Below are 56112 nucleotides of genomic sequence, written 5' to 3'. Positions count from 1 at the left end.
CGTCTTGTGACCGAAGGCGACGACCTCGATCGGCAGGGGGAAGGTTCCCAGCACTGGCACCACCTTTGCCGCGTCGGCGATGACGATGCAGCGTGCCGAGGCCTCCCACACCAGCTTCTCGCGCAACAGGGCCGCTCCGCCCCCCTTGATCAGCGCCAGGCCCGGCCCGATCTCGTCGGCGCCGTCCACGGTCAGATCGATACGGGGCGTGTCCTCCAGCGTCGAGAGCGTCAGCCCGAGTTCGCGCGCGAGATCTGCGGTCTTCTCCGATGTCGGCACGCAGCGCAGGTCGGGCAGGTTGCGCGCCGCCAGCGCCTTGACGAACCAGGCGGCCGTCGAGCCGGTGCCCAACCCGACGATCATGCCCGCCTCGACGTGGGCGGCGGCGGCCTCGCCGGCGTTCTTCTTCTGGAGGTCGCTCATTTGGATTTCGCAGCCTTCCTGACCTTGGCTTCGGCACGGAAGGCCGCAGCCGCTTCGGGTTTGACAGTCTGGCGCGCGCGGCCGAAGGCCATGGCGTCGGCGGGCACGTCCTCGGTGATGACGGAGCCGGAGGCGATCAGGGCGCCGTCGCCGATGACCACCGGGGCCACCAGGCTGGAATTCGATCCGATGAAGGCGCCGGCGCCGACCTGGGTCTGAGCCTTGTTGAAGCCGTCATAGTTGCAGAAGATGGTCCCTGCGCCGACGTTGGCGCCGGCGCCGACCGATCCGTCGCCCAGATAGGCCAGATGATTGGCCTTGGCGCCTTCGGCCATCTTCACGTTCTTGACCTCGACGAAGTTGCCGACCTTGACCCCCTTCGCCAGGTCCGCGCCGGGACGCAGGCGCGCGTAAGGACCGACCTCGGCGCCGGCCGAGACCCGCGCGCCCTCGATATGGCTGAAGCTGCGAATGCGCGCGCCGGCATTGATCACCGCGCCGGGACCGAAGACCACGAAAGGTTCAATGACGGTTCCGGCGCCGATCTGGGTGTCCCAGGCGAAATGGACGGTTTCGGGCGCCGCCATCGTCACGCCGGCCGCCAGGAAGGTGTCGCGTTGCACGGTCTGAAACAGGGCCTCGGCCTGAGCCAGTTCGGCCTGGGAGTTGACGCCCATCACCGCGTCCTCTGCGGCGAAGACGGCGCGGGTCGGGTGGCCGCCCTTCCGCGCCAGAGCGACGACATCCGTCAGATAGTATTCGCCCTTGGCGTTTTCGTTCTTCACCTCGGCCAGCAGCGAGAAGAGCAGGGCCGCAGGCGCGGCCATGACGCCGGAGTTGCAGGCGGTGATGGCGAGAACGTCTGACGACGCCTCCTTGGCCTCGGTGATGGCGGTCAGGGTGTCGCCTTCGACGATCAGACGGCCATAGGCGCCCGGATCGCGAGCCTCGAACCCGATGACGGTCACGCCGTCCGCATTGAACACGGGCTCGATGTCGGCGGCTTTCAGCAAAGGGACGTCGCCATAGGTGACGACCACCTCGCCGTCGAAACCGGCCAGCGCCTGTTCGGCGGCGCGCACCGCGTGGCCGGTGCCGAGCGGCGGGTCCTGGACCGCAATGGCGGCCTCGCCCAGCCGTTTCACCACATGGGCCCGGACCTCGGGCGAGTGATTGCCGACCACGACGACGATGCGTTCGCACCCCAGGCCTTCCGCCGCATCGATGGCGTGGTCCAGCATGGCGCGGTGGGCGACGGGGTGCAGCACCTTGGGCAGCGGCGACTTCATCCGCGTGCCCTGGCCGGCGGCGAGAATGATGGCGGCGCGGGCGCGCGTCTGGCTGGTCATGAATCGTCTCGCAGTCTAGTCGTCCTGCGATCTAGCCCATCATGCGGGCCAGCGGGAGATGTGGATGAGCGATCGCGACCTGGAAGGCTGGACCATCGCCTTCGACCTTGACGGCACGCTGGTCGATTCCGCCCCGGACCTGATCGGCACGCTGAACCGGATGCTGGTCGAGGAGGGGCTGCCGCCCGTGCCGATGGAGTCCGCCTCGAGCCTGATCGGATCGGGCGCGCGGGCGCTGCTGGTGCACGGCTTCGAAGCCGCCGGCGCGCCGGTCGAGCGGGCCAAGTCCGACGAACTGTTCGAGCGGTTCCTGGTCGATTACGCCGCCCATATCGCCGACGGCTCGCAGCCTTTCGAGGGCGTAGTCGAGACGCTGGAGCGGCTCAGCGAGCGGGGCGCTATCCTGGTCGTGGCTACCAACAAGCGTTCGGACCTGTCGGAGTTGTTGTTGGGCAAACTGGACTTGACCCGACATTTCGCCGCCATCGTCGGCCCGGATCGGGTCAGCGCGCGCAAGCCCTCAGGCGCCCATTTGAAGGAGGCCGTCGTGATCGCAGGCGGCGATCCCGAACGAGCCATTATGGTGGGAGACGCTTCGCCGGACGCGGACGCCGCCAAAGACGCCAGCATGCCCTGCATTCTGACGACCTTCGGCTTTACGCCGACGCCTGTTGAAGACCTGGGCGGGGACGTGCTGATCGATGCCTTCGAAGACGTCGAAGAGGCGATCGACGGCATTCTCTCCGACTTCTACGTGCGGCGGGCGCTGAAATTCTGAAGCCAGCCGACAGGAAATCTGTTGGCTGAATGATCGCTGCTGCGGTTGCGGATCGCCATGGCGATGGACAGATTGGCGCACCCCAGTTGAAAGTGCCGTCATGCTCGCTCGCTTTTTCAAGATTCCGCTGTGGCAGCGGACCGCCGCCGGCTTCATCCTCGGCATCATCGCCGGGCTGATCCTGCGCGAGCGGGCCGAGACCTGGCTTCAGCCGATCGGCGACGTCTATCTGAACCTGATCCGCATGGTGGTGGCGCCGCTGGTGCTGTTCACCATCGCCAGTTCCATCGCCAAGCTGGGGGAAGGGGCGGGGGCTGTGCGGCTGGGGGTGCGAACCATCCTCTGGTTCGCCATCACGTCGCTGCTGGCGGTGCTGGTCGGTTTCGCCTTCGGTCACATCATCAATCCGGGCGTCGGCCTGTCCAACCTGCCGCTGGGCGAGGTTAAAGAGCGCGTAATCCCGACCCCGCTGGAAGTCTTGATCGGCGTCGTGCCGACCAATCCGTTCGCCGCCCTGGCCGAAGGCAAGGTGTTGCAGATCATCTTCTTCTCGGCCCTTGTCGGCATGGCCTTGGTGGCGCTGGGCGACCGGGCGCAGGGCGTTCGGCGTCTGGTGGATGAGGGGGCAGCCATCATTTTCCGCATCACCCGCTGGGTGATCCAGCTGACGCCCATCGGCGTGTTCGGCCTGATCGGATCGGTCGTCGGCGGCTACGGCTGGGAGGCGCTGCTGCCCCTGGTGAAGTTCATCCTGGCCATCTACGCCGCCTGCCTGTTCCACATCCTGATCGTCTATTCGGGCCTGCTGAAGGTCCATGGGCTGAAGGTGACCAGCTTCTTCCGCGGCGCCTTCGCGGCCCAACAGACTGCGTTCGCTACCTCTTCCTCGCTGGGGACTTTGCCGATCACCCTTCGCCAGACGGTCGAGCGTTTGGGCGTGCCGCAGGCCTACGCCGCCTTCGCCGTGCCCCTGGGGGCCAATGTGAAGATGGACGGGTGCGGGGCCATCTATCCGGCCATCGCCTCGATCTTCATCGCCCAGTATTTCAAGATCGATCTGACGCTGACCCAATACGTCCTCATCGGCCTGACGGCGGTGCTCGGATCACTGGGGACGGCCGGCGTGCCGGGCACCAGCATCGTCATGCTGACCCTGACCCTGTCGACCGCCGGCCTGCCGCTGGAAGGCATCGGCTATATCGTCGCCATCGACCGGATCATCGACATGATGCGCACCGCGACCAACGTCACCGGACAGATGCTGGTGCCGGTGCTGGTCGCCAAGGAAGAGGGCATCCTCAACCAAGACATCTACAACGGTCACGTCGCCTGGCTGCCGGGCGACCCGGAAGCCGATACGCCCGAAGGCGTTCGCGCCGCCGGAATCTGAAACAGGCGCTTGCGCGGGGCCGGCGACCGGGCTATGTCGCCGCCTCCGCAAGGCAAGGACGCGTAGCTCAGCGGGAGAGCACCTCGTTCACACCGAGGGGGTCACAGGTTCAATCCCTGTCGCGTCCACCATCTCCACTTCGATCTAATCCCGGCCTTGCGTGCGCCAGTCCTTGGGCCACGCGCCCGTGATGGAACGGTAGGCGAGGGCCAATGCGCCGATCAGGCCGGCGGACACGCCCGCGCTCGGCGCCGCGATGTAGGTCTGCATGTCCAGACCTTTCAGGCTGGCGTCATAGCCGCCGAGCTGTCTCACCAACGCCTGTCTGACCAGATCGTACATGTGCGGCTGCATCACGCCGCCGCCGATGATGATTCGCTCGGGCCGCAGCGTGTAGGTCAGGTTGGCGCACAGACCGGCGATATACTCCGCTGCCATCGGCCAGGCCGGATGATCGTGGGAAAACGTTTCGGCGGCCGCGCTCCAGCGCGCCTTCAGCGCCGGCCCGCTCGCCAGGCCTTCCAGGCAGTCGCCGTGGAAGGGACAAACGCCCGAGAACGTCTCGTCGCCCTTGGCGCGGGGCAGCCGGATATGACCGGCTTCGGGATGGTTCGCCCCGCCATGCGGTGCGCCGTCGATCATCACCCCGATACCCACGCCCGTGCCGACCGTGACGTAGCAGAAGCTCTCCAGTCCTTGCCCGCTGCCGAACAGGCGTTCGCCCACGGCCGCGCCGTTCACATCGGTGTCCAGCGTCATGGGAACATCGAGGCGCCGGCGCAGACGGGCCAACAGGTTGATGTCGCTCCAGCCGGGCTTGGGCGTGCTGGTGATGGCGCCGAAATCCGGCGCGTCGGGCTTCAACGACAGAGGGCCGAAACTGACGATCGCCAAAGCCGAAAGCCGGTCGTGTTTCGACTGTGCGTCGACGAAGAAGGCCGCGACCGCATCCAGCGTCTCGTCGGGCGACGTCGTCGGGATGCGGATCTGGTCGATGATCACGCCGTCGGCGGCGGCGACGCCGCAGATGAACTTGGTGCCGCCGGCTTCGACACCGCCGAGGAGGATGGATTGGGTCGACATGGGCGCCTGCCTTTCGGGTGCGACGAAGGTTCGCGGGACTGAACATCGAACAGGGCCAAGCGTTCAGAGCCCATGACCCTTCTAGCCCGTCTGTTCATCGCCTTCGACGCCGCCGCCAAGATTTTGACGCGCAAGGAAAGACTGCTGTGAGCCGATTTTGCAGAGTGCTGGATTTGGCGATTGCGTCCGGCTCCCTGCATCGCCACCTTCACCGCCAGGACACGAGATAAGACGAGGACGCCGATGGCTCGCAAACCCAACTACAGCTTCGAGCGTCAGGAACGCGAGCGCGCCGCGGCGCTGAAGGCGGCCGAGAAGGCGGCGGCCAAGGCTGAACGCAAGGCCGAAGCTGCGGCGGAAAAGTCGCCTTCTTCGGAAGACTGACATTTCGCGGCAAAATCCGCCTGTCTTTTCGTTGTTTGAATAGGCGTGAAGTCCTATTCTTGCGCGATGACACGCTGGACCCCCGAAAGCTGGAGAACAAAGACCGCCCTGCACATGCCGGCGGACTATCCGGATCCTGCCGCCCTCGCGCGGGTGGAAGACGAGTTGCGCGCCTTGCCGCCGCTGGTCTTCGCCGGCGAAGCGCGGCGCCTGACGTCGAAGCTGGCGCAGGTCGAGCGGGGCGACGCCTTCCTGCTCCAGGGCGGCGACTGCGCCGAAAGCTTCAAGGAGTTCTCGACCGACAATATCCGCGACACCTTCCGCCTGATCCTTCAAATGGCGGTCGTCCTGACCTTCGCCGGACGCAAGCCGGTGGTGAAGGTGGGACGGATCGCGGGCCAGTTCGCCAAGCCTCGCTCGTCGCCGCTGGAAGAGATCGACGGCGTCGAACTGCCCAGCTATCGCGGCGACATCATCAACGGCATGGGCTTCACGCCGGAAGATCGCGCGCCTGATCCGCAACGTCTGATCCGCGCCTACAACCAGTCGGCCTCGACGCTGAACCTGCTGCGCGCCTTTGCGGGCGGCGGCTATGCCGATCTGTACAACATCCATCGCTGGACGCTGGGCTTTGCCGGCGACAACGCCGCCGGCGCCCAATACCGCGAACTGGCCGACAAGATCACCGAGGCCCTGGCCTTCATGGAGGCGGTCGGCGTCACGCCCGAGACCCATCCGGACCTCAGCCGGGTCGAGGTTTTCACCAGCCACGAAGCCCTGCTGCTGAACGTCGAAAGCGCCCTGACGCGTCTGGATGGCGGATCGGGCGAATGGTTCGACACCTCGGCCCATATGCTGTGGATCGGCGAGCGCACGCGTCAGCTGGACGGCGCCCACGTCGAGTTCATGAAGGGGATCAAGAACCCCATCGGCGTAAAGTGCGGGCCGACGATGACGGCCGACGATCTGCTGCCCCTGATCGACGCCTTGAACCCGGACAATGTCTCGGGTCGTCTGACGCTGATCGGACGCTTCGGTCACGATAAGGTGGGCGAGCGCCTGCCCAAGCTGATGCGCGAAGTGAAGGCCTCGGGCCGCAAGGTCATCTGGTCCATCGACCCGATGCACGGCAATACGCTCAAGGCCGGCAACGGCTACAAGACCCGGCCGTTCGACCGCATCCTGGGCGAAGTCCGGACCTTCATCGATGTGGCCGAGGCGGAAGGCGTCCACCCCGGCGGCGTCCACCTGGAAATGACCGGCCAGAATGTCACCGAATGCATCGGCGGCGCCCAGGCGGTGACCGAGGACGATCTGTCCAACCGCTATCACACCCACTGCGACCCGCGCCTGAACGCCGATCAGGCGCTGGAGCTGGCCTTCCTGGTCGCGGAGCGGCTGAAGGCCGGACGTGTGGCGCAGTCGGCGGCGGCCTAGCGGGCGTCAGCGCCCCAAATGCGGGCCGATCCGGTCATGGTGACGCCACCGAGGCAGCGCCAGATCGATCTGAGACCGAGGGAGTGATCGATGCAATCAGCGGCTCCAACTGAGGAGAGGCCCGGCCGGGTCGCCTATCAGGGCGCGCCCGGATCGTTCAGCCATGAGGCGTGTCTGGCCCTGCGTCCGTGGGACGAGGCTGTGGCGTTCGAAACCTTCGACCAGGCCCTGGATGCGCTGCGCGCCGGCGACTGCGGTTGCGCCCTGATCCCTGTCGAGAACTCGACCATCGGCGTGGTCGAGCCGGCGGCGACGCTGGTCGGTGCGCTTGGCGTGGAGCCGGTCGCTCAGGTCTGGCGGCCGATCCGTCATGCGCTGATGGCGATCGACGGCGCGCGTCTGTCCGATATTCGAACGGTGGAAAGCCATCCCATCGCCTTGGCCCAGTGCAAGGACACGCTGGCCGGTTTGAATGTCGAGGTGGTCGAGCATTTCGATACCGCAGGCGCGGCGCGCGATGTCGCCGAAGCGGGCGATCCCACACGGGCGGCCATCGCCCCGGTCGGCGCCGCCGAGGTGTACGGCCTGTCGATCCTGCGCAACGACTTGCAGGATTCCGGCGATAATCAGACGCGTTTTGTCCTGTTGAGCTTCCCTGAGGGTTGACGGCGCACGGTCTTTGCGTCCTTAAGACACCTACGGGTCGCAACACGATCCGCATAAACCGGAACCGGACCATGTCCCGCCTGCGCGCTCTTTCTGTTTCTTTCGACCGTTCGCGCGCGGTTTCCGGCCTCTATTTCGGCTACGGCTTTTACGGCTTTCGATACGCCGGCTGAGGCGTCGGGCGCACTCCGTCCCTGACTGCTTCACCGGCGACCGCTCTGGACCAGAGCGGCTGTTCGCTCCTGCACATATCGAATCCCAGAATGCCGAAAGCCCTTTTCCATGCCCCATTCCAACCTTCAGCAAGTCTGGCCTAATATGGCCGACCTGACCCCCGAACAGCAGGCGCTGGCCGCCCTGCGCGCCGAGATCGACGGCATCGACGACCAGATCCTGGCGCTGTTCGAGCAACGCCTGGCCATCGCCGCCACCGTCGGCCGGGCAAAGGACGCGCCCACCGGCCCGCACACCAAGCTGCGTCCCGATCGCGAGCAGACCGTCCTCTCGCGCATGCTCAAGCAGGCCAAGCCCGAGAACGCCGAGGCGGTCGAACATCTGTGGCGCGAGATCGTTGGCTGGGGCCTGGCGCGCCAGGGCCGGCTTCAGGTTCAGGTCTGGGCGCCCATCGAACCGACCCGCGCCTATGACGGCGCGCGCCTGCGTTTCGGGGCCGCCGCCGACATCAAGATGGTGCGCGATCCGCAGAAGGCCCTGGCTTTCGCCGCCGAGAGCCACGGGATCGCCGTGCTGGCGATCAATACCGAGGACGCCTGGTGGATGGGCCTGCGGCGCGAGTGGTCGATGCTGAGCGTCTTCGACGGCTACGGCGGCGAGACCCCGACGTCGCTGGCGGTCGGCAAGATCGATCCGCCGGCTCTGCCCAAGGGCCGACGCGTAGTGGTCACCGCGGGCGGCGATGCGGGCGATGGCGGCGGCGCGCGGCGCTGGGGCCTGAACACCCATCACGGCTGGACCATCGCCCTGACCGACGCCGATCTGGCGCCGGGTGACGCGGAGGGCTGCGTCGGCGCGATCGGCTGATCTGACAGGGCCGCGTCCGGCGAACGGATGCGGCCCATCTTTTCAGACCGCCATATTGTCGATTAGTCGCGTCTTGCCCAGCCAGGCGGCGGCCAGGATGCGGGCGGGGGCGTCGACGATGTCGTTGCGGAACGGCGTCAGGTCCTCGGCGTGGCGAATGGCGACGTAATCGACCCGATCAAACCCGGCTTTCAAAAGGGCGGCATAGGCTTCACGCTCGACGCCGGGCAGGGGGCGACCGCTGGACGCATAGACGCCGGCCTCCGCCAGAATGCCGTTCAGCCGGCGGGCGGTCTCAAGCTCAGCCTCCGACAGATAGGCGTTGCGTGACGACAGGGCCAGGCCCCAGCCGTCCCGCTCCGTCGGCGCGCCGACGATCTCGACCGGCAGGTCCAGATCGCGCACGAACCGACGTACGACCATAAGCTGTTGGTAGTCCTTCTCGCCAAAGACCGCGACATCAGGCTGCACCTGGTTGAACAGCTTGGTGACGACCAGGGCGACCCCGCCGAACATGTGAGGCCGGAAATCACCCTCGAGACCCAGCGCCGGCCCGGCGACGGCGACACTGGTCGCAAAGCCTTCCGGATACATCGCGTCGGCTGAGGGCGCGAACATCAGGTGGCAGCCGGCGCCGGCCAGCAGACGGGCGTCTTCTTCCTGCTGGCGAGGGTATTTGCCCAGATCCTCATGCGCCGCGAACTGGGTCGGATTGACGAAGTTGGAGGCGACGACGCGGTCGGCGCGGCGCGTGGCCTCGCGCACCAGGGTCAGGTGGCCTTCATGCAGGGCGCCCATGGTCGGAACCATGCCGACGCTCAGGCCTTGACGTTTCCAGTCCCGGACGACCGCGCGCAGGTCGGCGACGGTGCGGACGACGGCCAAAGAAGGGAACGGGGGGGCGGCGTCTATCATGATGAAGCGATTAACCTTTCCGCTTAAGCCTGTTGATGCACCAGACCGCAAAGTCTGGGCTCTAGGGTCGTGCTTATGACGCCCGCAGAAGCGACCCGTCCAGTTCTGATCGCCCTGGCCATCGCCAGCAGCCTTGCCGTCGCCGGCTGCGGCGCGGTGGACAGCGATCCCCATCGATTCAGCGCGATGGCCGAGACCGTCGCGGCGATCGACATTCCGCTCTCGGCGCGCGATCGCGAAACCCGGCATGCCGTTGCTGAAAAGGCCGGACTGCGGCCCGTGCGCTTCACGCCGGTCAAGGTGGCGGTCATGGATCCGCACGCCATGTGGGACGCCCGAGACGTCCAGGCAGGCCTTCGCCCCGTCGGTGAAGATGCAGGCCTGCGGGACGCAATTGTCCGGGCTGCCTCGCCCGCGGTTGTCAAAGCCGTGGCGGATGAGGCGATCTCGCGGGTGCAGGCCCCCGTCTTGCGTCCCGCCAGTCTCACGGCTGCGCCGGAAACCGGGCGAACGATCCAACTGGGCGCCTATTCCAGTGCGGCCGGCGCGCGTCAGGCCTGGGATCGGATGAAGGCCACGTCAGACCTGTCGGGATTGTCGCCGATCTATCAGGAGGTCGAGGTGGGCGGCCGTCGGCTGACGCGGCTGAAGGTCGGGCCGGTATCCACCGAAACCGCCGCTGCGGTCTGCCGCTCCGCCGCTGTCGGCGACGCCTGGTGCGCGCGTAACAGCTGACCGACCCCGGTTCGCCGTCCACAGGTCTGCGTTAAGGTTCCGTTGACGTTTGGCGCTTTGAGGCCGAGTCTCTGTGGACCTAGGACCGCGCAGTCTGAGTCGCGCGGTCGGCACAGAGGATTCCCTCGAATGACGCAGCCGCATGTGATCGTCCTCGGCAACGAAAAGGGCGGGGCGGGCAAGTCCACCCTGGCCATCCACATCGTGACCGGCCTGCTGCACGCCGGGCGCTCGGTGGCGATCATCGATCTGGACCTGCGCCAGCGTTCGATGCAGCGCTTCTTCCAGAACCGCGCCGCCTGGCTGGCCGCGAACGGTCACGAGCTTCCCCAACCCTTCGTGCCCGACATGGGCGACGGCAAGGCCCTGGCCAAGGCGGATGTCGCCGATCAGATCGCGACCTTCGAGCGCGCCTTCGACGAGGCGGTGGCGCGGGGCGTCGATTGCATCCTGATCGACACGCCCGGCGGCGACACGGCCGTGTCGAACGCCGCCCACGCCCGCGCCGATCAGATCGTGACGCCGATGAACGACAGCTTCGTCGATTTCGACCTGCTGGGCGACGTCGATCCGGTCACTCTGGAACTGCTGAAACCCTCGATCTATTCCGAGAGCGTCTGGGAGGCGCGCAAGCAGCGCGCCATCGCCCAGGGCCGTCACGCGACGATCGACTGGCTGGTGGTCACCAATCGCCTCGCCGTCGCGGAGGCCCGCAACCGCAAGCGTCTGGAAGAACGGATGACCAAGCTGGCCAAACGCGTCGGCTTCCGCGTCGGTCCGGGCCTGCGCGACCGGGTCATCTATCGCGAGCTGTTCCCCTTCGGCCTGACGGTGGCGGACCTGTCGAACGACATCCGGCCGGTTGCGGTGTCCCTGGCCCACGTCGCTGCGCGCCAGGAGATGCGCAATCTGATGATGGCCATGGGTCTGGAGCAGGTTCTCAGCCCTTTGGACGTGGCGGCCTGATCGCCTGATGGGTTTGATCTGGCTGGCCCTGGCGGCGATCGCCGTCTGGGCGCTGGTGCTGCTGGGCCGACAGACCGAGCGACGCGGACGCGCTCACTGGCGCGTGACGGCGACCCTGCTGGGTGCGGTTCTGTTGGCCGGCGGCGCGCTTGCGGCGTTTCGTGGGTCGTGGCTGACGGCGGCGGCGCTGGCCGGGGCAGGGCTCTATCTGGCCTGGTCGTCCCGGCAGCGACCGATCATCCGATCCGAACCCATCAGCGAAGCGGACGCCCGCGCCGTGCTGGGTGTCGGGCCAGCCGCGACCGAGGCCGAAATCCGCGCAGCCTGGAAACGCGCCATGGCCCGCGCCCATCCCGATCAGGGCGGCACGGAGGGGCTGGCGACGCGCGTCAACGCCGCGCGCGATCGACTTCTCGCAAAATACCGGCGCCGCTAGGCGCTCTCAGGGCAGCATCCCTGCGGTCATGGGAACGGTCCGAGACACAAGCACCCACCACCTCCGCTTGCCCTCGGGTAAGTCTGGGCTTACGGGTCCGCGCTCTTGATCAATGATTCAGGGAGCGGTCGATGACCCTCGCACTTCTGTTTCCGGGACAGGGCAGCCAGGCCGTCGGCATGGGCGCGCAACTGGCGGACGCCTTCCAATCCGCCCGCGACGTCTTCGCCGAGGTGGACGAGGCGCTGGGCCAGAAGCTGTCGGTGCTGATGCGCGACGGCCCCGAAGATCAACTGACCCTGACCGAGAACGCCCAGCCCGCATTGATGGCGGTGTCCGTGGCGGCGATCCGGGCGTTGAAGGCCGAGTTCGGCTTTGATGTGGCGAGCGCGGCCTATGTGGCCGGTCACTCGCTGGGCGAATATTCGGCGCTGGCGGCGGCGGGCGCGATCTCGCTGTCGGATACGGCGCGGCTGCTGAAGCTGCGCGGCCAAGCCATGCAGCGCGCCGTGCCGGTGGGGCAGGGGGCGATGGCCTCGCTGATCGGACCCAAGACGGATCTCGCGCTGGCGGAAGCGGCTGCGGCGGCCGGTTCGGAAGTCGGCGTCTGCGTGGTCGCCAATGACAACAACAACGGCAATATCGTCATCTCCGGCGATAAGGCCGCTGTGGACCGGGCCATCGAAAAGGCCAAGGAACTGGGCGCGCGGGCGATCCCGCTGAACGTCTCGGCGCCCTTCCACTGTCCGCTGATGCAGCCTGCCGCCGACGAGATGGCCGCCGCCCTGGCCGAGGCGAAGATCGTCGCGCCGGTCGTGCCGGTGGTGGCGAACGTCCTGGCGCGGCCCGAGAGCGACCCGGAAGTCATCCGCCGCCTGCTGGTCGAGCAGGTCACCGGCCGGGTGCGCTGGCGTGAGAGCATGGAGTGGATGGCGACCGAAGGCGGCGTGACCCGCTTCGTCGAGATCGGCTCGGGCAAGGTGCTGACCGGCATGGCCAAGCGAATCGCGCCAGACGCGGAGGCCCTGCCTCTGAACACGCCGGAAGAGCTGGAAGCCTTCGCCAAGGGGTGACGCGGGGCGCGTGGCGACGGCTTCGTCACGCGACTTTGCTTTTCCTCGTCACTCGACACTAATCACTCGCCACTTCGGAGAGACATAAATGTTCAATCTTGCAGGCAAGACCGCGCTGGTCACCGGCGCAACGGGCGGAATCGGCGGGGCGGTGGCGCGCGCGCTGCACGCCCAGGGCGCGACCGTGGTGCTGTCGGGCACGCGCGAGGCCGTGCTGGCCGATCTGACCAAGGAGCTGGGCGAGCGGGCGCATTTCGCGACCGCGAACCTGTCGGATCCCGAGTCGGTCGACAATCTGGTCGCTGCGGCCGAGACGGCGGCGGGCGCGCCGTTAGACATCTTGGTCGCCAATGCCGGCATCACCAAGGACGGCCTGTTGATGCGGATGAAGGACGAGGACTTTCAGTCCGTCCTGACCGTCAATCTGGAAAGCTATTTCCGCCTGACCCGCGCGGCGGTGAAGGGCATGATGAAGCGCCGTTCCGGGCGAATCATCGGCGTGACCTCGGTCGTCGGCGTGACCGGCAATCCGGGTCAGACCAACTATTCGGCGTCCAAGGCCGGGATGATCGGCTTTTCCAAGTCGCTGGCCCAGGAGGTTGGGTCGCGCGGCATCACCGTCAACTGCATCGCGCCGGGCTTCATCGCCTCGCCCATGACCGACGTGCTGAACGATCAGCAGCGGGAAACCATTCTGACCAAGATTCCGGCGGGCCGGCTGGGCACGGGCGACGAGATCGCCGCCGCCGCCGTCTATCTGTCGTCCGACGAAGCCGCCTATGTGACGGGCCAGACCCTGCACGTGAACGGCGGCATGGCGATGATCTGATCGTCATCACGTCACGCAACAGACTATTTCCTGCCCGAAAGGCTGTGCTAAAGGGCAGGGATGCATTGTCGATCACAGCCTTCGGGCTTGCGTCGCCAACGCTGCCGTGAGACGGCGATTTCTGAGCTACCCCCGCCTCTACGGCGATTTCAAACAGGCAGAGAGACACTCATGTCCGACACCCTCGAGCGCGTTCGCAAGATCGTCATCGACCATCTGGACGCCGATCCGGACAAGGTCACCGAAAAGGCCAGCTTCATCGACGACCTGGGCGCTGACTCGCTCGACAACGTCGAGCTGGTGATGGCCTTCGAAGAAGAATTCGACATCGAGATCCCGGATGACGCCGCCGAGCACATCCAGACGGTCGGCGATGCGGTCAAGTTCATCGACGAAAAGTCGGCCGGCTGATCTCAATCGCCGATATCGGCCGAACAGGCTGACGGTTCACAGGGCCGCCCGGCGCTCCTAGCGGAGACGCCCGGCGGCCTTTACTGTTTCTGACCCGCGCGAATCCGCGATGATTCCGAAGGGTCGGGTTGGAGATAAGGGAGCACGCACCATGCGCCGCGTCGTCGTTACGGGCATCGGTCTGCTGACCCCCCTGGGTTGGGGCGTCGAGAAGAGCTGGAAGGGTATTGTCGAGGGACGATCGGGCATCGGTCCGATCACGGCCTTCGACACCGAGGGCTATGGCTGCACCATCGCCGGCGAAGTGCCGAGCGTGGATGGACGCGGCGGCGGCGGCGAGGGCGACTTCGACCCCGACAAGATCATGTCCGCCAAGGACCGCAAGCGTGTCGACGACTTCATCCTGTACGCCATTGCGGCGGCGGACGAGGCCTTGGCCGATGCGAACTGGAAGCCCGAAACGGACGAGGACAAGGAGCGCACCGGCGTGATGGTCGGCTCCGGCATCGGCGGCCTGGGCCCCATCGCCGACACGGCGATCGTGCTGAAGGAACAGGGCGTGCGTCGCGTCAGCCCCTTTTTCATCCCCAGCGCCCTGATCAATCTGGCTGGTGGCCAGATTTCGATCCGCCACGGCCTGAAGGGGCCGAACCATGCGGCGGTGACCGCCTGCGCCACCGGCGCCCACGCCATCGGCGATGCGGCGCGGATGATCGCGCTGGATGACGCTGACGTGATGGTGGCGGGCGGAGCCGAAAGCTCGATCGTGCCGATCGGCATCGCGGGCTTCCTGGCCTGCAAGGCGCTGTGCACCGCCTATAACGACACGCCCGAGAAGGCGTCGCGCCCCTATGACCGTGGCCATGCGGGCTTCGTCATGGGCGATGGCGCCGGCATTCTGGTGCTGGAAGAATACGAACACGCCAAGGCGCGCGGGGCCAAGATCTATGCCGAGGTCGTGGGCTACGGCATGAGCGGCGACGCCTATCACATCACCGCCCCGTCAGAGGACGGCGAGGGCGGGGTGCGGGCCATGAAGGCGGCGCTGAAGCGGGCCGGTCTGCAGCCGTCGGACCTGGACTATGTCAACGCCCACGGCACCTCGACCATGGCTGACTGGATCGAGTTGAAGGGGATCGAGGGGCTGGTCGGCGATCACGCGCAGAACCTGACCGTTTCCTCGACCAAGTCGATGACCGGCCACCTGCTGGGCGCGGCGGGCGCCATCGAGGCGGCCTTCTGCGTGCTGGCGATCCGCGATCAGATCGCGCCGCCGACGATCAATCTGGACGACCCCGAGATGGAAACGCCCATCGACCTGGTCCCCAACAAAGCCAAGCCGATGAAGATCGATGTGGCCATGTCCAACAGCTTCGGCTTCGGGGGCACCAACGCCTCGGTGATCTTCAAGAAGGTCGACTGAGATGTTCGGGCGCGGGCGGGTCGAGAAATCCAGCGGGCGGTCGGGCTTTACGGTCTCGCTGCTGACCGCGTCTGCGACCTTCGGCCTGTTCCTGCTGGTGGCGCTGATCGCCGTCTGGGCGGTCTATTATGCGCCGGGGCCGTCCGCGCGGCAGGGCCAAACGACGGTCGTCACCCTGCCCAGCGGGTCCGGTGTCTCGGCCATCGCGGCGCGGATGAAGGCGGCGGGGGTGATCCGTTCGACGGACCTGTTCCGTGCGGCGGCCACCTTGACGGGCGCGGATCGGCGGCTGAGAGCCGGCGAGTACGAGGTGCCGTCCGGCACGTCGCTGGCCGGGGTGCTGAACCTGCTGGTCGAGGGGCGGGTGGTGCGCCATTTCGTGACCCTGCCGGAGGGTTGGTCGTCGTTGCAGGCGGTGGACATCCTGAACAAGGAGGCCGTGCTGACCGGGACGGTCGTCGAAACGCCCGAGGAAGGCAGCCTGTGGCCCGACACCTATGAGGTTTCGCGCGGCGACACCCGCCAGTCGGTGATCGATCGGATGCAGCGTGCGGCGACCGAGAACCTGCGTCTGCTGTGGAGCCAGAGGTCGCCCGCGACCGTGGCGCGCACGCCTGAGGAGGCTGTGATCCTGGCCTCCATCGTGGAGAAGGAAACGGCGCTGGCTGCGGAGCGGCCCCGCGTGGCGGCGGTGTTCTCCAATCGTCTGCGGGCGGGGATGCGGCTGGAGAGCGATCCGACCATCGTCTACGGCGTGACCAAGGGTCGGCCGCTGGGCCGGGGCATCCGGCGCTCGGAGTTGCTGGCCCCGACGCCGTGGAACACCTACCAGATCAATGGGCTGCCGCCGACGCCGATCGCCAATCCGGGCAAGGAGGCGGTCAAGGCGGTGTTGAATCCGCCGGGCGATCCGGCCCTGTTCTTCGTGGCCGATGGGTCCGGCGGACACGCCTTCGCCCTGACCTATGACGAGCATCTGCAGAACGTCGCGCGGTGGCGTCAGATCGAGCGCCAGAAGGCGGGCTTGCCGCCGGAAGCGACGCCGCCCGCCACGCCGGGAACCAGTGCGGCGCCGATGACGAGCGAGCCGGCCGCCGCATCGGTCGAGAACGGTCAGGCGATGATCACCCTTCCGGCCGGCGCGACGCAGGGGCCCCGATGAGCACCCTCTCTGGCATGACCGGCTTCGGCCGGGCCGACGGGGCCGGCGAAGGCTGGACTTGGTCGGTCGAGGCGCGCTCGGTCAACGGGCGCAATCTGGAGGTCCGGTTTAGGGGGCCGAACGGTTTCGACGGGCTGGAGCGCGCGGCCAAGGCGGCCGGCCAGGCGCGGTTCGCGCGGGGCCAAGTCACCATCGGCGTTCAGGCCAAGCGAGCCGAAGCCGGCGAGGCGGCGGTCACGATCAACGCCGCCGTGCTGGCGCGCTATCTGACGCTGGCGAACGAACTGGCCGAAGACGGCGCAACGCCGCCGTCCGCCGACGGCCTTCTGGCCCTGCGCGGCGTGATCGAGGCGCCCGAAGAGGCGGACGATCCCGAGGCGCGGGCGGCGGTGGAGGCGGCGATGACCCGCACGGTCGAAGAGGCGCTGGATGCGCTGAAGGCGTCACGCCAGAACGAGGGCGCGCAACTGACGCCGGTGCTGGACGAATTCATCGCTCGGATCGAGGCGCTGGTCGCCCAGGCGGAAGGCGAGGCGACCGCGCAGGTCGAGGCCATTCGTGATCGCTTCACCCGCCGAATCTCCGAACTGGCGCCCGATGCGCCGGGGCTTGAGGACAGGATTTTCCTGGAAGCCGCCTCTCTGGCGACCAAGGCCGATGTGCGCGAGGAGCTGGATCGGCTGACCGCCCATGTCGCCTCGGCGCGTCAGCTTGTGGCCTCGGCGCCCGCCGGGCGGAAACTCGACTTTCTGATGCAAGAATTCATGCGTGAGGCCAACACGCTGTGCTCGAAATCCGCTACGACCGCGCTCACCGGAATCGGCCTGGAGCTCAAGGCCGTCATCGAACAGTTGCGTGAGCAGGTCCAGAATGTCGAATGAACGCAGTCCCCGCCGGGGCGTCCTCCTGATCGTCGCCAGTCCCTCGGGCGCCGGCAAGACCTCGCTGTGCCGCCGGTTGATGGCCGATCATGGCGGGCTGGAGCTGTCCGTCTCCATGACCACGCGCGGCATCCGGCCGGGTGAGGTGCATGGGCGCGACTACAACTTCGTCGGCCATGACGAGTTTCAGCGCCTGATCGACGAGGACGCCTTCCTGGAATGGGCGGACGTCCACGGCAATCGCTACGGCAGCCCGCGCGGGCCGGTGGACAAGGCGCTGGCCGAGGGACGTGACGTGCTGTTCGACATCGACTGGCAGGGCGCGCGTGATGTCGCCGAGAAATGCCCGGAGGACGCCGTACGCGTCTTCATCCTGCCGCCCAGCCTCGAAGAACTGCGGCGTCGTCTCGTCACGCGCTCACAGGACGCCGACGACGTGATCGAGCGCCGCGTGGCCAATGCCAAGGGCGAGATCGAACACTGCGACGCCTTCGACTATGTGCTGGTGAACGAGGACTTCGACCGGTCCTATGCCGAACTGGCCCACATCTATCACGCCGAGCGTTCGCGCCGGTTCAGGAACCTGTGGGTCGGCGACTACAAGGCCGCCCTGCTGAACGAAGCCGTCTGAAAAAACAGCGCCACAGGCCGTGGGGACCTGCGGCGCTGTGGGGTACTCAACGCTACGCTACTGACGCTGTTTTGCCGCCCAGAAGATTTCGGACGGTAAACGCGGCCATAGGGAATGTTCCGTAGCGGCTCGATATCGCAGGTTTACGACCTGTTCGCCCTCTTGACCTAACGTCAGGCGGTGAACGGGGGTATCATGGGTTTTCTTCATTCGATCGCGCCTCTTTTGGCCAGCAGCGCCAGGGAGAGGGTCAAGCAGGTCCCCGTCAGGCTTTTGCTGGCCGCCTTGGTCGGTTGGGCGATGACCGAAGCCGGGATGCTGCGATGGGTCCCGCTGTGGCTGGCGGTCGCGATTGTGGTTCAGGCATTCGAACTGTGGGCCATGGCGCCGTTCAGACGCGCCGAGCCGTCACAAAGCTCGCTGTCCGTGTTCGTCGCCTTGGCGTCCACCACCGCGATGGCGACGACCTATGCCGTCATCGCCTTGGTGATCTGGTCCACCAATCACCCAGCGCTTGTCACGCTCGCCGCCCTGACGATGGCGGGCGGTCTATTGACCAACGTCGCATCCGGCATCGCTTCACGAACGATTTTCTTCATCGGCGGCAGTCCCTATCTGGCGGCGCTGGCCCTTATGCCGGCGATCAAGGTGATCCAGGGCGATACGCGTGGGGTCGTGGTCATGACCCTGTCCGCCGTTCTGTTCGTCGGCATGGTGCTGAACATCTACTGGCGGGTGCACGGATCACGTGAAGCCGAGGTGAAATCTCGGGCGGAGGCGGAAACGCGGCTGGAGCAGGCGCAGGCGGCCATGGCTGATCGCGCGGCGATGGCGGCGATCGTCAGCCACGAACTGCGCACGCCCGTCAGCGCCATCCTGGCCGGCGCCCATGTGATTCGTGACGGCAAGTTGAAGGAACATCGCGTAGAGACGGCCGATCTGATCATCGACGCCGGACGACTGATGACCGGCATGCTCAACGACCTTCTGGACCACTCCAAGATGGAGGCCGGCGCCATGGCGATGGAAAGCCGCGACTTCGAACTGGGTGATTTGATGCGCGATACGGTGCGGTTCTGGGCGGCGCCGGCTGCCGACAAGGGGCTGACGCTGGAGATGTCGGGCGTGGGCAGCGAGGCGGTGTGGCTGCGCGGGGACCCCTATCGTCTGCGCCAGATCATCAACAACCTGGTGTCCAACGCGATCAAGTTCACCCCGTCGGGCGCGATCCGTCTCGAGGCGTCGGCGCCGGGCGGGGACGGCAAGCACTGTCTGACCCTGACCGTGATCGACCAGGGCGCGGGCATTGCGCCCGAGGCGATGAGCCGGCTGTTCACCCCCTTCGCGCAGGGGTCCGCCGAGGTGGCGCGCACCTATGGCGGGACAGGCCTGGGCCTGACCGTCAGCCGGGAGCTGGCGCGGTTGATGGGTGGCGATCTGACGGTCGAGAGCACGCCGGGACAGGGGGCGGCCTTCACCCTGTGTGTCGATCTGCCGGCGGGTCAGCCGACGCAGGCCTTGGACGGACACGAGGCGGCGGCGCCCGTTCTGGCTCGGCGTCTTCGCGTGCTGGCCGTGGACGATCACGAGATCAATCGCCGAACCATCGCGCTCGTGCTTCAACCCTTGAACGTCGATCTGACCACGGCCTCGGACGGCCATCTGGCGCTGGCGCTGCTGTCGGAGAAGGTGTTCGACGTGGTGCTGATGGATGTGAATATGCCCGGCATCGACGGCAACGAGACGACACGGCGCTTGCGCGCGTCGGACGGGCCCAATGCGGACGCCCCTGTGATCGGGTTCAGCGCAGGCACGGAATCCGAACAGGTGCAGGCCTGCTATGCGGCCGGCATGACGGATTGGCTTGCCAAGCCGTTGGAGCCGAAGAAGCTCTATGACGCCTTGCACCGGGCGACATCGGCCGCGGCGCAGGCCAAGGCGGCCTAAGCCAAGGCTGCAAACCAGGGGCGCAGGCGGCTCAAGGCGTCTTCGATCTCCGGCGTCGAGACGGCGAAGCTGAAACGGATGAAGTGGTGGCCTTCGACAGGGTCGAAGTCGACGCCGGGCGCGGTGGCGACGCCGGTGTCGCGCAACAACTGCTCGCAGAAGGCCACGCTGTCGTTCGTCAGATGGCCGATGTCAGCCCAGATGTAGAAGGCGCCGTCAGGGGGCGCGATCTTGCGCAGACCCAGTGCGGGCAAGGCCTCCAGCATAAGCTGGCGGTTGCGGGCGTAGGTCTGGATATGGCCCCCCAGTTCATCGATCGCGTCCATGGCGACCAGACCGGCATGCTGGCTGAGGCTGGGCGGCGTCAGGAACATATTGCCGATATAGGCGCGGGCGGCGTCGATCCGGTCCTCCGGGACCAGCAGCCAGCCCAGGCGCCAGCCCGCCATGCTCCAGTATTTGGAGAAGCTATTGATGACCACGGCGTCGGGCGCAAACTGGAGCATCGAGGGCGTCGGGCCGACGTAGCTGAGGCCGTGGTAGATCTCGTCCGACACGATGGCGATGTTTCGCGCGCGGCAGACCTCGGCGATGGCGGCCAGCTCGGCGTCCGGGATGATGGTGCCGGTTGGATTGGCCGGGCTGGCGATGATGACGCCGGCGGGGGCGGGGTCCAAGGCCTGGAGTTGGGCGGCGGTGAGCTGGAAGCGGGTGTCGGGACCGCAGGCGATTTCGACCGGCTCAAGATGCAGGGCGCGCAGGGTGTTGCGATAGGCGACATAGCCGGGCCGGGCCAGGGCGATCCGGTCGCCGGGCTTGAACAGGGTGCTGAGCGCCAGGACCAGGGCCGGGGAGGCGCCGCAGGTCAGCAAGATGCGGTTGGGATCGACGGCGACGCCGTACCTCTCGTCGTACAGGCGCGCGATGCGGCCGCGCAGATCGGGACTTTCCCAATAGCCCATGGCGTCGGCGTCCAGCACCTGATGGGCGCGGGCGATCGCGGCGGCGGGCGCGCCGGTCGAGGGTTGGCCAGACTCCATATGGATGATCGAGCGGCCTTCGCTCTTGAGCTGATGCGCCAGGCGGCTGACGGAGATGGCGCGAAAGGGTTCGACGGTCATGGAAGGGCGTCCGCCAGTCGCAGGAAGCCCGCGACATCGATGGTTTCGGCGCGGGCGTCGGGTTCGATGCCGGCGGCCTCGCACAGGGCGGCGCCGCCCAGCTGTTTCAGGCTGGACCGCAGCATCTTGCGGCGCTGGCCAAAGGCGGCGGCGGTGACGCGTTCCAGCTTCTTCAGGCGTTCCGGCGACGGCCGCTCATCCAGCGGAACCAGATGGACGACGGCCGAAGCCACCTTGGGCGGCGGTGTGAAGGCGGCGGCGGGCAGATGCATGACGATGCGGGCGGTGCAGACGGCCTGGGCGATAACCGCCAGACGGCCGTAGGCATCCTCGCCCGGCCCTGCGGCGACGCGCTCGGCCACTTCCTTCTGGAACATCAGGGTGAGGCTGTGAGGCAGCCACGGACCAGTCAGCCATTTGATCAGCAGGGCGGTGCCGACGTTATAGGGCAGGTTCGACACCAGATGGGTCGGGCCGGAGACCAGATCGGCCTCCTTCACCTTCAGCGCATCGGCCTCGACGAGGGTCAGGCGGCCGGATCCGTCGTCCAGTTCGGTCAGCAGGGGGATGAAGCGCGGATCCTTTTCCACCAGGACCACGGGGCCGGCGTCGGATTCCAGCAGGGCGCGCGTCAGGCCGCCTGGACCGGGGCCGACCTCGATCACCCCGCGACCGTCGAACGGACCGGCCAGACGCACGATCTTGCGGGTGACGTTCAGGTCCAGCAGGAAATGCTGGCCGAAACTCTTCTTGGCCGAAAGGCCGTGGGCGTCGAGGGTTTCGCGGAGAGAGGGAAGGTCGGTCACACGCCCTGTTAGCGCGCGGCGCGGGCCGCCGCCATCTCCGATGCCAGGCGAATGGCGGCGATCAGGCTGTCTGCGCGCGCGACGCCCTTGCCGGCGATGTCGAAGCCTGTGCCGTGGTCGGGCGAGGTGCGAATGATGGGCAGGCCCAGGGAGACATTGACGCCGCCCCAGAAATCCAGGGTCTTGACCGGGATCAGAGCCTGGTCGTGATACATGCAGATTGCGGCGTCATAGGCCGCGCGGGCTTCGTCGTGGAACAGGGTGTCGGCCGGTCGGGGGTCGGTGATGTCGATGCCCTCGGCGCGGAGCTGTTCGGCGACGGGAATCAGAATGTCGCGTTCCTGCAGACCCAGAGCGCCGCCTTCGCCCGCATGGGGATTGAGGGCCGCCATGGCCAGACGCGGTCGGGCGATGGCGAAGTCGCGTTTCAGGCTTTCGTGGACGACGCGGGCGGTGCGGGCGACGCGCTCGGCTGTGACCAGTTCCGGCACCTGATCCAGGGCGACGTGAATGGTGACGAGGCAGGCGCGCAGGTCTTGGGCCGTCAGCATCATCACCGGCCCTCGCGTGCCGGCATAGGGCGCATCGGCCGTCAGTTCGGCGATGAACTCGGTATGGCCGGGAAAGCGAAAGCCCGAGGCGTACATCGGCGCCTTGGCGATCGGGGCGGTGACGACGCCGGACGCCTCGCCCGACAGGGCGAAGCTGACCGCCTCTTCGATGCCGTCCGCGACGGGTGAGGCATTGGCCGGATCGGGCGACCCGACCAGGACCGGTGCGGGCAGGGGGCGATGAAGGACGGGAAGGGCTGAGCCGAACAGGCCGCCGGCGTCGCCGGGAGTCCCGACTTCGGCCACGGCGACGCCTTGTGCGCGAAGCAGCGCCGCGTCGCCGATGACGGCGAAGGCCGTCTGGTCGGCGCGCAACGCTTTCCAGGCGGCGGCCACGATCTCCGGCCCGACGCCGGCGGGTTCGCCCAGCGTCAGGACCAAAGGCGCGACCGCTGGGGTCATTTGAACTCGATCAGGGCGTCGCTGCGCAGATCGCGCAGATACCGGCGCTCCAGCACGGCCAGGTTCTGGGCGCGCAGACGGTTTTCGACCTGCTGACGGTTCGGCGCTTCCGGCCCGCCGACGCGACGACCGCAGACGGCGACCAAGTGTAGACCCAGCGGGGTGCGGATCGGCGTCGAGACCGAACCGATTTCACCGGTGCGGGCGAACTGCTGGAATTGGGGCGCCAGGTTGGCGACGTCGGATTCGCCGAGATCTGCGCCCAGGACGCCCTGAGTCGCGCGCGCCTGGGAGATAATGTTGTCGCACGTCAGGCCGTTGCGCAGACCCTCCAGCTTGGCGGTCGCAGCGGCCACGTCAGCTTCCGACGCCGTCTCGGGCAGTTCGACCATGACCTGCTTCAGCGAAACCAGGCTGGTGGAGGCGCCGTCACGCTTGTCGCGGAGGTAGAGGATATAGACGCCGCCATCGACGACGATGGGGTTCGACAGTTGTCCCGGCTGGAGCTGTTCCAACACCGATTGCACCGCCGGCTGAAGCGAATCCTTGACCACCCAGCCCGCATCGCCCGGCACGCGGGCGCTGGCCGAAGGGGCGGCTGAGAACTGCTGGGCGACGGCCTGGAACGGCGCGCCCTGAATGATCTGCTGAACCAGCTGGCGGGCGCCGTTCAGGGCCGCCTGCGCGCCGCCGACGCGCGCGGCGTCGATGTAGATTTCGCCGAGCAGGAACTGGGGCTTGGAGGCCGCCTCGTTCAGACGGCGGACTTCCTGATCTACCTGAAGGGTGCTGGCGCGGGCGCGGCTGTTGAAGCGGCCCGGGATCAGCTGGCTCCAGCCGATCTGGGTGCGCAGGTTGTCGCGGAAGGCGGCGGGCTGGATGCCGCCCTGCTGCAGGAACTGCATATAGGCCTGCGGCGTCGTGCCGGCGGCGCGGGCCATTTCGGCGATCTCGCCGTCGACTTCCTCGTCCGTGACCTTCAGGCTCTCGAACTTGGCCATCTCCTGATCCTTGAGGCGATCCTCGATCAGGGCGTTCAGGGCGGCCTGCTGAATGGCGGGCAGGTTCTGCTCGGTCGGCTGAACCTGAGACGAGGCGATCAGCATCAGCATGCGCTGACGCAGATCAAAGCCGGTGATGATCTTGTCATTGACCGTGGCGACGATGCCGTCGGCCATTTCGAACTGAGGCTCGGCGCGCGCCGTCGTCGGCGCCTCTTCAGCCGCAGGATTCGGCGCGCCGGCCGCAGGACCTGGCTGGGGCGTGGGGGTCTGTGCCGGAGCGGGCGCCGTCTGGGCATAGGCCGAACCGGCGAGGAGGACTGCCGCGAGCGCAGCCCCCGTCGAATAACGCATCAAACCCATTGGTCGTCCTGATTCCTCACAGCGGTCCGCCAGCCAGGCCGGCAGGCGGTCGCGCCCCGTAAAGCGTCATGCTCAACGCATATCGCCCTGTCCATAACCTGAACCTCCGAAAGTGGCGAGGTTTAGGCGCACATAGATGCCTTCCGACGGGCCGCCGGGCCGGGCGCGGGTGTTGTCGCGCCGATAACCCAGTTCGAACCGCAGGCAGTCGTCGTCGAACAGCACGCCGACTTCGGATCGCGTGATCTCGTTCTCGTCCGGATCGGCGATGCCGGCGACGGTGAAGCCCCAGTTCTGGAAGACGAACTGCTGACCCGCCAACTGGACGAACTCGTAGTTGCGGTTCAGCGGCCCGTCGACGGGGTTCGACTGATCCAGAATGTAGCTGACGGTCGCCAGGTTGCGGCGACCCCAGCGGCCGTCCAGCGCCGCTTCGGCGCGGCGCACCTCGCCCGAACCGTCGACCGTGGCGTGGAACCAGCTGCGAATGCGATCCGACGGCGAGAAGTCGCCCTGGACCACCCAGTCGGAGGTCTCTGAGGCCAGGCCCGTGGGGTCATAGAGACGCGCAGGATCATCGGGAATCGACGTCTTGAAGTCGTCCTGCTGGTCGAAACGATAGCTGCGTCCCACGAACAGGCTGGCCTTGCGACCTTCAGCCCAGCGGATCGTGGCCCGGCCGCCCGCCGTCACGCGCGCGCCGCCTTCCAGCAGATCGTAGCCGGAGAAGCGATCCATGCGGAACAGCGACGACTCGTCCAGTTCCAGAACCTGGGAGTCCTCGATGGGGATGCGGCGGTCCAGGCTGACCTTGTTGGAGACCGAGACCTGACCCACCGGCTCCAGGATGATGTCGGCGTCTGCGATACGCTTGATCAACGGATAGGCGACATCCACGCCCGCGCTGAATCTGGACCGACTGACCGTCTCGTCGCTATCGACGCCCATCATCGGCGGCAGGTCGGACATGGAATAGAGATCGACGCGCGTATCGACGAACGGCTCCACCCGCATGCCGACCGGCAGGATGATCGCCCGTCGCCATTCCATCTGACCCGTGATGCGGCGGCTGTCGACGCCGGCCAGACCTGTCGTGACGGGGGGAACGATCTCCGGGTTCAGGATCGGCGCGCCGACGAAAGCGTCGCGATAAAGAGAGACGGCCGAGCCCTTCAAGCGCAGCCGGCCGCCGAAGACCAGTTCTCGCGGCTCCCAGCGGGCGTCGATCAGCGGAGCGACCAAAGGCAGGGTGTCGTCGTCCTCGAACACCTTAAAGCCGTTGGCGTCGCGGAAGTCCGTTGCGGCGAAGGCCGGATCTAGGCGCAGGCTCTGGATCGAGAAGGCCGCGACCGAAACATAGGACCGATCGGTCTGATGTTCGGCGTAGATCTGGCTGATCAGACGACGGCGGTCGCCGTAATACAGGCCGTTGTCCTGATACGGAGAGCGCACATCGTAGCGATCGAACAGCGTCTTGTCCGAGGTGCGCTCGGCCGTGAAGCCGAACCGCCAGGGGCCATCCGGATCGAACTCGCCGTGCGACAACAGATAGCTGCGGTGTTCGCGATCGCCGAACTTGACGTTGCTTTCAAAGTCGCCGTCGCCGTCCCGATCGAAGTCGCCGAACTCGCGCTCGTAGGTATAGCCGCCGCGCGCCACGATCATGCCGTTGGCGAACCGTCGACGCCATTGTAGATTCAGCAGCGGCGCGACCCTGGTGTTGATCTGCGGGCTGATCAGCCAGTCCTCGGACGGCGACACGACGTGCAGATAGGGAACCTCGACGGAGACGCCGCGACCCTCGTCATAGTTGACGATGGGCACCAGAAAGCCCGACGCGCGCTCGACCGAGGGATCGGGGTGGGCGAAGAAGGGCGTGTAGAAGACGGGCACCGGCCCGATGTAGAAGACGGCGTTGCGATACAGGATCGCGCGCAACTGCTCGTCCTGCGTCACCTTTTCCGCCTGGATCGAGATGGTCGGCGTCTTGGGACCGCCATCGTCGCATATCGGGCAGGGGGTGAAGCGGGCGTAGTTCAGTTCGCTGACGTTCTCGCTGCGACGCACAGCCGTTGCGGCCATCAGACTGGCGCCGTTGGCCAGACGCGTGGCGAAATCCACGGCGACGCCGGTCTCCAGGTTTTCGTCCAGCTCAAGACGGCTGGCGTAGACCACCGTGCCGTCGGGCGCGATGGCCTCGACGCGGCCTTCGGCCGTCGCCGAGCCGGCGTTCAGATCATACGATAGGTTCTCGCCGCGCAGCACATGGCCGCGCGTGCGGACATAGACGCGGTTCTCGGGCGTGCCGCTGACGATGATGTTGTCGCCTTCGCGACGCGCATTGTCGGCATCGACATAGACCGCTTCGGGCGGCAGGCCGTCGGAAGGCGCGGCTGCGGCTGGAGGGGGTGTTTGCGCCCATGCAGGCGTCGCCAAGGGCGCGCAGGCGACCAGGGCCGCACCGGCGAGAAGCCTTGCTTTGAAAGCGTCGAAGCGCCGATCACCCTGCATAGGCCATCCGTAGTCTGAGAAGCGAGCGCCCGATTAGCCGTCTTCGGTATAGAACAGCAAGGTCAAGGCTGCGAGCGCCGTAAGAACAGGCGGCAGCCAGGCGGCGACGAAGGGCGCCACGACCTCGGCCGATCCCATCGCCGACGAAAACTGGTTCAGGAAGAAGAAGGCGAAGCCCAGCACCACGGCCGCCACGCTCATGCGCGCCAGGTCGCCCAATCGCATTAGCCGCAGCGAGAAGGCGGCGGCTAGGATGGACATGGCGGCGAACACCAGCGGCGTGGCCAGAAGTTGCTGGAAGCGCAGGCGATAGGCGGTCGATGTGAAGCCGGCGTTCTCGATTCGGCTGATCTGGTTGGGCAGCGACCAGAAGGGCGTGGCCTGCGGCCGGGCGAAACGATCGAAGGCCTCGTCGTCGGCCAGGCTGGAGACCAGGGTCAGGCTGGAATAGGTGACGGCGCGCTGGCCGATCTGGGCGCCGACGGCGTCGGTCAGGCGCCAGCTGCCGGCGTTCAAAGAGGCCGACTTGGCGTCGATCCGCTCGGAGAAGGTGCGACCGCCGCCGGGCGCGGTCGTATAGATGAAGAAGCTGACGTTCAGCAGGCGCGCGTTGGCGCGGTCCTGCTGGCCGGCGCGGATGATCATCTGGCGCTGATCGTCGCCCTCGCGCAGCCAGATCGCCTCCTTGGGGTCGCCGCCGGGCGCCGTACCGGAAATCCGTGCGCGCTCGCGTTGCCACAGACCGTCGCCGGCCGAGGCCATCGGACCCAAGACCGTGACGGTGAGCACGCCCAGGACGAAGGCCATGCCGGCCGCCGGCAGGACGAAACGCCAGGCGGAGACGCCGGCAGCGCGCATGGCGATCAGTTCGCTGCGTCGGTTCAGGCTGATGAAGGCCGACAGGGTGCCGAACAGGAAAACGAACGGCATCAACTGCACGATGACCGACGGCGACTTCAGCAGCACCAGGCCGAAAATGCGCACGGCCGACAAATCCTGGGCCGAGCCAACGCCGCGCGAGACCTCGACGAAGTCGATCAGCATGACGAGGGCCGAAATCACGGCCAGGGCTACACCCAGCGACTTCAACTGCTGGACCAGCACATAGCGTTCGATGCCGCCGAGACGGGGGATATGCGGCGAGCGACGGGCGGAGGCGGCGAGGGCGGTCATGCGAACTTGGCCTTCAGATCGCGCAGGGCGGCGGTGGTCCGGCTGCGACGCGGCTTCAGCGCGCGGAACAGAACCCGCAGGGCGACGACGATGGCCACGATCGGCACGACGTATTGGAGCACGTTCATCCAGCCGTTCCAGGCGCTGGCGGCTACGAGGCCGTAGCCGATGACGCGCAGGACCAGGAACAGGCCCGCCGCCTTGGCGATGCGCAAGGTATAGCCGGTGCGGCTGAAGGCGCCGCCCAGGATGGCCGAAAGCGCCAGCGCCATGGCGACCATGGCGTAGAGGGGCGAGGCCAGCCGCGAATGCGCCTCGGCCAGCAGTTCGCCGCGCGAGCCTGCGACCTCAAGCACCTTGGCCGTCGGGTTCAGCAGTTGCCGCAGATAGAGGTCGGTCGGCTTGTAGCGAATGGTGTCGGTCACCCCGACGAAGGGTGCGAGAGAAAAATCGTATCGCCCGAACGACAGCGTCTCCAGCACGCCGCCCGACGAATAGCGCTGGGCCGAGCCGTCGATCATGGTCAGGATCGGAATGCCGCCGGCGTCGCGGCTGAAGCGCGCCTCGGACGCGTTCCAGGTCGTGACCTTGTCCTTGTCGTCCAGATAGACGAACAGGTTCTTCAACAGACCGTTCTGCTCGATCTGCTGCACATAGACGGTCAGGCCGTCAGGCCCCTGAACGAACTGGCCTTCCTCGACCAGCAGGGCGGCGAGGTCGGTGCGGATGTCGAACGCCTGACGCCGCGCCTCCTGCTGCGCCCAAGGCAGAATGAAGACATTGACCAGCAGAGTGACCAGGGCGACCAGCACGGCGATGCGGGCGGCCGGCGATATGACCTGCCACCGGGTCATGCCCCCCGCAAAGGCCGCCGTCAGCTCCTGCTCGCGTTGCAGACGGGTCAGGGCGATCAGGGCGCCGACGAAAAGGCCAATCGGCAGAATCACCGACAGCAGTTGCGGCAAGGCGAGCAGGGTCAGCTTGACCATGATCCACACGCTCTGGCCCCGCTCCACGATGACCTGGAGTTGGTCGAGGCTCTGGCTCAGAATCCCGATTCCCGCCAGCGCTGCGCACGCGGCGATCACAGGGAACAGGATCTGGCGAAAAAGGTATCTTTGAATCAGGGTCATGGGCGGATGGACTTCGCCCGGTTGCAGGCGGCGACATTGAGGCGCATCTAGTAGCACATCAGGGCGCGTCCGCGACAAGCAGACGCGCCGTTGTCATTTTGCTGTTTGCAGACGCCGGGTGGGGCCTGGCTGGAGTTGATTGAATGAAGATCGAATTCGTCGCCGCCGTGGACGCCGCCGAAATCCTGGCCGTACCGGTTTTTGAAGATCGCACCTTCACCGCCGCCGGGACCGCGCTGGACGGCAAGGCCAACGGCGCCCTGACCAAGGCGGCGGGCAAGGGTCGTTTCACGGGCAAGGCAGGACAGAGCCTGAGCATCGCCGCGCCAGCGGGCGTCGAGGCGGACGCCGTGCTGCTCGTCGGCGCGGGCGCAAAGGACAAGCTGGATGACCTGGCGGTCGAGGCCTTCGGCGGCAACGCCTATGCGGCGGTCAAGCTGTCGGGCGCCGAGGTGCTGACGATCGACGCTTCGGACCTGTCGCCTGAGCAGGCCGCCCGCGTCGGTTTCGCCGCGCGTCTGGCCGCCTATCGCTTCGACAAGTATCGCACGACGCAAAAGGCCGACAAGATTCCGTCGATCACCACCATCCGCGTGGTCACGACCGACCTGCGGGGCGCTGAAGCCGCGCTGGAGCCGCTGTCGGCCGTCGCCGACGGCGTGATCTTCGCGCGCGATCTGGTGTCCGAACCCGCCAACGTCCTGTATCCGGCCGAGTTCGCCAAGCGGGTGAAGGCGCTGGAGAGCCTGGGCCTTGAAGTCGAAATCCTCGGCGAGGCCGAGATGGAGAAGCTGGGCATGCGCACCCTGTTGGGCGTGGGCCAGGGCAGCCGTCGCGAGAGCCAGCTGGCGATCATGAAGTGGAACGGCGGCGAAGCCGGCGCTCAGCCCCTGGCCTTCGTCGGCAAAGGCGTCTGCTTCGACACCGGCGGCATCTCGATCAAGCCGGCCGAAGGCATGGAAGACATGAAGTGGGACATGGGCGGCGCGGCCGCCGTGACCGGCACCATGATCGCCTTGGCCAGCCGCAAGGCCAAGGTCAACGTCGTCGGGGTGCTGGGCCTGGTCGAAAACATGCCGGACGGCAACGCCCAGCGTCCGGGCGATGTGGTCGTGTCCATGTCGGGTCAGACGGTGGAGGTCATCAACACCGACGCCGAAGGTCGCCTCGTTCTGGCCGACGCCCTCTGGTACACCCAAGAGCGTTTCAAGCCGAAGTTCATGATCGACCTGGCCACCCTGACGGGCGCCATGATCGTGGCCCTTGGCCTGGATTACGCCGGCGTCTTCTCGAACTCTGACGATGTCGCCGATCCGATCCTGGCGGCGGCCAAGAAGGTCGGCGAGAACTTCTGGCGCATGCCGATCCCGGCCATCTACGAGCAGCACATCGATTCCAAGATCGCCGATGTGAAGAACACCGGCAACGGCCGCGCCGGTGGCTCGATCACCGCCGCCCTGTTCCTGCAACGCTTCACCAACGGCGTGCCGTGGGCGCACCTGGACATCGCGCCGACGGCCTGGGCCAACAAGAGCCCCAGCCCCACCGTGCCGGAAGGCGGCGTCGGCTTCGCCGTGCGGACGCTGGACCGGATGGTCGCGGATTCCTACGAAGGCTGATCGGTTGGGAGGTAGAGCCGGGTGAGCGACAAGCCCGAAATCTGGTTCTATCACTTGGAGCGTTCATCGCTGGATCAGGTGCTGCCAACCCTGCTCGAAAAGACGATCGAGCGGGGTTGGCGGGCCATGATCAAATCGTCGCATTCGCATCGGCTGGACGAGGTCGACGAGACGCTGTGGACGTTTCGCGATGACAGCTTTTTGCCGCACGGCCGGGCCGACCAGCCCCATGCCGAGCGCCAGCCTGTGCTGTTGAGCGAGACAGGGGAGAACCTGAACGGCGCTCAGGCGCTGTTCATAGTCGACGACGCAGAACTGGGCGGGACGGAAGGGTTCGAACGATGCTTCATTATTTTCGACGGTCGCGACGAGCCGGCTTTGCAACACGCGCGGGGACGTTGGAAGGCGCTGAAGGGGCAGGGCGCGAACCTGGCCTATTGGCGTCAAACGGACGAAGGGCGCTGGGAAAAGGCGGCCTGATCGGACTGGTTCTGCTGGCCGGTTGTTCGACGCCGGTTTCCGAGGCGCCCGCGCCGCGTGCGGTCGAGCAGGCTCAGCTCAACCCGCCCGTCGGCAGCCGAATGCCGACCGCCCAGACCGAGGACGTCTGCAAGGCCGGCGAGATGCAATATCTGGTCGGCAAGTCCCGGACCGAAATCCCGGTGCCGGTGGACGTCGTCAATCGGCGCGTGACCTGCACCACCTGCCCGGTGACGCAGGACTTCTCCGCCTATCGTCTGAACATCTTCTACAACGAACAGACCGGCATCATCGAACAGGTCCGCTGCGGCTGAGCCCGATGCAAGGAGACGACCATGAAGATCATCGTGAGCACCCTGTTGGCCGCCGGCGCATTGGCCGTGTCGGCCTGCGCGCCAGTCCAGACCGCCGAGCCTGCGTCGGCATCGGACACCGCCTTCAAGGCGTGCAAGGTTTCGGACTATCAGAGCTATGTCGGCCGCAACCGTTCGGCCATCCCGACCGCGCCCGCCGGCCAGACCTTCCGTGTGCTTTGCACCACCTGCGCCGCGACCATGGACTATCGCGAGAACCGGGTGAACTTCGTCTATGACGAGGCGACCGACATCGTGCGCGAAGTGAAGTGCGGCTGAAGGTTAGCGCCCCACCGTATCGCCCGGCCACAGCGGTCCGCTGAACTTCTCCGCCAGATAGTCCATGAAGGCCGTGACCCTGGCCGGGCGCGGTCCGCCGCTGGGCGCCACCAGATGCAGGGCGATGGGCGGCAGGCGCCAGTCGGTCATCACCGTCTCGAGATGGCCGTCGGCGACGTCCTTCCAGTAGATGAAGTCCGGCTGGGGAAAGAGCCCCAGACCCGCGCACAACGACGCCGTCAGGGCGTCGGAGTTGTTGGCCCGCAGCGGCCCGCGCGGATGCACGACCACTTCTTCACCCGCCGCATTGCTGAACCGCCATGTGTCGGGGCTGGGCATGTAGGCGTAGCCGAGGCAGGCGTGACGGGCCAGATCGTCGGGATGGTTGGGGCGACCCCGCTGATCCAGATAGGACGGCGAGGCCACCAGGGCGCGGGCCACAGGCCGCAGCTTGCGCGCCGTCAGCGAGGAATCGGCCAGGGCGGCGATCCTCAGCGCGCAATCGAAGCCGCCGCCGACCAGATCGATGACCTCATCCGACAGGTGCAAATCGACCGACACATCCGGGTGCGTGGCGAGGAACTCGGGCAGGGCCGGGGCCACATAGGCCATGCCGAACGACATGGGCGCCGCCAGTCGCACCAGGCCGCGCGGCGTAACGGACATATCCAACGCCTCCGACACCGCGCCCTCGGCCTCGGCCAGCATGTGGGCGGCGCGGGCGGCCAGGGTTCGGCCTGCATCGATAAGGGCGAAGCGCCGCGACGTGCGGTGGAGCAGTGTGGTCTTCAGCTGTTGTTCCAGACGCGTGACCGCCTTGGACACGGTCGCTTTGGACAGGCCCAGCGTCTCGGCCGCGCCGGAGAAGGACTGGCTGTCGGCGACCTTGGCGAAGATGGCCAGGGCTTCCAGATCGGGCAGGCGGGACATGGGCGGCGTTGCGTCCTGAAACGATGAGTTTCGGTTGTTTCTATTTCTGATCGGTCGCCGATCTCTATCTTGCCGTCAAGCAAAGGCGTCGGACGGTTCCGACGCGAAAGGACGAGTGCGATGATCGAGCGCAGACCATTTGAATCCCTCGGCGGCGCCAACCACGGCTGGCTGAACGCCAAACACCATTTCTCCTTCGCCAACTACTATGATCCCAAGCGGATGAGCTGGGGCAATCTGCGGGTCTGGAACGACGACGAGATCGCCGCCGGCACCGGTTTCCCGCCGCATCCGCACGCCGACATGGAGATCATCACCTATGTCCGCGACGGGGCCATCACCCATGAGGACAGTCTGGGCAACAAGGGCCGCACCGTCGCGGGCGATGTCCAGGTGATGAGCGCCGGAACCGGCATCCGGCACGCCGAATACAACGCCGAGCCGGACCTGACGCGGATCTTCCAGATCTGGATCGAGCCGACCCGTCGCGGCGACGCGCCGAGTTGGGGCACCAAGCCCTTCCCCAAGGGCGAGCGGTCAGGTCAGTTCGTGGTCCTGGCGTCGGGCTTTGAGGGCGATACGCTTGAAAGCGGTGGGGACGCCCTGCCGATTCGCACCGATGCGCGGATCGTGGCGGCGACGCTGAAGGCAGGCGACAGCGCCGACTATCCGTTAGGCGGCGCGCGGCGGGCCTATCTGGTCCCGGCGAAGGGCGAGGTCGAGGTCAATGGCGTCCGACTGAACGCCCGTGACGGCGCGGCCATTGCTCAGGAGGATGTCGTGACGGTCAAGGCGCTGTCGGACGCCGAGGTCGTGCTGGTGGACGCCGCCTGATTTTCGGAACAAGCTTCACGGTCGGACCCGATCCGACCGTGAACAACCGCATCAAAAAGGCGAGGAAAGAGAATGTTCAATCAAGCGAATGGCTGGTCTTCCCGCGCCCTGGCGGCGCTCAGGATCGTCGCCGGTCTGTTGTTCCTGGCGCATGGCGTCATCAAGGTCTTCGGCTTTCCGGCCGGGGCCGAACCCGGTCAGCAGGAGTTGCTGTCGCTGTTCGGCATCGGCGGGGTGATCGAGCTGATCACGGGCTTGTTGCTGATTCTTGGCCTGTTCACGCGTCCGGCCGCCTTCATCGCCTCGGGCCAGATGGCGGTCGCCTACTGGATGTTCCACTCCCCCAGCAGCCCGTATCCGGCGGTGAACGGCGGCGACGCGGCCATCCTGTACTGCTTCATCTTCCTGTACATCTTCACCGCCGGTCCGGGCGCGTGGAGCATGGACAATCGAACCGCAAAGCGGTTCTGATCTGTGGAAATGGAAAGGCCGCCGCGCTGTCCTGCGCGGCGGTTTTTTCATGCCCGAAGGCTTGCGGCCCAGTCGGCGGCGCGGACCAGGCTATCGACGATGCCGGGTTCCGACGAGGCGTGGCCGGCGTCGCCGACGATGTCCAGATGGGCCTCGGGCCAGGCGCGGTGCAACGCCCAGGCGCCTGAAATCGGCGTCACCACATCGAACCGGCCCTGCGCGATCCAGCAAGGGATATGCCGCATCCGGTCAACATTCTTCAGCAGCCAGCCGTCCTCCTCGAAAAAGCCGGCGTTGGTGAAGAACCAGTTTTCGATCCGGGCGAAGGCGACGGCGAAGTCGGGCTCGGCGAACTTGTCCGGCCGGGCGTTGGGGCCCTCGACGCTGACGGTTTCGCCCTCCCAGCTGGACCAAGCGACGGCGCAGAGCTCGCGCTCGGCGACATCATCGCCGATCAGCCGCTTGTAATAGGCGGCCATCAGGTCGCCGCGCTCGGCCTCGGGGATGGGGGCCACGAACCGCTCCCAGGCGTCGGGGAAGATCATCGAGGCGCCGTCCTGATAGAACCAGTGCAACTCCTTCTTCGTCAGCAGGAAGATGCCGCGCAGCAGCAGGGCCAGAACCCGATCCGGATGGGTGATGGCGTAGGCCATCGACAGGGTCGAACCCCAGGACCCGCCGAACACCACCCATTTGTCGACGCCGCACAGGACGCGCAGACGCTCGATATCGTCGATCAGGGTCCAGGTCGTGTTGTTTTCCAGCGAGGCGTGGGGCCGCGACTGACCACAGCCGCGCTGGTCGAACATGATGATGCGATAGACGGCCGGGTCGAAGAAGCGGCGCATGCCCGGATTGACCGCGCCGCCTGGTCCCCCGTGTAGAACCAGGACCGGCAGGCCGTGCGGATTGCCGGATTCCTCGTAATAGATTTCATGCACGCCTTCGGTCGGCATCCAACCCGAGGCGTAGGCCTCGATCTCGGGGTGGAGCACACGACGCGGCTCGGCGGGCGTGGGGAAGGCCATGGATGCTGGGTCTTTCTACGAGGAAATCAGGGGCGAGAGCGCAAGGCCGCAAAGGCCAGGCAGAGCCAGCCGGCGATCATCAGTAGGCCGCCGATCGGGGCCACGGCGCCGAACGCCGGCACGCCGAGAAACGCGATCGCCGCCAGGGCGAGGCAGAAGATCAGGCCGCCGATCGATCCGAGCCAGCCCGCAAGGCGCGCTAGCCCGCCGCCCCCTGTCCATCGGGCGCAGGCGAAGGCGAAGACGGCGTGGACGATCTGATACTGGGCGCCGGTGGTCAGCAGGGTCTTGATCTGCGGCCCGGCGCCATGCGCGGCGAAGGCGCCCAGCGCCACGGCCAGGGCGCCATTCAGGGCGGCGAATACGATCAGGTTGCGACTCACTGTCATTTCAAAACCCTAGACCGCCAGTTCGACGATGTCTGCGACCCAGGAAGGTTAACCGACACGCGGCAGCGGCGTCAGGTGGCTGGCCATTGCCGAGGCGGCGGCCTTGACGCCCTTTCGCACGGCCGCCTCATTGGCTGGGGCGGGCGCGCGCAGCAGGCCGATCGACGGCGTCAGAGGGCCGTCCGGCAAATCCGAGAGCACGCGGTAGAGAATATAGGAGCCGGCGTCTTCCTCGATGTCGGACGAGGCGTCGGCCTGCAGCCCGGCGGCGGTCAGGGCGCGAACCATGTCGGCGACGGGCGCCGTGGTGCGGGCCACGCCCGGCCCGGTGCTGGACAGGCGGTGCTTGTAGTCGAGAGTGCGGTTCTCGGCGCGCATCTGGACCCGGAAGCCAGCGCCCTTTTGCGTGCGTCCGACCAGGAGGACAGCCCGGCACTCTCCGCTCCCGAGACGGGCGGCCAGGGTGGAGGCGAGTTCGTCGGGATCGGCGGCGGCGATGGGCACGGCGCGGGCCCCGCTGGGACTCCAGATTTCGCCCGACAGATCCTCGACCAGATCCCACCCGTCATCGTCGCCGTCATAGGCGCATATGATGATGCCAGGGCGGCGATCGCCGCTCGTCCGACTGTCGATTTCGTTCATCGTGCCAGTCATAGCCCCATCCATGACAGTTCGGTGACGTGCAAGTGGCTGTAACTTCCCGACGCCGTCAAGTCTGCAAAAGTCTTAGCCCAGGTCGCCGACCGCCGCATCCAGCAACATGAAGGCGCGACCGCTGTCGGACGCCAGGCTGGACTGCACCGCCGCGCTGTCTCCGGCGCGAGCCGAAGCGTTCAGCATGACCGCGAAGTTGCGGACATAGCGTTCGGCGTCAGCCCGCAGTTCAGCGTCGCTGAGGACACGGCGAGACACGCTGCGGACGGCGGCCGGGGCGACGCGACGCACGATCTGACGCGCGGCGTCGGGGTCGCCGTTGCTGAAGGCGCGGGCGGCTTCTTCGACTCGCGAGCGGGGCAGGAGGGCGTTGGGATCGACCCCCATGCGCCGGATGGCGGCGGCGACCCGGTCGGACAGGGCTTCGGCCTCGGCAGGCGAAGGGGAGGGCGTGTCCAGCTCCAGCGGGGCCTCGTTGTCGTCGTCGCCGTCGATCAGATCGCTCCAGTCCAGGCCCTTGTCCGTGGACGGCGGCGGCGTCTCTGCGGGCTCGAGGCGCAGGCGGCTGCGCAGACCGAACCGGCGCTCTTCGGCAGGCGGCGAGGCGGGGGGCGTGGGGCGATCGATCCAGCGCTCGGGACGAGGTTCGGGCCGGGCTTCGATCTCTGCGGCCGGCTCGCGACGCCGCACCGGGGTCGTATCGCCCGACACCACGCCCATCAGACGCACGGCCTCGGTCAGCATGTCGTAGTTCCGGCGCACGCGATCCTGGAAGCCGACATCCAACGCCTCGGTGTCCTCGGCCGCCTTGCGCGACGCGGCCGAAAGGGAGGCCAGGCCTTCCTCGACCGTGGCGCGCACGGCGTCGGCGCGGGCGCGGGCTTCCTGAGGCAGGCGCGCGGCGCGTTCGTCGATGTCGGCGACGGCGGTGTCGATTTCCGACAAGGCGCTGTTGAGACGAGCGACCAGGGTTTCCAGCCGGCTGACCATCCGCTCGCCGGTCTCTTCGACCAGGCCGGATGTTTCGGTGACGATGCGGCGGGCGTCGGCGATGCGAGCGTCGGCGGCCGTGTCGGCCTTTTGGGCGGCTTCGAACAGGGATTCACCCAGTCGGTCGGTGCGGAGACGGGCCTGTTCTGCGGCGTCGGCTGCGGCGGCGCGGGAATCTTCGGCTGTGGCGCGCATCTGTTCCAGGGCGCGGCGCGTCTCTTCCATCAGAGCGTCGCGCGCCTCGGCGGCCAGCGCTTCGAAGCGATCCAGGGCGAGCTTGGTGGCGGAATCGAAGCCGTCGGCCTCGCGTTGCGACATGTCGACGAGAGCGCGGAACTGGTCGGTGGCGGCCTCGACCAGATCGCGCATGGACTCGACCGAGGTCTGGGTGGTGCGATCCAGATCGCCCGCGGCGCTGCGCGTGGCGGACAGGTGTTCGATCAGCTGGGCGCGCTGGCTTTCGACCTGGGCGGAGAAGTCCTCCTGATCCGTGCGCAGGGCGTAGGCGGCGGTGACCAAGGCGGCGCGCTGCTGACTGAGGCCTTCCTCGACGGACTGGATCTGCTCGGCGACGCCCGAACCGGCGTTCTCCAGTCGAATGGTCTGGCGCGCCAGATCGTCGGAGGCCACGCGGGCGGCGTCTTGGGCTTCGCCTGCGGCGGCGGCGAGGTCGGCGGCGCGCGCAGCAAGGGCGGCCTCGGCTTCACGGAGTTGCGCCTGAGCCAGATCGGAGGCGTCCGCGACCATGCGCGACTGACGCTCGACCGCGTCGATGACGCCCGACGCCTGGGTATCCAGGTGGATGCCCAGGGTCTGCATCTGGTCACGCTCGCGGCCCAGATTTTCGGTGAGACGTCGTGCGGTGCGGCCGGCGTTCTCGGCCGCCTCGTTCAGGCGCGCTGTCTCCTGGGCCAACGCCTCTCGGAGCAGGGCCATGTCGTTGCGTGCGCGTTCCGCCGCCAGGGTGGCGTGATCGATGTCGGAACGCAGCGTCTGAAGCACCTCGCCGGTTTGCTGGGCGGCCAGGGCGGTCGGGGCCACCAGGGCCTCGGCCAGTTGCCGGGCGCGACGCGTCTCCGCGGCCAGACCGGCGCCCTGTCGGACGGCATGGGCCAACATGATGGCCAAACCCGCAGGGGCCAGGGCGATCAGGGCGTAGATGGCGATCCGGAGCGGGTCCAGTTCGGCCCCGCCGGCGCCGAACTCGTAAGCGGCCCAGGAGGCGACACCGCCGATCCACAGGGCGGAGGCGACGCCTGCGATCACATAGGCGTGTCGGCCGGACGGCTCGCCCTGGGCCTTGGCTTGAACAGTTTTCACAGCCGGCGGTTTGGACAGCTCGAACGGCGCGGGCGGCTGACCGGCGGTGACCGCCATATCGACAGGCGTCTTTGTCGTCGCTTCCGCATTGACAGGGGCGGCGCCCCTTTCGGCGGCAAGGGCGCGTTCTTCGGCCTGCCGCTGCTCTTCCAGCAGGCGACGGCGGCGGCGCTCCGACATCGGCGGCTCGAACGTCGGCTGCACGATCTCGAAGTCAGGCTCGGGAATCGGATCGAGCGACGGTGTCGCCTCCTGGACCGACATTTCATCGGAGGCCGAAAGATCGACCGGCGCGGCGGCCTCGTCGTCGGTCAGCTTCAGCGGCGGCCGTTTGGGAGACTTCATAAGCTCAAAAACTCGATCTCTACGCGGGCGTCCGACAGCGCCGAGGAAACCCTAGAGCATGATCGATGCGGACGAAACCGACTCAAGTCCGCAACCTGTCGATGAACCGCGTCATGCAGCGCGCAAAGCGCCGCAGCGTTCAGCAGTCGCGCTTGGATTCGGACAGCAGCGTGGCGTTGGAGCCGGTGTCACGGCACTCCACCACACGGCGCACTTCGCGGTCGCCGTGGTTGGGGTTGTGGGTGTCGACGCCGAACTGCGTCAGGACGGCGGCGGCCAGCAGGGCGATGAAGCCAGCGATCAGTTCGACAAGCGCCTGCATTCTACCCTCCCTCGCAGCCTGTATGGCTACGCTCCTTATGCGCCAAATCGGCGAACGTCACAATCCCGCCCTGAAAGATTGACCGAAGGACACGCGCGTGGAACGGAGGATGCAGGCGCTTCGACACCATGTCACGCGAATCAGACAGATAGGTCGCATGACTTTAGCCGGCGACAGTTACGAAGGCAGTCTGCTGGAGCAGGGGCCAGCCCTGTGGACGTCCGCCGTCGCGCACCGCTTTTCGGTGTTGATGGAAAACGAGGCCTATTTCGACGCCCTGTCGTCCGCGATTCACAAGGCCCAACGCTCCATCGTGCTGCTGGGATGGCAGTTCGATCCACGCACCCATCTGGATCCGGAAACGCGGCCCGGCGACAAGTCGGCGGAAATCGGTCGCCAGCTGCGGATGCTGGTCAAGAAAAAGCCGGACCTGGATGTGCGACTGCTCATCTGGAAATCGCCGCTGCTGATCGCCGCGTCGCAGGGCTTCTATCCGCACAAGGCGCAGCGCTGGTTCCGTAAGCGGATGGTGGAGTTCCGGCTCGATTCCCCCGGTCCTATCGGCGCCTGTCATCACCAGAAGGTGGTGGTCATCGACGACAAGGTGGCCTTCTGCGGCGGTGGCGACATCTCGACCGATCGCTGGGATTCCGACGAACATCTGGACGGCGACCCGCGCCGCGCCCTGCCTAGCGGCCTGATCTGCAAGGCGCGTCACGAGGTGATGAGCGTGATGGACGGCCCTGCGGCGCGAGCCCTGGGCGATCTGGCGCGCGAACGCTGGTTCAAGGCGACGTGGGAGCGCACTATCCCTGATGAGGTCGAGGACGATCCCTGGCCCGACGGCGTGCCGGTGCAGATGACCGACGTGCCCGTCGGCATCGCCCGCACAGAGCCGAAATGGTCGGGGCGTCACGAGGTGCGCGAGAGCGAGGCCTTGCACCTGGAATCCATCCGGCGCGCCAAGCGGCTGATCTATATCGAAAACCAGTATTTCACCTCGCCGGTCATCGCCGCCGCGCTGGCCGAACGACTAGCCGAGGTGGAGGGGCCGCAGGTCATCGTCATCTCGACCGCCAAGAGCCCGAGCTGGTTCGACAGCATGACCATGGACACGGCCCGGGCCGAGGTGCTTCATCGGCTGGAGCAGGCGGACAAATACAACCGCTTCTTCGCCTTCGCCCCGCTGACCGCCGACGGCGACCGGATCATCGTCCACGCCAAGGTGACCATCATTGATGATCGGTTGCTCAGGATCGGGTCCACCAATCTGAACAACCGGTCGATGGGCTTGGATACCGAATGCGACATCGCCGCCGAGCCTGTCGATGCGGCGGGTCGGGCCTTCATTACGGCGTACCGTCACCGGACGATCGCCCATTGGCTGGGCGTCGCGACGGAGGACTATGCCGCGGTCGAGGGCGTCTTCGGCTCAATGGGACAGGCGATCTGCAACTTCGAAACCGATCGACTGAAGCCGTTGGGTTCAGAGCCCCCGACGCGTATCCAGCGGATGTTTGCGGAATGGCAGTTGGGCGACCCCACGTCGTCCAGCGACGCCTGGCGCCCGTGGAAGCGTCTGAACCGTTCGCAGCGCACCCGCCCCGCGTCCGAGGGCGGTCACGCGCCGGGTTGAACGACCTCGAAATCGACGATCAGCGGCAGGTGGTCCGAGGCCACGCGCGCCAGGGGCGAGAAGGCGGATTGCACTGCGCGGATGCGGATATGCGGGCTGACGAAACAGTGGTCGATGCGGATAGCGGGGAAGGCGGACGGGAAGGTCTTCACGCTGGGCTTCTGGCCCAACTGACGCTGGCAGTCCTGTAGGCTGCGGCACAGGGTCTGATAGGGGCGAGTGATGGAGGTGGCGTTGAAATCGCCGGCCAACAGGATCGGTCCCTCGCATGCGCCGACCCAGCCGGACCCGGCCAGAGCGGCGGCCTGAAGCCGCTGTTCGCGTGGGACCAGACCCAGGTGGGTGTTCATGACGTTCACGCCCGTGCCGTCGATCTCGATTTCCGACCAGATCGCCCCGCGCGGTTCCAGGCCCGGAATGCCGCTCACGGTCGGCAGGGCGCCGGCACGGATCAGCCGTTCGGGGTGCGGGGTCAGGATGGCGTCGCCGTACTGTTCGGCCTCGACCCGCATCGCCGGGTGAAAGCGTGAGGTCATGGCCAGACAGTCGGCGATCGCCTCGGCCTGATCGACCCCGCCTGTGCGCGCGCGGCCGACATCCAGTTCCTGCAGGCAGACGATGTCCGGCTCGAATTCGGCGATGACGGCGACGATCCGGCCGACATCCAGACGGCGATCCGTGCCGACGCAGCGGTGGACATTGTAGGTGAGAAGGCGAGGCATGAGCTGGCGGCTGTTTGAAAGATGACCGTGGGCTAGGCCTTCTGGCGCGCGATTGCGACCCCGATGCGACGATCAGAGCAGGATCAGATGATCGGGCAACTCATTGCGATTGTCGGCGCGCGGCGGAAAGTGGCGGGCCAGAACCTCGCCGCACAGACCGATGGCGGCGGCGAATCCATCGACGGGTCGGTCGGCGCGCAACTCGCGGGTCAGGACGGCGACGGCCTGCGCCCAGGCGTCCTCATCGACCTTGGCGTAGATGCCTTCATCGGCGATCAGTTCGACCTGATGTTCGTCCAGGGCCGCGAAGATTAGCACGCCCGTGCGCTCCTGCGTGACACGGACGCCTTGGGCCAGGAACTGCTGCAAGGCCGCCTCCCTGACGCGGCCGCGCCTGACGCCGGCAGGCGTCACGAGACGGCGCACGGCCGGGATACGAGTCACCAGAAAGACGCCGACGAAAACGACGGCCTGCGACAGGGCGTAAAGGCCCAGAGCCTGCGCCGTCGTGGCCTCTTGCGCGGCCTGGTGGGCCGCCTCCCAGCCATTGCTGGGCCAGCGAAGATCCAGCACGAAAGGTACGAAGACGATCGGGGCCACAAGCGCCATCGCCGCCGCCCAGGCCAGGCTGACGTCCACGTAGGTCGAGACCCGGCGCGCGACGACGCAGAAGATTTCGCCCGATGTCTGACGCTCGGCGGCCGCTATGGCTTCGGCGATGCGGGTGCGGTCGTTGTCCGTGATCTGCATCACCATCCCCCCGACGCGCCGCCGCCGCCGAAACTGCCGCCTCCGCCGCCGAACCCGCCCCCGCCGAAGCCGCCGCCGCCGCCCCAACCGCCGCCGCCTCTGCCGGAGTTCCGCAGCGCCTCGGACGCCGCCCACAGCAGGACCGAGCTGACATTGCTGCGTCGTCCGCGTCCGGACCGCATGGCGATCAAGAAGATGAAGAGGAAAAGCCCGGCGATGATGACCAGCGGAATGATGGAGTCGCCCTTGGTGTCGGCTTGCTCGGCTGCGGCGGCCTGGGCGCGCGCCTGCGCCTCCGCCGGGTCGAGCGACAGCTGGGCGATCAGGGCGTCGACGCCCTTGATCACGCCCGCCTGGTAATCGCCGTCGCGGAAGGCCGGCAGAATGTCGTTGCGAATGACCTGGGACGAGAAGGCGTCGGTCAGAATGGGCTCCAGCCCATAGCCGACCTCGACGCGGACCTTGCGTTCGTTCGGCGCGACGATCAGCAGGGCGCCGTTATCGTTCTCCTTCTGACCGATGCCCCAGGCGCGACCCAGCTGATAGCCGTAGTCCTCGATCTCCTGATCCTGGAGGCTGTTGACCGTCACGACGACCAACTGGTCGGTGGAACTGGCTTCCAGCGCCGCGAGCTTTTCGGTCAGGGCTTGTTCCGTCGCCGGATCAAGCAGATTGGCCTGATCGACCACGCGGCCGGTCAGGGGCGGGAAGTCGATCTTGCTCTGAGCCGCCGCCGGCAGGACCAGCAGCAAGGCGATGACAAGGCTGACAAGGAAGGCGGCGACGCCCGGCGAACGCCGCGCCGCCGCTTGAAGATTTGTCACTGGGCGGGCGGGGGCGCGCCCGGCGCCACGGCCGGAGCGCCGCCGCCGGGCGCCGAGGCGTTGGCGGGCGGGGCGTTCAGGTTGAAGTTGACCTGGGGCGCCGACTGGGCGGCGGCGGTGGCGGTGAACAACTGCATCGGCTGCGACCCGCCGTGCAGGGTCTTGGCCCAGATCACCTGCGGGAAGGTGCGAAGCGTCGTGTTGTAGTCGCGGACGGCCTCATTGTAGTCGCGGCGCGCGATCTGAATGCGGTTTTCGGTGCCTTCCAGTTGGGACTGCAAGGTCAGGAAGTTCTGGTTGGCCTGAAGTTGCGGATAGGCTTCGACCGTCACCAGCAGGCGCGACAGGGCGCCGGACAGCTGGCCCTGGGCTTCCTGATACTGCTGGAAGGCCTGCGGATTATCGAGGTCGTCGGCCGAGACGTTGACCGAGGTGGCGCGGGCGCGGGCGTTGATGACGTCCGTCAGGGTGGTGCGTTCCTGAATCGCGGCGCCTTGAACCGTCGCGACCAGATTGGGGATCAGGTCGGCGCGGCGCTGATACTGGCTCTGCACATCGGCCCAGGCCGCCTCGGCGCGTTCCTGCTTGGTTGGAATTGTGTTGTAGCCGCAGCCCGCCACGGCGGGGACGATCATCAGAGCGCCGGTCAGAGCGACGGCGCGAGCGTTGAAGCGGACCATGACATCTCCCGTTCGGCGACAGCGCCGTTGAGCGGGACTATTCACCGGCCCAATGAATGCATCAAGCGTCCAATGGCTCCGGTTGGAGATTGTTGAGGCGGCAGGCGGCCGAATAGGTGTTGGCCAGCAGACAGGCGATGGTCATGGGGCCGACGCCGCCCGGCACCGGCGTGATGCGGCCGGCGACCTCGATCGCCTCCTTGAAGGCCACGTCGCCGACGACGCGGGTCTTGCCCTCGGCGGCCTTGACGGGATCAGCCGAGGGAACGCGGTTGATGCCTACATCGATGACGGTTGCGCCCGGTTTGATCCAGTCGCCCTTGATCATCTCGGGCCGACCAACGGCGGCGACCAGAATATCGGCGCGACGGCAGACGTCGGGCAGGTTCCGCGTGCGCGAATGGGCGATGGTGACGGTGCAGCTTTCACCGAGCAGCAACTGCGCCATCGGCTTGCCGACGATGTTGGATCGGCCGACGATGACGGCGTTCAGGCCCGACAGATCGCCGAGCTGATCCTTCAGCAGCATCAGACAGCCAAGGGGCGTGCAGGGGATTAGACCCGGCAGGCCGACAGCCAGACGACCCGCGTTCACGACGTGGAAGCCGTCCACATCCTTGTCCGGCAAAATGGCGTCCAGAACCACCGTCGCATCGATGTGGGCGGGCAGAGGCAGTTGCACCAGGATGCCGTGGATGCCGGCATCCGCATTCAACTGGGCGATCAGGGACAGCAGTTCATCCTGGCGCGTCGATTCGGCCAGACGGTGGGTGTCGGAGCGCATGCCGGCGCGCAGCGTCGTCTCACCCTTGTTGCGGACGTAGATCTGGCTGGCCGGGTCCTCGCCGACGATGACGACGGCCAGACCGGGTTTGACGCCGTGCGCGGCTTCCAGCCGGGCGACGGCCGTGGCGACGCGTTCCACCAGTGCGGCCGAGAAGGCCTTGCCGTCGATCAGGGTCGCAGGCGTGGATTGGGCCGACATGGCAGCTCCGTCTGGCGGGAAATCAGGATGGCGGCGATTTACAGGCGTCACGGTTCGGCGTCTATGATCCGCAGCCTATGCTGGAGGAATTCATGAACCGTCCGTCGCTCGCCGCCGCTGTCAGCACCCTTGCCCTCTTGTGGGCGGTCGCGCCGGCCGTCGCCCAGGACGCGCAGCCGTTGCGCATCGGCGCGGACGTGAACGGCGCCCTGACGGACGGCGACGCCAAGGCGGCGAATGACGACTATCGCTATGACGACTATCGGTTCGAGGCGCGAGCGGGGCAGCGGCTGGAAGCCACGCTGAGGTCGGACGCTTTCGACGCCTATCTGGAAATCCATGCCGACGGCGCGGCAGGCGAGCCGCTGGCGTCCGACGACGACGGACTGGGTGACGGCACGAATGCGCGGTTGCGTTTCACGCCGGAGCAGGCGGGGACCTATATCCTGAGAGCCCGGACGCTGAGCGGACTGGACGGCGGCGACTATCGTCTATCGTTGCAGGAACGCCCGGCGCCGCCGCGCGCGCCGCGACCCGGCGGCATTCGTATCGGGGCGACCCAGAGCGGCGAACTGACGGCGCGCGATCCCGAGCAGGAAGACGGCGGCCGCTATGACGCCTACGCCTTCCGCGCCAACGCCGGCGATCGGTTCGTGGTGACGCTGGATTCCGAGGCTTTCGATCCCCTCGTGCGGGTGGGGCGGATGAACGGTCCCGATTTCGTGGAAATTAGTTCGAACGACGACGCGCCCGGCGGCGGGCTGAACTCGCGGCTGACCTTCACGGCGCCGACGGCCGGCGAATATGTGATCCGGGCCACGTCGTTGGAAGACGGGCTGGGGCGCTACGAACTGGGCCTGTCCGAGGCCCCGCCCGCCCCGCCGTCGAAGCCCATCGCGATCGGTGACGAGATCAAGGGTGAACTGGGCTCGGACAGCGCCACGAACGACGTCGGCCAGCGCGCAGAAACCTATCGCTTCACCGGAACGAACGGCCAGCGCGTCGCCATCGAGATGAAGTCGAGCGACTTCGACGCCTATCTGACGCTTCGCCGCGCTTCGGATGATGCGGTTTTGGCGGAGGATGATGACGGCGCCGGCTCGGGCACCGACGCCCGCATCGCGCGCACCTTGGACGCCGATGACGACTACATCATCGAGGCGCGAGGGTTCAGCGACGAGGCCGAGGGCGACTATACGCTGAAGCTGACCGAAATCGCGCCGCCGCCGCCGCCGACCACGGCGACCCTGGGTCAAACCGTGGAAGGCGAGATCACCGACGAGGACCCCCAGGCCGACGACGGCAAACGCTATGACGCCTATGTCTTTGCTGGAACGGAAGGTCAGCGTGTCCAGGCGATCCTGCGGTCCGGCGACTTCGACGCCTATCTGGAGATCGGCAAGGCCGACGGTGAGTTCGAGGGCCTGGCCAGCGATGACGACGGCCTGGCCGAGGGCACGGATTCGCGGCTGAACTTCACCCTGCCTTCGGCCGGGAACTATGTGGTCCGCGCCATGCCGCTGGATGCGGAGGGCAAGGGCCTTTATTCGCTGGAACTGCTGGATCGCGGGCCAGAGCCCAAGCCCGGCAGCCTGCTGATCGGGTCGACCGTGCGCGGAACCCTGTCGAACAGCGCCGCGCTCAGCGACGAAGGCGCCTTTTTCGACGCCTACCGCTTCCAGGCCAAGAAGGACGAGAAGCTGCGTCTGACGATGGTGTCCAACGCCTTCGACTCCTTCATCGACCTGGGCAAGGAAGACGAAGACGGCGATTTCACCAGCTTGGCCACAGATGACGACAGCCTGTCTGACGCGCACGCCAAGCTGGATTGGACCGCGCCGGACGACGGCTGGTACGTCGTGCGCGCCCGCGCCTATGGACCCAATCAGATGGGCGCCTACGCCCTGACGGTCGAGCGCCAACCGGCCGGCGCATCGACCTCGGCCCGCGATGATGCGCCCGTCGTCATGGCTCCCAAGTCGGGCGGCTGATCGACCTGTGAGGTTGCCAAGCGCGGGAGGCGGCGTGTAGAGAGCCGCCTCCTGTTGGGGAGTAGCTTCCGGCGTTCGTCGTCGGGATCGCGTCAACATACTCGCGCTTCGGCGCGTGGCGCGATCAGCGGAACCACCGCCTAGCGAGACCAGCGTGTCCTGACGCCGCGACCGGCCGGTGCAGGACCGCTGTCACGCGTCCGGTCGAGTGCTGTTCCATGACCCCAGGCGCCATCGCCATTCTCTCGCTCAGCATGTCCACGGACGCCTTTGCGGCCGCCGTCGGACGCGGGGCGTCGCATCGACCTGTCGTCAAGGACGCGGTCAAGGCCGGCCTGGTCTTCGGCGTCATCGAGGCGATCACCCCCCCTGATCGGCTGGGGACTGGGCATCATCGCCGCCGGGCTGGTCGAAAAGGTCGATCACTGGATCGCCTTCACCCTGCTGCTGATCGTCGGCGGCAAGATGATCTGGGAAGGCGTTCAACCTCGCGGCGCGGACGAAGATGAGGCGCCGCGCCGGTCCGGCCCCTGGGCGCTCGTGGCGACGGCGGTCGGCACCAGCATCGACGCTGCGGCCGTGGGCGTTGGGCTGGCGTTCATCGGGGCCAATATCTGGGTGATCGCCGCCTCGATCGGCTTCACCACCTTCGTGTTGACCACCATCGGCATGCTGATCGGCAAGGCCGTGGGCACGCGATTCGGCAAGACGGCCGAGATCATCGGCGGCGTGGCCCTGATCGGTCTGGGCACGGCCATCCTGCTCGAACACCTGGGCGTTCTCGGCGGCTGAGCCGGATCAGGCCGAGGGCAGCAGGTCCGCCGCGAAGGTTCGGTAACGACCGGCGCGCACGGCGTCGGTCGCTCGGGCGATGTCCGGGGCGAAATAGTGGTCGCTGGCATAGGGGGCGGCGGCCTCGCGGACGGTGGCGAAGACCTGTTCCAGCGCCGGCGAGCTGGTGAGCGGCCGATGGAATTCCAGTCCCTGCGCCGCCGCCAGAAGTTCGATGCCGACCACCGTCGCCGTGTTCTCGGCCATGTCCAACAGGCGGCGGGCGCCGTGGGTGGCCATGCTGACGTGATCTTCCTGATTGGCGCTGGTCGGCACGGTGTCGACGCTGCACGGATGAGCGACCATGCGGTTTTCGGCGATCAGGGCGGCCGCCGTCACCTGGGCGATCATGAAGCCGGAGTTCAGGCCGCTTTCCTTGACCAGGAAGGCCGGCAGTTCGCTCATCTTGGGATCGACCAGGATCGAGGTGCGGCGTTCGGAGATATTGCCGATCTCGCACAGAGCCATGGCGATCTGATCGGCAGCGAAAGCAACGGGTTCGGCGTGGAAGTTTCCGCCCGAGATGACGTCGCCATCCTCGATGAAGACCAGCGGATTGTCGGTCACGGCGTTGGCCTCGCGCGCCAGCGTGGCGGCGGCGCTGGTCAGCACGTCGAGGACTGCGCCCATCACCTGGGGCTGGCAGCGCAGGGAGTAGGGATCCTGGACCTTGGAGCAGTCGTCGCGGTGACTGTCGCGGATGGCGGAGCCCGCCATCAGTTCGCGCAGGCGTGCGGCGACGGCGATCTGGCCGGGCTGACCGCGCAGGGCGTGGATGCGATGATCGAACGGCGCGTCGGACCCCTTCAAGGCATCGACCGACAGAGCCCCGGCGGCGATGCCTGCCGCGAACGTCGCCTCGGCCGCGAACAGACCGGCCAGGGCTAGGGCCGTCGAACACTGGGTGCCGTTCAGCAGCGCCAGGCCTTCTTTCGGGCCCAGCGTCAGAGGCGTCAGGCCGACCTTCGCCAGAGCCGCTTCGGCCTCTAAGGTCTCGCCGTTCAGCCGCGCCTCGCCCACGCCGATAAGGACGCAGGACATATGGGCCAGCGGCGCCAGGTCGCCCGAGGCGCCGACCGATCCCTTGGATGGAATGCAGGGCAGGACGTCCGCGTTGACCAGGGCAATCAGGGCCTCCAGCGTCTCGCGCCGAATGCCCGAGGCGCCGCGCGACAGACTGGCGATCTTCAGCACCATCAAAAGACGCGTCACCGAATCCGGCAGCAGCGGCCCGACGCCACAGGCGTGGCTGAGAACCAGATTACGCTGCAGCGTCTCCAGGTCTTCAGGCGCGATGGACGTGTTGGCCAGCAGGCCGAAGCCGGTGTTGACGCCATAGACGGTGCGCCCCTCGGCGACGATGGCGGCGATGGTCGCTGCGCCCCTTTCCACATCGGCCCAGGCGGCGGGCGTCAGTGAGACGATAGCAGGGCCCTCCAGCACCGCACGAAGCTGAGTAAGTGTGAGAGGCGACTGGCCGAGAGTAATCGCGGTCATGGTTCAGGCCTTCAGGCTCGGAAGGTTCAGTTCGTGCTCGCGCGCGGCAGCGCGGGCGATCTCATAGCCGGCGTCGGCGTGACGCATGACGCCCGTGGCGGGGTCGTTCCACAGCACCCGCTCAAGCCGTTGGGCGGCCTCCGGGGTGCCGTCCGCGACGATGACGACGCCCGAATGCTGCGAATAGCCCATGCCGACGCCGCCACCGTGGTGCAGCGACACCCAACTGGCGCCCGAGGCCGTGTTCAGCAGGGCGTTCAGCAGAGGCCAGTCGGACACGGCGTCCGATCCGTCCATCATGGCCTCGGTCTCGCGGTTCGGGCTGGCGACCGAACCGCTGTCCAGGTGATCGCGGCCGATGACGATGGGGCCGGACAGTTCGCCCGACGCCACCATGTTGTTGAACATCAGGCCGGCGCGGTGGCGGTCACCCAATCCGATCCAGCAGATACGGGCGGGAAGGCCTTGAAAGGCAATGCGCTCGCCCGCCATGTCGAGCCAGCGATGCAAACCCGCGTTGTCGGGGAACAGGCGCTTCATCGCCGCGTCTGTCTTTCTGATATCTTCCGGATCGCCGGTCAGCGCCGCCCAGCGGAACGGACCGATCCCCCGACAGAACAGCGGGCGGATGTAGGCGGGCACGAAGCCGGGGAAGTCGAAAGCATTCGTCACGCCCGCGTCGAAGGCGACCTGACGGATGTTGTTGCCGTAGTCGGTGGTCGGCACGCCCATCGCCTGGAAGTCCAGCATGGCCTTCACATGCGCGACGATGGAGGTGCGCGCGGCGGCGGCGACGCTGTTTGGATCGCTGACGCGCTTGTCTTCCCACTCCGCGACGGTCCAGCCCGAGGGGAGATAGCCGTTGATCAGATCGTGCGCGCTGGTCTGGTCGGTGACCAGATCGGGCCGGATGCCGCGCCGGACCATTTCAGGCAACAGATCGGCTGCATTGCCCAACAGGCCGATCGACAAGGGTTTCTTGTCGCGGAACGATTGCTCCAGCAGCGCCAGGGCCTCGTCCAGGCTTTCGGCCATGACGTCGACGTAGCGCGTGCGCAGACGGAACTCGATGCGGCTGCGTTGACATTCGATCGTGATGCAGGATGCGCCCGCCATGGTCGCGGCCAGGGGCTGGGCCCCGCCCATGCCGCCAAGACCTGCGGTCAGGATCCATTTGCCGGACCAGTCGCCGCCGTAGCGTTGGCGGCCGGCCTCCATGAAGGTCTCGTAGGTGCCTTGGACGATGCCCTGGGTGCCGATGTAGATCCACGAGCCGGCGGTCATCTGGCCATACATGGCCAGGCCCTTGCGATCGAGCTCGTTGAAATGCTCCCAGGTCGCCCATTTCGGCACCAGATTGGAGTTGGCGATCAGCACGCGCGGGGCGTCGGCATGGGTGCGGAAGACGCCGACCGGCTTACCGGATTGAACCAGCAGGGTCTCGTCGACCTCCAGCGCCTGCAGGGTCTCGACGATTCTGTCGAAGGCCGCCCAATCCCGCGCCGCCTTGCCAATGCCGCCATAGACGACGAGGTCCTGGGGCCGCTCGGCCACCTCGGGATCCAAGTTGTTCATCAGCATGCGCATGGCCGCCTCGGCGGCCCAGGTCTTGGCGGTCTTTTCTGGGCCGCGCGGGCTGCGGACGATCCGGGCGTTGGGCGTGTTCATAGTCAGCTCTCGGCGAAGGCGATGCAGGCGGTCAGGACGCGGCGCAGATGGCCGCGCATCGGCGCGGCGCGGTCGGGCTCATAGGGGCTAGGCCAGTTGTCGGGCGACACCGGGCCGGCGGGATCGAGGATGTAGCCCCGGTCCGCCAGTTCCATTTGAATGGCGTGGACGCCGATTTCCGGACGGCCATAATGGCGCGTGGTCCAGCCACCCTTGAAGCGGCCGTTGACGACGACGCTGTTGCCGCTGACGGCACAGGCTTCTTCGACAGCCTGCGTCAGCTCGCTGGCGCAGGTGGCGCCGTCGTTGTCGCCGATGTTGAACTTCGGCAGTTCGCCCTCGAACAGGCGCGGCACGACAGACCGGATCGAATGGGCGTCGTAGAGGACGACCGGACCTCGGCTGTGCAGTCGCTCCAACTGGCCCTGCAGGGCGGCGTGGTAGGGATCGAACCAAGTCGCACGTCGCTCCTCCGTTTCGGCCGCGTCGGGCTCCTGACCTGCCTGATACAGCGGTTCTCCGTCGAAGGTTTCTGTCGGGCACAGGCCGGTCGTGGTCATGCCGGGATAGAGGGAGACGCCCGACGGATCGCGATTCACATCGATGACGCTGCGAGACACGCCCGTTCGCACCAGGGTGGCCCCCATATCGATCGCGAAGTCGTACAGCCGATCCACCCACCAGTCCGCATCCTTGCGGGCCAGCCAGGGCGAGGCCATCCGCGCCTCGATGGCAGCCGGAATATCCGTTCCGGTGTGCGGCAGGCCGATCACCAGCGGCGCCGAACCTTCGTGGACGGTCAGCCAGTCCTGCATCCGTTCGGCCTCCCTCGCCAAATCGATCCATCGTGGTATGTCTAGACATATTGATCGCAACGACACGGACCTGTCCAGTGACCCTTCAGCCGCAGCCTGTGGATCGCACCCTCTGGTTCGAGGCGGCTCTCTTGCCGAACGGCTGGGCGCGCGATGTCCGCATCGGTGTGGCGGGCGGGCGGATCGCCAGTCTGGAAACCGGCGTGGCGCGCAGCCCTGCGGACGAGGGGGGCGGTGTCGCCCTGCCGGGCGTTGCCAATGTCCACAGCCACGCCTTTCAGCGCGCCATGGCGGGCCTGACCGAAGCGCGCGGGCCTTCGGACGACGACTTCTGGACGTGGCGCGAGTTGATGTACCGCTTCCTGGATGGGGGCGGGCCGGAAGAGATCGAGGCCATCACCGCCCTGGCCTTCGTGGAAATGCTGGAAGGCGGATTCACCCGCGTCGCCGAGTTCCATTATCTGCACAACGACCCGTCGGGCGCGGCCTATTCGGACCGGGCCGAGGTCGCCGCGCGGATCGTGGCGGCGGCGCAGGCGACGGGCATTGCCCTGACCTTGCTGCCGGTCTTCTACGCCCATGCCGGGTTCGGCGGACAGCCGCCGGCGCATGGACAGCGGCGCTTCATCAACGATCTGGACGGTTTCGCCGATCTGGTCGCGCGATGCCGGACCCTGACCGCCGATCTGCCCGACGCCGTGGTCGGGGTGGCGCCGCACAGCCTGCGCGCCGTTAGCCCGGATGAGGTGACGGCTATGCCCGCGCTGGCGGGCGACGGTCCGATCCATATCCATGTCGCCGAACAGACCAAGGAGGTTGCGGACTGCATGGCCTGGTCTGGCGCGCGGCCGGTCGAATGGCTGCTTGCCAACACGCCGGTCGATTCGGGCTGGTGCCTGATCCACTCCACCCATGTGACTGAGACCGAATGGCGCGGCGTCGTCGCGCGCGGCGCCGTCGTCGGCCTGTGCCCGATTACGGAGGCCAATCTGGGCGACGGCGTCTTCCCGGCGGTCGATTTCACGCGTGCCGGCGGGCGGTTTGGCATCGGGACGGATTCCAACGTGCAGATCGGCGTCGCAGAGGAACTCCGGATGCTGGAGTACAGCCAGCGGCTGGCGCGGCGCGGTCGCGCCGTCATGGCTGACCCTGAACGGTCGACGGGCCGCGCCTTGTTCGATCGCGCGCTGGCGGGCGGCGTCCAGGCGACAGGCACGGCATCGGGGCTGAGCGTCGGGGCGTCGGCGGACATCATATCGCTGGACACGAGCGGCGCTGCCTTTGCGGGACGGTCGGGCGATGCGGTGCTCGACAGCTGGATCTTTGGCGCGCCGACGGGCTCGATCCGTTCGGTGTGGCGCGCGGGGCGGGAGGTCGTGAAAGACGGCCGCCACATCGCGCGGGACGGCATCGAGGCGCGTTATCGCAAGTCCTTGTCGGCGGTGTTGGGGTGAGCCTTCATCGCCGCATCTACGCCGATCTGGAGGGGCTCATCCTGTCCGGCGAGCTATCGCCCGGCGACCGCATTCCGTTCGAGCATGAGTTGACTGAACGCTACAACTGTTCGCGCATGACGGTGTCCAAGGCCATCTCGGAACTGGCGGGGCGGGGGCTGGTGACGCGCCGACGCAGAGCCGGTACCTTCGTCGCCCAGCCCAACGCCCACGCTGCCGTCCTGGCTATTCCCGACCTGCGGGCCGAGGTGATCGAGCGCGGGCAGGCTTACGGCTACGTCCTGATGGAGCGGATCGAACGCGAGCCAAATGGTGAGGACGAAATCGAACTGGCGTCGGGTGGTCTTCTGCTGGATCTGACCTGTCTGCACAGCGCCGACGGCGCGCCCCTGGCTTTGGAACACAGGCTCATCGCGCTCGGCGCGGCGCCTAAAGCCATAGATGTCGATTTTCATACGGTTCCGCCGGGAAGCTGGCTGCTGGACTCGGCGCCCTGGACTGAGGCTGAGAACCGCATCTCAGCGATCGCGGCGGACGCCCGCGCTGTCCGCCTGCTGGAACTCAAGCCCGGCGCCGCCTGTCTATGCGTCGAGCGGCGGACATGGCGGGACGGGCAGGGGGTGACGCGGGTGTGGCAGACCTTCCCCGGCGACCGCTACGATCTGGTGGCGCGCTTCTCGTCAGCCCGTTCACCCGTTTTGGCCAAGGAACCTCGCCGATGAAGGCCGACCGTCTGCTGATCGATTGCCACGTCGCCACCATGGTCGAGGGACGGGTTCCTTACGGCGCGATACAGGACGCCGCCGTGGTCGTCGCCGATGGCCGCATTGCCTGGGTGGGACCGCGCGCTGACCTGCCGGCCGTAGAGGCAGCTGAAACCCAGCGGCTGGACGGCCGCTGGATCACGCCTGGCCTGATCGACTGCCACACCCACCTGGTGTTCGGCGGCGACCGTTCGGCCGAGTTCGAACAGCGGCTGGGTGGCGCGCCCTATGAGGAGATCGCGCGGGCCGGCGGCGGCATCGTCTCGTCCGTGAAGGCCACGCGCGCCGAGTCGGAGGATGACCTGTTCGCCTCGGCCATGACACGTCTGGCGGGTTTGAAGGCCACAGGGGTCACCACCGTCGAGATCAAATCCGGCTATGGTCTGGACCTTGAGACGGAGCTGAAGATGCTGCGTGTTGCGCGTCGGATCGGGCGCGAGGGCGGAGTGCGTGTCCGCACCAGCTATCTGGGCCTGCATGCCGTGCCGCCTGAATATCGCGACGACCGGGCCGCCTATGTCGATCTGGCCATCGATCACATCCTGCCTGCTGCCCATGCCGAAGGTCTGGTCGATGCGGTCGACGCCTATTGCGAGCCCATCGCCTTCTCGACCGCGGAAGTGTCGCGCCTGTTCGACAAGGCGCGTGCGCTGGGCCTGCCGGTCAAGCTGCACGCCGATCAGTTGTCGAACGGCGGCGGTGCGGCGCTGGCGGCGCGTTACGAAGCCCTGTCCGCCGATCACATCGAACATGCGACCGAGGAAGGCGTCGCCGCCATGGCCGCAGCCGGCGTGGTCGCCGTCCTGTTGCCCGGCGCCTATTTGATGCTGCGCGAGACCCAGCCGCCGCCCATCGATCTCCTGCGCCGCCACGGCGTGCGGATGGCCGTCGCCACCGACTGCAACCCCGGCACCTCGCCCGTCGCTTCGATGACCACCGCGCTCAACCTCGCCTGCGTTCAGTTCCGCATGACACCCGAAGAGGCCTTAGCCGGCGCGACCCGAGAGGCGGCGCGGGCGCTGGGTCTGTCGGGTGAGATCGGCACCATCGAAAATGGCAAAGCCGCTGATTTGGCGATTTGGGACATCTCGCGGCCTGCTGAACTCTCCTATTGGTTAGGCAAGCCAACCCTTCTTGGCCAAATGTAATCACCGGTTGTGGCCGCTTAAAACACACGCGAAAGACGCATTCTTGTTCTGGGGTGCGACTTATGGATGTGGACGACTTCATCAAGATTTGGACGAACGCTTCGGCTTCAGAGCGGCAGACAGCACAGTCCTTTGTTATTCAACTCTGCAGGGTTCTTGGTGTCGCCGCTCCTAATGACGAAAAGGTCGGCGACCCCGATTACGGGTTCGAACGGATCGTAAGGTTCCGTCACGACGACCTCAGCTCCCATTGGGGCTACATCGACTGCTATCGTCGCGAATGTTTCGTGCTTGAAGCGAAGCAGACAGCCAAGCGGTTGGCCAACAGTCCTGACAAGCAGCAGATGAAGTTGGTCGGGCCCGACGTTGTCGAACGAAAAATGGAGAAGGCTCGGGCCCAGGCAAAGGGCTATGCGCGAGCGCTGGACGAATGGCCGCCGTTTCTCATCATGGTCGACGTGGGGCGGAGCATTGAACTCTGGTCCGACTTCAGCCGCATGGGAAAGACCTACCTCCAGTATCCCGACCGCGAAAACTACCGGATTGCGCTTTCGGATCTACGCGATCCCAAGATCAGGGAGCGCCTGGCGGCCGTGTGGAGCGATCCCATGTCGCTGGACCCTGCAAGGCGTGTGGAGGAGACAACGACGGAAGTTGCTGTGCTTCTGGGACGCCTCGTTCAGTCCTTCCGAAAACGCTTCTCGTGCGAAGCAGCGGCAGCGAACGATCCGGTTCATCGGGCAGCATGGGAACGGCGCGTGGCCGTCTTTGTGATGCAGTGCGTTTTCGCCATGTTTGCCGATAGCGTTCAACTGATCCCGGATCGAGCCTTTGGCGAGTTCCTGAAAAGCTATCAGGGAGCTGCGCAGAACTTCAGCAAAGCGATCAGTCAGGTATTCCGCACGATGGATACGGGGGGTTACTGCCCGGTCCTTCGATGCGACATGCTCTGGTACAATGGCGGTCTGTACGCCGAAGACGCGGCGATCGCGGTTTCGGAAATTGAGCTGGATATTCTTTGTCAGGCTGCGGCCTGCGACTGGGCGAAGGTCGAGCCTGCGATCTTTGGCGCGCTGATGGAAAATGCCTTGTTCGCCGAGGAGAGGGGCGAGCTTGGAGCGCATTACACGCCAAAGGCCATGGTCGAGACGTTGGTCCACCCGCGAGTGCCTGGCGGCGATCCCCGACACCTCGATCTCGGGACGCCGCGTCGCGCGAGAGCTGACAGCGCTGATCGCTCGGCGGGGCCGTC

The 56112-nt window shown here is 66.9% G+C and carries 54 protein-coding genes, 1 tRNA gene, 1 pseudogene and 1 riboswitch (1 of these 57 only partly in view); of the genes and pseudogenes, 31 read left to right on the top strand and 25 right to left on the bottom strand.

The window, feature by feature from the left end:
* Window positions 1–423, bottom strand: partial view of a ribose-5-phosphate isomerase RpiA gene (rpiA, locus tag HF680_RS13740; protein WP_045811294.1) — the 5' portion only. Its footprint begins 261 nt before the window's first position; the window shows 423 of its 684 coding nt (coding positions 1–423); the start codon lies at window positions 421–423; its stop codon lies beyond the left edge, outside the window.
* A complete protein-coding gene (glmU, locus tag HF680_RS13735; RefSeq protein ID WP_045811293.1) occupies window positions 420–1772 on the bottom strand; it encodes a bifunctional UDP-N-acetylglucosamine diphosphorylase/glucosamine-1-phosphate N-acetyltransferase GlmU in 1353 nt (450 codons plus the stop codon). Before glmU ends, rpiA begins: the two co-directional genes overlap by 4 nt.
* Before the next feature lie 64 nt (window positions 1773–1836).
* On the opposite strand from glmU, the gene HF680_RS13730 reads away from it, so the two are divergent.
* The 3 genes from HF680_RS13730 (at window position 1837) to HF680_RS13720 (ending at window position 4071) form a co-directional block, all read left to right on the top strand.
* Window positions 1837–2550 (top strand): HAD-IA family hydrolase, encoded by a 714-nt coding sequence (locus HF680_RS13730; RefSeq protein ID WP_045811342.1) that lies wholly within the window; start codon window positions 1837–1839, stop codon window positions 2548–2550.
* Window positions 2551–2650: 100 nt separating this feature from the next.
* On the top strand, window positions 2651–3940 hold the full coding sequence (locus HF680_RS13725) for a dicarboxylate/amino acid:cation symporter (protein ID WP_045811292.1): 1290 nt from the start codon (window positions 2651–2653) through the stop codon (window positions 3938–3940).
* 56 nt (window positions 3941–3996) lie between these two features.
* A tRNA-Val gene (locus HF680_RS13720) sits at window positions 3997–4071 on the top strand.
* Window positions 4072–4084: 13 nt separating this feature from the next.
* On the opposite strand, the gene HF680_RS13715 is transcribed toward HF680_RS13720, so the two are convergent.
* Window positions 4085–5023 carry an ROK family protein gene (locus tag HF680_RS13715; protein ID WP_045811291.1) on the bottom strand — a complete coding sequence of 313 codons (939 nt, stop codon included), beginning with the start codon at window positions 5021–5023 and terminating at the stop codon, window positions 4085–4087.
* A 243-nt stretch (window positions 5024–5266) separates the two neighbouring features.
* Between HF680_RS13715 and HF680_RS13710 the strand changes: the two genes are divergently transcribed.
* The 4 genes from HF680_RS13710 to HF680_RS13695 all read left to right on the top strand — a co-directional run bounded on the left by HF680_RS13710 (window position 5267) and on the right by HF680_RS13695 (window position 8551).
* Window positions 5267–5407: a hypothetical protein gene (locus HF680_RS13710; RefSeq protein WP_165116349.1), complete on the top strand. Its 141-nt coding sequence runs from the start codon at window positions 5267–5269 to the stop codon at window positions 5405–5407.
* A gap of 66 nt (window positions 5408–5473) precedes the next feature.
* Window positions 5474–6844, top strand: coding sequence for a class II 3-deoxy-7-phosphoheptulonate synthase (locus tag HF680_RS13705; RefSeq protein ID WP_185225452.1), 1371 nt, complete (start codon window positions 5474–5476; stop codon window positions 6842–6844).
* 90 nt (window positions 6845–6934) lie between these two features.
* Window positions 6935–7510 carry a prephenate dehydratase domain-containing protein gene (locus HF680_RS13700; protein ID WP_185225451.1) on the top strand — a complete coding sequence of 192 codons (576 nt, stop codon included), beginning with the start codon at window positions 6935–6937 and terminating at the stop codon, window positions 7508–7510.
* A 318-nt stretch (window positions 7511–7828) separates the two neighbouring features.
* Window positions 7829–8551 carry a chorismate mutase gene (locus HF680_RS13695; protein WP_235968992.1) on the top strand — a complete coding sequence of 241 codons (723 nt, stop codon included), beginning with the start codon at window positions 7829–7831 and terminating at the stop codon, window positions 8549–8551.
* Between the two features lie 42 nt (window positions 8552–8593).
* On the opposite strand, the gene panC is transcribed toward HF680_RS13695, so the two are convergent.
* Window positions 8594–9466, bottom strand: coding sequence for a pantoate--beta-alanine ligase (gene panC / locus HF680_RS13690; RefSeq protein ID WP_185225449.1), 873 nt, complete (start codon window positions 9464–9466; stop codon window positions 8594–8596).
* A gap of 75 nt (window positions 9467–9541) precedes the next feature.
* On the opposite strand from panC, the gene HF680_RS13685 reads away from it, so the two are divergent.
* From HF680_RS13685 to HF680_RS13635, 11 genes are all read left to right on the top strand, one after another.
* Entirely contained in the window at window positions 9542–10201 is a 660-nt protein-coding gene (locus HF680_RS13685; protein ID WP_185225448.1) for an SPOR domain-containing protein, read from the top strand.
* A 129-nt stretch (window positions 10202–10330) separates the two neighbouring features.
* A complete protein-coding gene (locus tag HF680_RS13680; RefSeq protein WP_185225447.1) occupies window positions 10331–11167 on the top strand; it encodes a division plane positioning ATPase MipZ in 837 nt (278 codons plus the stop codon).
* Window positions 11168–11174: 7 nt separating this feature from the next.
* Window positions 11175–11603, top strand: coding sequence for a J domain-containing protein (locus tag HF680_RS13675; RefSeq protein ID WP_185225446.1), 429 nt, complete (start codon window positions 11175–11177; stop codon window positions 11601–11603).
* Window positions 11604–11734: 131 nt separating this feature from the next.
* Window positions 11735–12676: an ACP S-malonyltransferase gene (gene fabD / locus HF680_RS13670; protein ID WP_185225445.1), complete on the top strand. Its 942-nt coding sequence runs from the start codon at window positions 11735–11737 to the stop codon at window positions 12674–12676.
* Between the two features lie 88 nt (window positions 12677–12764).
* On the top strand, window positions 12765–13505 hold the full coding sequence (gene fabG, locus HF680_RS13665; protein ID WP_185225444.1) for a 3-oxoacyl-[acyl-carrier-protein] reductase: 741 nt from the start codon (window positions 12765–12767) through the stop codon (window positions 13503–13505).
* 171 nt (window positions 13506–13676) lie between these two features.
* Window positions 13677–13916 (top strand): acyl carrier protein, encoded by a 240-nt coding sequence (locus HF680_RS13660; RefSeq protein ID WP_008264317.1) that lies wholly within the window; start codon window positions 13677–13679, stop codon window positions 13914–13916.
* A 151-nt stretch (window positions 13917–14067) separates the two neighbouring features.
* Window positions 14068–15339 carry a beta-ketoacyl-ACP synthase II gene (fabF, locus tag HF680_RS13655; protein ID WP_185225443.1) on the top strand — a complete coding sequence of 424 codons (1272 nt, stop codon included), beginning with the start codon at window positions 14068–14070 and terminating at the stop codon, window positions 15337–15339.
* 1 nt (window position 15340) lies between these two features.
* Window positions 15341–16501, top strand: a complete 1161-nt coding sequence (mltG, locus tag HF680_RS13650; RefSeq protein ID WP_185225442.1) for an endolytic transglycosylase MltG — start codon at window positions 15341–15343, stop codon at window positions 16499–16501.
* Window positions 16498–17382 carry a YicC/YloC family endoribonuclease gene (locus tag HF680_RS13645; RefSeq protein ID WP_185225441.1) on the top strand — a complete coding sequence of 295 codons (885 nt, stop codon included), beginning with the start codon at window positions 16498–16500 and terminating at the stop codon, window positions 17380–17382. The genes mltG and HF680_RS13645 overlap by 4 nt, the downstream gene beginning before the upstream one ends.
* Window positions 17372–18013 carry a guanylate kinase gene (gene gmk / locus HF680_RS13640; RefSeq protein ID WP_039247959.1) on the top strand — a complete coding sequence of 214 codons (642 nt, stop codon included), beginning with the start codon at window positions 17372–17374 and terminating at the stop codon, window positions 18011–18013. The genes HF680_RS13645 and gmk overlap by 11 nt, the downstream gene beginning before the upstream one ends.
* Window positions 18014–18328: 315 nt before the next feature.
* Window positions 18329–19960 (top strand): ATP-binding protein, encoded by a 1632-nt coding sequence (locus HF680_RS13635; protein ID WP_235968991.1) that lies wholly within the window; start codon window positions 18329–18331, stop codon window positions 19958–19960.
* On the opposite strand, the gene HF680_RS13630 is transcribed toward HF680_RS13635, so the two are convergent.
* From HF680_RS13630 to HF680_RS13600, 7 genes are all read right to left on the bottom strand, one after another.
* A complete protein-coding gene (locus tag HF680_RS13630) occupies window positions 19957–21081 on the bottom strand; it encodes a pyridoxal phosphate-dependent aminotransferase (protein ID WP_185225439.1) in 1125 nt (374 codons plus the stop codon). The genes HF680_RS13635 and HF680_RS13630 overlap by 4 nt on opposite strands.
* Complete coding sequence (gene rsmA, locus HF680_RS13625) at window positions 21078–21887, bottom strand: 16S rRNA (adenine(1518)-N(6)/adenine(1519)-N(6))-dimethyltransferase RsmA (protein WP_185225438.1); 810 nt, start codon at window positions 21885–21887, stop codon at window positions 21078–21080. The genes HF680_RS13630 and rsmA overlap by 4 nt, the downstream gene beginning before the upstream one ends.
* Window positions 21888–21895: 8 nt before the next feature.
* Complete coding sequence (gene pdxA, locus HF680_RS13620) at window positions 21896–22900, bottom strand: 4-hydroxythreonine-4-phosphate dehydrogenase PdxA (RefSeq protein WP_185225437.1); 1005 nt, start codon at window positions 22898–22900, stop codon at window positions 21896–21898.
* Window positions 22897–24264, bottom strand: a complete 1368-nt coding sequence (locus tag HF680_RS13615; protein ID WP_235968990.1) for a peptidylprolyl isomerase — start codon at window positions 24262–24264, stop codon at window positions 22897–22899. The genes pdxA and HF680_RS13615 overlap by 4 nt, the downstream gene beginning before the upstream one ends.
* Window positions 24265–24336: 72 nt before the next feature.
* Complete coding sequence (locus HF680_RS13610) at window positions 24337–26775, bottom strand: LPS-assembly protein LptD (protein ID WP_185225436.1); 2439 nt, start codon at window positions 26773–26775, stop codon at window positions 24337–24339.
* Between the two features lie 33 nt (window positions 26776–26808).
* Window positions 26809–27948: an LPS export ABC transporter permease LptG gene (gene lptG, locus HF680_RS13605; protein WP_185225435.1), complete on the bottom strand. Its 1140-nt coding sequence runs from the start codon at window positions 27946–27948 to the stop codon at window positions 26809–26811.
* Complete coding sequence (locus HF680_RS13600) at window positions 27945–29081, bottom strand: LptF/LptG family permease (protein ID WP_066551675.1); 1137 nt, start codon at window positions 29079–29081, stop codon at window positions 27945–27947. Before HF680_RS13600 ends, lptG begins: the two co-directional genes overlap by 4 nt.
* 143 nt (window positions 29082–29224) lie before the next feature.
* Between HF680_RS13600 and HF680_RS13595 the strand changes: the two genes are divergently transcribed.
* The 4 genes from HF680_RS13595 to HF680_RS13580 are packed head-to-tail and all read left to right on the top strand — an operon-like array spanning window position 29225 to window position 31812.
* Window positions 29225–30700 carry a leucyl aminopeptidase gene (locus tag HF680_RS13595; RefSeq protein WP_185225434.1) on the top strand — a complete coding sequence of 492 codons (1476 nt, stop codon included), beginning with the start codon at window positions 29225–29227 and terminating at the stop codon, window positions 30698–30700.
* Between the two features lie 21 nt (window positions 30701–30721).
* Complete coding sequence (locus tag HF680_RS13590) at window positions 30722–31180, top strand: DNA polymerase III subunit chi (protein ID WP_055755192.1); 459 nt, start codon at window positions 30722–30724, stop codon at window positions 31178–31180.
* The gene (locus HF680_RS16070; RefSeq protein WP_174085785.1) at window positions 31138–31494 is read left to right on the top strand and encodes a hypothetical protein; all 357 of its coding nucleotides are present in this window, start codon (window positions 31138–31140) and stop codon (window positions 31492–31494) included. The genes HF680_RS13590 and HF680_RS16070 overlap by 43 nt, the downstream gene beginning before the upstream one ends.
* 21 nt (window positions 31495–31515) lie before the next feature.
* Window positions 31516–31812: a hemolysin gene (locus HF680_RS13580; RefSeq protein WP_185225433.1), complete on the top strand. Its 297-nt coding sequence runs from the start codon at window positions 31516–31518 to the stop codon at window positions 31810–31812.
* Window positions 31813–31815: 3 nt separating this feature from the next.
* On the opposite strand, the gene HF680_RS13575 is transcribed toward HF680_RS13580, so the two are convergent.
* The gene (locus HF680_RS13575) at window positions 31816–32742 is read right to left on the bottom strand and encodes a LysR family transcriptional regulator (RefSeq protein WP_185225432.1); all 927 of its coding nucleotides are present in this window, start codon (window positions 32740–32742) and stop codon (window positions 31816–31818) included.
* 120 nt (window positions 32743–32862) lie between these two features.
* Here HF680_RS13575 and HF680_RS13570 point away from each other — a divergent pair, with 120 nt between their 5' ends.
* Together HF680_RS13570 and HF680_RS13565 are read left to right on the top strand one after the other, a co-directional pair.
* Entirely contained in the window at window positions 32863–33576 is a 714-nt protein-coding gene (locus HF680_RS13570; RefSeq protein ID WP_045811267.1) for a pirin family protein, read from the top strand.
* A 72-nt stretch (window positions 33577–33648) separates the two neighbouring features.
* Window positions 33649–34047, top strand: coding sequence for a DoxX family protein (locus HF680_RS13565; protein WP_045811266.1), 399 nt, complete (start codon window positions 33649–33651; stop codon window positions 34045–34047).
* Between the two features lie 47 nt (window positions 34048–34094).
* Here HF680_RS13565 and pip read toward each other — a convergent pair whose 3' ends face one another.
* The 5 genes from pip to HF680_RS13540 form a co-directional block, all read right to left on the bottom strand.
* On the bottom strand, window positions 34095–35075 hold the full coding sequence (pip, locus tag HF680_RS13560; protein WP_045811265.1) for a prolyl aminopeptidase: 981 nt from the start codon (window positions 35073–35075) through the stop codon (window positions 34095–34097).
* Between the two features lie 26 nt (window positions 35076–35101).
* A complete protein-coding gene (locus tag HF680_RS13555; RefSeq protein ID WP_045811264.1) occupies window positions 35102–35464 on the bottom strand; it encodes a DUF423 domain-containing protein in 363 nt (120 codons plus the stop codon).
* A gap of 48 nt (window positions 35465–35512) precedes the next feature.
* Window positions 35513–36118: a C15 family peptidase gene (locus tag HF680_RS13550; protein ID WP_082064464.1), complete on the bottom strand. Its 606-nt coding sequence runs from the start codon at window positions 36116–36118 to the stop codon at window positions 35513–35515.
* 72 nt (window positions 36119–36190) lie between these two features.
* A complete protein-coding gene (locus tag HF680_RS13545; protein WP_185225431.1) occupies window positions 36191–38773 on the bottom strand; it encodes a tipN in 2583 nt (860 codons plus the stop codon).
* A 139-nt stretch (window positions 38774–38912) separates the two neighbouring features.
* The gene (locus HF680_RS13540; RefSeq protein ID WP_039247996.1) at window positions 38913–39095 is read right to left on the bottom strand and encodes a hypothetical protein; all 183 of its coding nucleotides are present in this window, start codon (window positions 39093–39095) and stop codon (window positions 38913–38915) included.
* A 157-nt stretch (window positions 39096–39252) separates the two neighbouring features.
* Between HF680_RS13540 and HF680_RS13535 the strand changes: the two genes are divergently transcribed.
* Window positions 39253–40731 (top strand): phospholipase D-like domain-containing protein, encoded by a 1479-nt coding sequence (locus HF680_RS13535; protein ID WP_052689560.1) that lies wholly within the window; start codon window positions 39253–39255, stop codon window positions 40729–40731.
* On the opposite strand, the gene HF680_RS13530 is transcribed toward HF680_RS13535, so the two are convergent.
* From HF680_RS13530 to HF680_RS13510, 5 genes are all read right to left on the bottom strand, one after another.
* Window positions 40716–41453 carry an endonuclease/exonuclease/phosphatase family protein gene (locus HF680_RS13530; protein WP_185225430.1) on the bottom strand — a complete coding sequence of 246 codons (738 nt, stop codon included), beginning with the start codon at window positions 41451–41453 and terminating at the stop codon, window positions 40716–40718. The genes HF680_RS13535 and HF680_RS13530 overlap by 16 nt on opposite strands.
* Window positions 41454–41525: 72 nt before the next feature.
* Entirely contained in the window at window positions 41526–42203 is a 678-nt protein-coding gene (locus tag HF680_RS13525) for a TPM domain-containing protein (protein WP_235968989.1), read from the bottom strand.
* Complete coding sequence (locus HF680_RS13520; protein WP_185225428.1) at window positions 42203–43027, bottom strand: TPM domain-containing protein; 825 nt, start codon at window positions 43025–43027, stop codon at window positions 42203–42205. The genes HF680_RS13525 and HF680_RS13520 overlap by 1 nt, the downstream gene beginning before the upstream one ends.
* Complete coding sequence (locus HF680_RS13515; protein WP_185225427.1) at window positions 43024–43707, bottom strand: LemA family protein; 684 nt, start codon at window positions 43705–43707, stop codon at window positions 43024–43026. Before HF680_RS13515 ends, HF680_RS13520 begins: the two co-directional genes overlap by 4 nt.
* 61 nt (window positions 43708–43768) lie before the next feature.
* Window positions 43769–44692 carry a bifunctional methylenetetrahydrofolate dehydrogenase/methenyltetrahydrofolate cyclohydrolase gene (locus tag HF680_RS13510; RefSeq protein ID WP_185225426.1) on the bottom strand — a complete coding sequence of 308 codons (924 nt, stop codon included), beginning with the start codon at window positions 44690–44692 and terminating at the stop codon, window positions 43769–43771.
* A 92-nt stretch (window positions 44693–44784) separates the two neighbouring features.
* Between HF680_RS13510 and HF680_RS13505 the strand changes: the two genes are divergently transcribed.
* A complete protein-coding gene (locus tag HF680_RS13505; protein WP_185225425.1) occupies window positions 44785–46683 on the top strand; it encodes a PPC domain-containing protein in 1899 nt (632 codons plus the stop codon).
* A 47-nt stretch (window positions 46684–46730) separates the two neighbouring features.
* Window positions 46731–46874: riboswitch (yybP-ykoY riboswitch) on the top strand.
* 79 nt (window positions 46875–46953) lie between these two features.
* Window positions 46954–47475, top strand: coding sequence for a manganese efflux pump MntP (locus tag HF680_RS13500; RefSeq protein ID WP_235968988.1), 522 nt, complete (start codon window positions 46954–46956; stop codon window positions 47473–47475).
* 6 nt (window positions 47476–47481) lie between these two features.
* Here HF680_RS13500 and hutH read toward each other — a convergent pair whose 3' ends face one another.
* Genes hutH through hutG form a run of 3 tightly spaced genes read right to left on the bottom strand, consistent with a single transcriptional unit; the run spans window position 47482 to window position 51494 of the window.
* Window positions 47482–49011 (bottom strand): histidine ammonia-lyase, encoded by a 1530-nt coding sequence (gene hutH, locus HF680_RS13495; RefSeq protein WP_185225424.1) that lies wholly within the window; start codon window positions 49009–49011, stop codon window positions 47482–47484.
* Window positions 49012–49014: 3 nt separating this feature from the next.
* Window positions 49015–50679 (bottom strand): urocanate hydratase, encoded by a 1665-nt coding sequence (gene hutU / locus HF680_RS13490; protein ID WP_185225423.1) that lies wholly within the window; start codon window positions 50677–50679, stop codon window positions 49015–49017.
* A gap of 2 nt (window positions 50680–50681) precedes the next feature.
* Window positions 50682–51494, bottom strand: a complete 813-nt coding sequence (gene hutG / locus HF680_RS13485) for an N-formylglutamate deformylase (RefSeq protein ID WP_185225422.1) — start codon at window positions 51492–51494, stop codon at window positions 50682–50684.
* A gap of 77 nt (window positions 51495–51571) precedes the next feature.
* Between hutG and HF680_RS13480 the strand changes: the two genes are divergently transcribed.
* From HF680_RS13480 to HF680_RS13465, 4 genes and pseudogenes are all read left to right on the top strand, one after another.
* On the top strand, window positions 51572–52948 hold the full coding sequence (locus tag HF680_RS13480) for a formimidoylglutamate deiminase (RefSeq protein WP_317134082.1): 1377 nt from the start codon (window positions 51572–51574) through the stop codon (window positions 52946–52948).
* Window positions 52945–53670: a histidine utilization repressor gene (gene hutC, locus HF680_RS13475; RefSeq protein ID WP_185225421.1), complete on the top strand. Its 726-nt coding sequence runs from the start codon at window positions 52945–52947 to the stop codon at window positions 53668–53670. Before HF680_RS13480 ends, hutC begins: the two co-directional genes overlap by 4 nt.
* On the top strand, window positions 53667–54860 hold the full coding sequence (gene hutI / locus HF680_RS13470) for an imidazolonepropionase (protein WP_045811252.1): 1194 nt from the start codon (window positions 53667–53669) through the stop codon (window positions 54858–54860). The genes hutC and hutI overlap by 4 nt, the downstream gene beginning before the upstream one ends.
* A gap of 62 nt (window positions 54861–54922) precedes the next feature.
* A pseudogene (locus tag HF680_RS13465) lies at window positions 54923–55771 on the top strand (type IIL restriction-modification enzyme MmeI); the annotation flags it as partial.
* Window positions 55772–56112: the final 341 nt, after the last annotated feature.

The sequence above is a fragment of the Brevundimonas huaxiensis genome, assembly GCF_014218725.1.
In the GTDB taxonomy this organism is placed as follows: domain Bacteria; phylum Pseudomonadota; class Alphaproteobacteria; order Caulobacterales; family Caulobacteraceae; genus Brevundimonas; species Brevundimonas huaxiensis.
This window is presented reverse-complemented; position numbering and strand designations above follow the sequence as displayed.

Excerpts from the sequence above, each read along its gene's own strand:
- glmU (WP_045811293.1), bottom strand. The coding sequence starts at position 1,772 with ATGACCAGCCAGACGCGCGCCCGCGCCGCCATCATTCTCGCCGCCGGC.
- HF680_RS13730 (WP_045811342.1), top strand. The coding sequence starts at position 1,837 with ATGAGCGATCGCGACCTGGAAGGCTGGACCATCGCCTTCGACCTTGAC.
- HF680_RS13725 (WP_045811292.1), top strand. The coding sequence starts at position 2,651 with ATGCTCGCTCGCTTTTTCAAGATTCCGCTGTGGCAGCGGACCGCCGCC.
- HF680_RS13715 (WP_045811291.1), bottom strand. The coding sequence starts at position 5,023 with ATGTCGACCCAATCCATCCTCCTCGGCGGTGTCGAAGCCGGCGGCACC.
- HF680_RS13710 (WP_165116349.1), top strand. The coding sequence starts at position 5,267 with ATGGCTCGCAAACCCAACTACAGCTTCGAGCGTCAGGAACGCGAGCGC.
- HF680_RS13705 (WP_185225452.1), top strand. The coding sequence starts at position 5,474 with ATGACACGCTGGACCCCCGAAAGCTGGAGAACAAAGACCGCCCTGCAC.
- HF680_RS13700 (WP_185225451.1), top strand. The coding sequence starts at position 6,935 with ATGCAATCAGCGGCTCCAACTGAGGAGAGGCCCGGCCGGGTCGCCTAT.
- HF680_RS13695 (WP_235968992.1), top strand. The coding sequence starts at position 7,829 with ATGGCCGACCTGACCCCCGAACAGCAGGCGCTGGCCGCCCTGCGCGCC.
- panC (WP_185225449.1), bottom strand. The coding sequence starts at position 9,466 with ATGATAGACGCCGCCCCCCCGTTCCCTTCTTTGGCCGTCGTCCGCACC.
- HF680_RS13685 (WP_185225448.1), top strand. The coding sequence starts at position 9,542 with ATGACGCCCGCAGAAGCGACCCGTCCAGTTCTGATCGCCCTGGCCATC.
- HF680_RS13680 (WP_185225447.1), top strand. The coding sequence starts at position 10,331 with ATGACGCAGCCGCATGTGATCGTCCTCGGCAACGAAAAGGGCGGGGCG.
- HF680_RS13675 (WP_185225446.1), top strand. The coding sequence starts at position 11,175 with ATGGGTTTGATCTGGCTGGCCCTGGCGGCGATCGCCGTCTGGGCGCTG.
- fabD (WP_185225445.1), top strand. The coding sequence starts at position 11,735 with ATGACCCTCGCACTTCTGTTTCCGGGACAGGGCAGCCAGGCCGTCGGC.
- fabG (WP_185225444.1), top strand. The coding sequence starts at position 12,765 with ATGTTCAATCTTGCAGGCAAGACCGCGCTGGTCACCGGCGCAACGGGC.
- HF680_RS13660 (WP_008264317.1), top strand. The coding sequence starts at position 13,677 with ATGTCCGACACCCTCGAGCGCGTTCGCAAGATCGTCATCGACCATCTG.
- fabF (WP_185225443.1), top strand. The coding sequence starts at position 14,068 with ATGCGCCGCGTCGTCGTTACGGGCATCGGTCTGCTGACCCCCCTGGGT.
- mltG (WP_185225442.1), top strand. The coding sequence starts at position 15,341 with ATGTTCGGGCGCGGGCGGGTCGAGAAATCCAGCGGGCGGTCGGGCTTT.
- HF680_RS13645 (WP_185225441.1), top strand. The coding sequence starts at position 16,498 with ATGAGCACCCTCTCTGGCATGACCGGCTTCGGCCGGGCCGACGGGGCC.
- gmk (WP_039247959.1), top strand. The coding sequence starts at position 17,372 with ATGTCGAATGAACGCAGTCCCCGCCGGGGCGTCCTCCTGATCGTCGCC.
- HF680_RS13635 (WP_235968991.1), top strand. The coding sequence starts at position 18,329 with ATGCTGCGATGGGTCCCGCTGTGGCTGGCGGTCGCGATTGTGGTTCAG.
- HF680_RS13630 (WP_185225439.1), bottom strand. The coding sequence starts at position 21,081 with ATGACCGTCGAACCCTTTCGCGCCATCTCCGTCAGCCGCCTGGCGCAT.
- pdxA (WP_185225437.1), bottom strand. The coding sequence starts at position 22,900 with ATGACCCCAGCGGTCGCGCCTTTGGTCCTGACGCTGGGCGAACCCGCC.
- HF680_RS13615 (WP_235968990.1), bottom strand. The coding sequence starts at position 24,264 with ATGGGTTTGATGCGTTATTCGACGGGGGCTGCGCTCGCGGCAGTCCTC.
- HF680_RS13610 (WP_185225436.1), bottom strand. The coding sequence starts at position 26,775 with ATGCAGGGTGATCGGCGCTTCGACGCTTTCAAAGCAAGGCTTCTCGCC.
- lptG (WP_185225435.1), bottom strand. The coding sequence starts at position 27,948 with ATGACCGCCCTCGCCGCCTCCGCCCGTCGCTCGCCGCATATCCCCCGT.
- HF680_RS13600 (WP_066551675.1), bottom strand. The coding sequence starts at position 29,081 with ATGACCCTGATTCAAAGATACCTTTTTCGCCAGATCCTGTTCCCTGTG.
- HF680_RS13595 (WP_185225434.1), top strand. The coding sequence starts at position 29,225 with ATGAAGATCGAATTCGTCGCCGCCGTGGACGCCGCCGAAATCCTGGCC.
- HF680_RS13580 (WP_185225433.1), top strand. The coding sequence starts at position 31,516 with ATGAAGATCATCGTGAGCACCCTGTTGGCCGCCGGCGCATTGGCCGTG.
- HF680_RS13575 (WP_185225432.1), bottom strand. The coding sequence starts at position 32,742 with ATGTCCCGCCTGCCCGATCTGGAAGCCCTGGCCATCTTCGCCAAGGTC.
- HF680_RS13570 (WP_045811267.1), top strand. The coding sequence starts at position 32,863 with ATGATCGAGCGCAGACCATTTGAATCCCTCGGCGGCGCCAACCACGGC.
- HF680_RS13565 (WP_045811266.1), top strand. The coding sequence starts at position 33,649 with ATGTTCAATCAAGCGAATGGCTGGTCTTCCCGCGCCCTGGCGGCGCTC.
- pip (WP_045811265.1), bottom strand. The coding sequence starts at position 35,075 with ATGGCCTTCCCCACGCCCGCCGAGCCGCGTCGTGTGCTCCACCCCGAG.
- HF680_RS13555 (WP_045811264.1), bottom strand. The coding sequence starts at position 35,464 with ATGACAGTGAGTCGCAACCTGATCGTATTCGCCGCCCTGAATGGCGCC.
- HF680_RS13550 (WP_082064464.1), bottom strand. The coding sequence starts at position 36,118 with ATGACTGGCACGATGAACGAAATCGACAGTCGGACGAGCGGCGATCGC.
- HF680_RS13545 (WP_185225431.1), bottom strand. The coding sequence starts at position 38,773 with ATGAAGTCTCCCAAACGGCCGCCGCTGAAGCTGACCGACGACGAGGCC.
- HF680_RS13540 (WP_039247996.1), bottom strand. The coding sequence starts at position 39,095 with ATGCAGGCGCTTGTCGAACTGATCGCTGGCTTCATCGCCCTGCTGGCC.
- HF680_RS13535 (WP_052689560.1), top strand. The coding sequence starts at position 39,253 with ATGACTTTAGCCGGCGACAGTTACGAAGGCAGTCTGCTGGAGCAGGGG.
- HF680_RS13530 (WP_185225430.1), bottom strand. The coding sequence starts at position 41,453 with ATGCCTCGCCTTCTCACCTACAATGTCCACCGCTGCGTCGGCACGGAT.
- HF680_RS13525 (WP_235968989.1), bottom strand. The coding sequence starts at position 42,203 with ATGCAGATCACGGACAACGACCGCACCCGCATCGCCGAAGCCATAGCG.
- HF680_RS13515 (WP_185225427.1), bottom strand. The coding sequence starts at position 43,707 with ATGGTCCGCTTCAACGCTCGCGCCGTCGCTCTGACCGGCGCTCTGATG.
- HF680_RS13510 (WP_185225426.1), bottom strand. The coding sequence starts at position 44,692 with ATGTCGGCCCAATCCACGCCTGCGACCCTGATCGACGGCAAGGCCTTC.
- HF680_RS13505 (WP_185225425.1), top strand. The coding sequence starts at position 44,785 with ATGAACCGTCCGTCGCTCGCCGCCGCTGTCAGCACCCTTGCCCTCTTG.
- hutH (WP_185225424.1), bottom strand. The coding sequence starts at position 49,011 with ATGACCGCGATTACTCTCGGCCAGTCGCCTCTCACACTTACTCAGCTT.
- hutU (WP_185225423.1), bottom strand. The coding sequence starts at position 50,679 with ATGAACACGCCCAACGCCCGGATCGTCCGCAGCCCGCGCGGCCCAGAA.
- hutG (WP_185225422.1), bottom strand. The coding sequence starts at position 51,494 with ATGCAGGACTGGCTGACCGTCCACGAAGGTTCGGCGCCGCTGGTGATC.
- hutI (WP_045811252.1), top strand. The coding sequence starts at position 53,667 with ATGAAGGCCGACCGTCTGCTGATCGATTGCCACGTCGCCACCATGGTC.